This is a genomic window from Acinetobacter sp. BMW17 (genome assembly GCF_001592855.1).
Lineage (GTDB): Bacteria > Pseudomonadota > Gammaproteobacteria > Pseudomonadales > Moraxellaceae > Acinetobacter > Acinetobacter johnsonii.
In genome coordinates this window covers 1-54,540 of the sequence record NZ_LSOD01000016.1, presented here as the reverse complement: position 1 = coordinate 54,540, position 54,540 = coordinate 1, and the positions used below count along the sequence as shown (strand labels likewise).

The 54,540-nt window shown below is 43.0% G+C and carries 67 protein-coding genes, 4 tRNA genes and 1 pseudogene (1 of these 72 only partly in view); 53 read left to right on the top strand and 19 right to left on the bottom strand.

Features of this window, described 5'->3' with window-relative positions:
• From AXW61_RS03880 to AXW61_RS03730, 31 genes and pseudogenes are all read left to right on the top strand, one after another.
• Positions 1-61, top strand: the 3' end of a protein-coding gene (locus tag AXW61_RS03880; RefSeq protein ID WP_062032518.1) for a type 1 glutamine amidotransferase. The gene continues 677 nt to the left of window position 1, outside the view; the window shows 61 of its 738 coding nt (coding positions 678-738); its start codon lies beyond the left edge, outside the window; its stop codon occupies positions 59-61.
• A 264-nt stretch (positions 62-325) separates the two neighbouring features.
• Positions 326-637, top strand: coding sequence for a 30S ribosomal protein S10 (rpsJ, locus tag AXW61_RS03875; protein ID WP_000070912.1), 312 nt, complete (start codon positions 326-328; stop codon positions 635-637).
• Positions 638-697: 60 nt separating this feature from the next.
• Complete coding sequence (gene rplC, locus AXW61_RS03870) at positions 698-1,336, top strand: 50S ribosomal protein L3 (RefSeq protein ID WP_004691328.1); 639 nt, start codon at positions 698-700, stop codon at positions 1,334-1,336.
• An 11-nt stretch (positions 1,337-1,347) separates the two neighbouring features.
• Positions 1,348-1,950: a 50S ribosomal protein L4 gene (gene rplD, locus AXW61_RS03865; RefSeq protein WP_004691326.1), complete on the top strand. Its 603-nt coding sequence runs from the start codon at positions 1,348-1,350 to the stop codon at positions 1,948-1,950.
• Complete coding sequence (gene rplW, locus AXW61_RS03860; RefSeq protein WP_062032515.1) at positions 1,947-2,267, top strand: 50S ribosomal protein L23; 321 nt, start codon at positions 1,947-1,949, stop codon at positions 2,265-2,267. Before rplD ends, rplW begins: the two co-directional genes overlap by 4 nt.
• Positions 2,268-2,278: 11 nt before the next feature.
• Complete coding sequence (gene rplB, locus AXW61_RS03855) at positions 2,279-3,103, top strand: 50S ribosomal protein L2 (RefSeq protein WP_004691322.1); 825 nt, start codon at positions 2,279-2,281, stop codon at positions 3,101-3,103.
• Positions 3,104-3,122: 19 nt separating this feature from the next.
• Entirely contained in the window at positions 3,123-3,398 is a 276-nt protein-coding gene (gene rpsS / locus AXW61_RS03850) for a 30S ribosomal protein S19 (RefSeq protein ID WP_004281508.1), read from the top strand.
• A 9-nt stretch (positions 3,399-3,407) separates the two neighbouring features.
• Positions 3,408-3,737, top strand: coding sequence for a 50S ribosomal protein L22 (gene rplV, locus AXW61_RS03845; RefSeq protein WP_004691320.1), 330 nt, complete (start codon positions 3,408-3,410; stop codon positions 3,735-3,737).
• Position 3,738: 1 nt separating this feature from the next.
• Positions 3,739-4,555 (top strand): annotated as a pseudogene (gene rpsC, locus AXW61_RS03840) (30S ribosomal protein S3).
• Positions 4,495-4,908: a 50S ribosomal protein L16 gene (gene rplP / locus AXW61_RS03835; RefSeq protein WP_004691317.1), complete on the top strand. Its 414-nt coding sequence runs from the start codon at positions 4,495-4,497 to the stop codon at positions 4,906-4,908. Before rpsC ends, rplP begins: the two are co-directional and overlap by 61 nt.
• Positions 4,908-5,105 (top strand): 50S ribosomal protein L29, encoded by a 198-nt coding sequence (rpmC, locus tag AXW61_RS03830; protein ID WP_004650482.1) that lies wholly within the window; start codon positions 4,908-4,910, stop codon positions 5,103-5,105. The genes rplP and rpmC overlap by 1 nt, the downstream gene beginning before the upstream one ends.
• Positions 5,102-5,359 (top strand): 30S ribosomal protein S17, encoded by a 258-nt coding sequence (gene rpsQ / locus AXW61_RS03825; RefSeq protein WP_004691314.1) that lies wholly within the window; start codon positions 5,102-5,104, stop codon positions 5,357-5,359. Before rpmC ends, rpsQ begins: the two co-directional genes overlap by 4 nt.
• 92 nt (positions 5,360-5,451) lie before the next feature.
• Positions 5,452-5,820 carry a 50S ribosomal protein L14 gene (gene rplN / locus AXW61_RS03820; RefSeq protein ID WP_004657680.1) on the top strand — a complete coding sequence of 123 codons (369 nt, stop codon included), beginning with the start codon at positions 5,452-5,454 and terminating at the stop codon, positions 5,818-5,820.
• A 9-nt stretch (positions 5,821-5,829) separates the two neighbouring features.
• Positions 5,830-6,147, top strand: a complete 318-nt coding sequence (gene rplX, locus AXW61_RS03815; RefSeq protein WP_004691313.1) for a 50S ribosomal protein L24 — start codon at positions 5,830-5,832, stop codon at positions 6,145-6,147.
• 15 nt (positions 6,148-6,162) lie between these two features.
• Positions 6,163-6,699: a 50S ribosomal protein L5 gene (gene rplE, locus AXW61_RS03810; protein ID WP_004691311.1), complete on the top strand. Its 537-nt coding sequence runs from the start codon at positions 6,163-6,165 to the stop codon at positions 6,697-6,699.
• A gap of 9 nt (positions 6,700-6,708) precedes the next feature.
• A complete protein-coding gene (rpsN, locus tag AXW61_RS03805) occupies positions 6,709-7,014 on the top strand; it encodes a 30S ribosomal protein S14 (protein WP_004691309.1) in 306 nt (101 codons plus the stop codon).
• Positions 7,015-7,026: 12 nt separating this feature from the next.
• Complete coding sequence (gene rpsH, locus AXW61_RS03800; protein WP_004691308.1) at positions 7,027-7,422, top strand: 30S ribosomal protein S8; 396 nt, start codon at positions 7,027-7,029, stop codon at positions 7,420-7,422.
• A gap of 13 nt (positions 7,423-7,435) precedes the next feature.
• On the top strand, positions 7,436-7,969 hold the full coding sequence (rplF, locus tag AXW61_RS03795) for a 50S ribosomal protein L6 (RefSeq protein WP_004691306.1): 534 nt from the start codon (positions 7,436-7,438) through the stop codon (positions 7,967-7,969).
• Positions 7,970-7,983: 14 nt separating this feature from the next.
• The gene (rplR, locus tag AXW61_RS03790; RefSeq protein WP_004650473.1) at positions 7,984-8,334 is read left to right on the top strand and encodes a 50S ribosomal protein L18; all 351 of its coding nucleotides are present in this window, start codon (positions 7,984-7,986) and stop codon (positions 8,332-8,334) included.
• A 2-nt stretch (positions 8,335-8,336) separates the two neighbouring features.
• Complete coding sequence (gene rpsE / locus AXW61_RS03785) at positions 8,337-8,834, top strand: 30S ribosomal protein S5 (RefSeq protein WP_004691304.1); 498 nt, start codon at positions 8,337-8,339, stop codon at positions 8,832-8,834.
• Positions 8,835-8,840: 6 nt separating this feature from the next.
• On the top strand, positions 8,841-9,017 hold the full coding sequence (gene rpmD, locus AXW61_RS03780; RefSeq protein ID WP_004691302.1) for a 50S ribosomal protein L30: 177 nt from the start codon (positions 8,841-8,843) through the stop codon (positions 9,015-9,017).
• Positions 9,018-9,020: 3 nt separating this feature from the next.
• A complete protein-coding gene (rplO, locus tag AXW61_RS03775; RefSeq protein ID WP_004691300.1) occupies positions 9,021-9,461 on the top strand; it encodes a 50S ribosomal protein L15 in 441 nt (146 codons plus the stop codon).
• Positions 9,462-9,506: 45 nt separating this feature from the next.
• Complete coding sequence (gene secY / locus AXW61_RS03770) at positions 9,507-10,826, top strand: preprotein translocase subunit SecY (RefSeq protein WP_171054269.1); 1,320 nt, start codon at positions 9,507-9,509, stop codon at positions 10,824-10,826.
• A gap of 19 nt (positions 10,827-10,845) precedes the next feature.
• On the top strand, positions 10,846-10,962 hold the full coding sequence (gene rpmJ, locus AXW61_RS03765; protein ID WP_000867907.1) for a 50S ribosomal protein L36: 117 nt from the start codon (positions 10,846-10,848) through the stop codon (positions 10,960-10,962).
• Between the two features lie 107 nt (positions 10,963-11,069).
• Entirely contained in the window at positions 11,070-11,426 is a 357-nt protein-coding gene (rpsM, locus tag AXW61_RS03760; protein WP_004691296.1) for a 30S ribosomal protein S13, read from the top strand.
• A gap of 19 nt (positions 11,427-11,445) precedes the next feature.
• Positions 11,446-11,832, top strand: a complete 387-nt coding sequence (rpsK, locus tag AXW61_RS03755; protein WP_001040166.1) for a 30S ribosomal protein S11 — start codon at positions 11,446-11,448, stop codon at positions 11,830-11,832.
• A 12-nt stretch (positions 11,833-11,844) separates the two neighbouring features.
• Positions 11,845-12,471: a 30S ribosomal protein S4 gene (rpsD, locus tag AXW61_RS03750; protein WP_004691294.1), complete on the top strand. Its 627-nt coding sequence runs from the start codon at positions 11,845-11,847 to the stop codon at positions 12,469-12,471.
• Positions 12,472-12,487: 16 nt separating this feature from the next.
• Positions 12,488-13,495 carry a DNA-directed RNA polymerase subunit alpha gene (rpoA, locus tag AXW61_RS03745; protein ID WP_004691292.1) on the top strand — a complete coding sequence of 336 codons (1,008 nt, stop codon included), beginning with the start codon at positions 12,488-12,490 and terminating at the stop codon, positions 13,493-13,495.
• Positions 13,496-13,513: 18 nt separating this feature from the next.
• The gene (gene rplQ / locus AXW61_RS03740) at positions 13,514-13,879 is read left to right on the top strand and encodes a 50S ribosomal protein L17 (RefSeq protein ID WP_004691290.1); all 366 of its coding nucleotides are present in this window, start codon (positions 13,514-13,516) and stop codon (positions 13,877-13,879) included.
• Positions 13,880-14,074: 195 nt separating this feature from the next.
• Positions 14,075-15,565 (top strand): NAD(P)/FAD-dependent oxidoreductase, encoded by a 1,491-nt coding sequence (locus tag AXW61_RS03735; protein ID WP_062032513.1) that lies wholly within the window; start codon positions 14,075-14,077, stop codon positions 15,563-15,565.
• A gap of 139 nt (positions 15,566-15,704) precedes the next feature.
• Entirely contained in the window at positions 15,705-16,496 is a 792-nt protein-coding gene (locus tag AXW61_RS03730; RefSeq protein WP_062032510.1) for an alpha/beta hydrolase, read from the top strand.
• A gap of 34 nt (positions 16,497-16,530) precedes the next feature.
• Here AXW61_RS03730 and AXW61_RS03725 read toward each other — a convergent pair whose 3' ends face one another.
• The gene (locus AXW61_RS03725) at positions 16,531-17,703 is read right to left on the bottom strand and encodes an acyl-CoA dehydrogenase family protein (RefSeq protein WP_062032507.1); all 1,173 of its coding nucleotides are present in this window, start codon (positions 17,701-17,703) and stop codon (positions 16,531-16,533) included.
• A 192-nt stretch (positions 17,704-17,895) separates the two neighbouring features.
• On the opposite strand from AXW61_RS03725, the gene AXW61_RS03720 reads away from it, so the two are divergent.
• From AXW61_RS03720 to AXW61_RS03700, 5 genes are all read left to right on the top strand, one after another.
• Positions 17,896-18,153: a succinate dehydrogenase assembly factor 2 gene (locus AXW61_RS03720; protein ID WP_005401275.1), complete on the top strand. Its 258-nt coding sequence runs from the start codon at positions 17,896-17,898 to the stop codon at positions 18,151-18,153.
• Positions 18,154-18,158: 5 nt separating this feature from the next.
• Positions 18,159-18,545, top strand: coding sequence for a protein YgfX (locus tag AXW61_RS03715; RefSeq protein WP_062032505.1), 387 nt, complete (start codon positions 18,159-18,161; stop codon positions 18,543-18,545).
• A 520-nt stretch (positions 18,546-19,065) separates the two neighbouring features.
• Complete coding sequence (locus tag AXW61_RS17740) at positions 19,066-20,103, top strand: hypothetical protein (protein WP_004977889.1); 1,038 nt, start codon at positions 19,066-19,068, stop codon at positions 20,101-20,103.
• A 71-nt stretch (positions 20,104-20,174) separates the two neighbouring features.
• Entirely contained in the window at positions 20,175-20,747 is a 573-nt protein-coding gene (rrtA, locus tag AXW61_RS03705; RefSeq protein WP_062032502.1) for a rhombosortase, read from the top strand.
• 182 nt (positions 20,748-20,929) lie between these two features.
• Positions 20,930-23,212 (top strand): TRAP transporter large permease subunit, encoded by a 2,283-nt coding sequence (locus AXW61_RS03700; RefSeq protein ID WP_062032499.1) that lies wholly within the window; start codon positions 20,930-20,932, stop codon positions 23,210-23,212.
• A 422-nt stretch (positions 23,213-23,634) separates the two neighbouring features.
• Here AXW61_RS03700 and AXW61_RS03695 read toward each other — a convergent pair whose 3' ends face one another.
• Genes AXW61_RS03695 through rnr form a run of 5 tightly spaced genes read right to left on the bottom strand, consistent with a single transcriptional unit; the run spans position 23,635 to position 29,805 of the window.
• The gene (locus AXW61_RS03695) at positions 23,635-24,054 is read right to left on the bottom strand and encodes a hypothetical protein (RefSeq protein WP_062032497.1); all 420 of its coding nucleotides are present in this window, start codon (positions 24,052-24,054) and stop codon (positions 23,635-23,637) included.
• A gap of 12 nt (positions 24,055-24,066) precedes the next feature.
• Positions 24,067-24,279, bottom strand: coding sequence for a YheV family putative zinc ribbon protein (locus AXW61_RS03690; RefSeq protein ID WP_171054267.1), 213 nt, complete (start codon positions 24,277-24,279; stop codon positions 24,067-24,069).
• A gap of 52 nt (positions 24,280-24,331) precedes the next feature.
• Positions 24,332-26,374, bottom strand: coding sequence for a M3 family metallopeptidase (locus AXW61_RS03685; RefSeq protein ID WP_171254047.1), 2,043 nt, complete (start codon positions 26,372-26,374; stop codon positions 24,332-24,334).
• 52 nt (positions 26,375-26,426) lie between these two features.
• Positions 26,427-27,308: a VanW family protein gene (locus tag AXW61_RS03680; protein WP_062032492.1), complete on the bottom strand. Its 882-nt coding sequence runs from the start codon at positions 27,306-27,308 to the stop codon at positions 26,427-26,429.
• Between the two features lie 58 nt (positions 27,309-27,366).
• Entirely contained in the window at positions 27,367-29,805 is a 2,439-nt protein-coding gene (rnr, locus tag AXW61_RS03675) for a ribonuclease R (RefSeq protein WP_205630082.1), read from the bottom strand.
• A gap of 264 nt (positions 29,806-30,069) precedes the next feature.
• Between rnr and AXW61_RS03670 the strand changes: the two genes are divergently transcribed.
• The 6 genes from AXW61_RS03670 (at position 30,070) to AXW61_RS03645 (ending at position 32,183) form a co-directional block, all read left to right on the top strand.
• A tRNA-Ser gene (locus tag AXW61_RS03670) sits at positions 30,070-30,159 on the top strand.
• 14 nt (positions 30,160-30,173) lie between these two features.
• Positions 30,174-30,250 (top strand) — tRNA-Arg (locus AXW61_RS03665).
• Positions 30,251-30,298: 48 nt separating this feature from the next.
• Positions 30,299-30,375, top strand: a tRNA-Arg gene (locus AXW61_RS03660).
• A 276-nt stretch (positions 30,376-30,651) separates the two neighbouring features.
• Positions 30,652-30,728, top strand: a tRNA-Arg gene (locus AXW61_RS03655).
• A 270-nt stretch (positions 30,729-30,998) separates the two neighbouring features.
• A complete protein-coding gene (locus AXW61_RS03650) occupies positions 30,999-31,496 on the top strand; it encodes a YcxB family protein (protein ID WP_062032486.1) in 498 nt (165 codons plus the stop codon).
• A gap of 42 nt (positions 31,497-31,538) precedes the next feature.
• Positions 31,539-32,183, top strand: coding sequence for a fumarylacetoacetate hydrolase family protein (locus AXW61_RS03645; protein WP_062032482.1), 645 nt, complete (start codon positions 31,539-31,541; stop codon positions 32,181-32,183).
• A gap of 52 nt (positions 32,184-32,235) precedes the next feature.
• Here the strand turns inward: AXW61_RS03645 and AXW61_RS03640 are convergent, their stop codons facing one another.
• Complete coding sequence (locus AXW61_RS03640; RefSeq protein ID WP_062032479.1) at positions 32,236-33,048, bottom strand: helix-turn-helix transcriptional regulator; 813 nt, start codon at positions 33,046-33,048, stop codon at positions 32,236-32,238.
• A 104-nt stretch (positions 33,049-33,152) separates the two neighbouring features.
• Between AXW61_RS03640 and AXW61_RS03635 the strand changes: the two genes are divergently transcribed.
• Entirely contained in the window at positions 33,153-34,088 is a 936-nt protein-coding gene (locus AXW61_RS03635) for a DMT family transporter (protein WP_062032477.1), read from the top strand.
• A gap of 110 nt (positions 34,089-34,198) precedes the next feature.
• Here the strand turns inward: AXW61_RS03635 and AXW61_RS03630 are convergent, their stop codons facing one another.
• Positions 34,199-35,449, bottom strand: coding sequence for a YihY family inner membrane protein (locus AXW61_RS03630; protein ID WP_062032475.1), 1,251 nt, complete (start codon positions 35,447-35,449; stop codon positions 34,199-34,201).
• Positions 35,450-35,564: 115 nt separating this feature from the next.
• Here AXW61_RS03630 and wrbA point away from each other — a divergent pair, with 115 nt between their 5' ends.
• Entirely contained in the window at positions 35,565-36,158 is a 594-nt protein-coding gene (gene wrbA / locus AXW61_RS03625; protein ID WP_005401258.1) for an NAD(P)H:quinone oxidoreductase, read from the top strand.
• Positions 36,159-36,222: 64 nt separating this feature from the next.
• On the opposite strand, the gene AXW61_RS03620 is transcribed toward wrbA, so the two are convergent.
• From AXW61_RS03620 to AXW61_RS03600, 5 genes are all read right to left on the bottom strand, one after another.
• Positions 36,223-36,576, bottom strand: a complete 354-nt coding sequence (locus AXW61_RS03620; RefSeq protein ID WP_062032472.1) for a hypothetical protein — start codon at positions 36,574-36,576, stop codon at positions 36,223-36,225.
• Between the two features lie 212 nt (positions 36,577-36,788).
• Positions 36,789-37,841, bottom strand: a complete 1,053-nt coding sequence (locus tag AXW61_RS03615; RefSeq protein WP_238893828.1) for a sensor domain-containing diguanylate cyclase — start codon at positions 37,839-37,841, stop codon at positions 36,789-36,791.
• A gap of 277 nt (positions 37,842-38,118) precedes the next feature.
• Complete coding sequence (locus AXW61_RS03610; protein ID WP_004691243.1) at positions 38,119-38,694, bottom strand: xanthine phosphoribosyltransferase; 576 nt, start codon at positions 38,692-38,694, stop codon at positions 38,119-38,121.
• Positions 38,695-38,784: 90 nt separating this feature from the next.
• The gene (locus AXW61_RS03605; RefSeq protein ID WP_062032470.1) at positions 38,785-39,495 is read right to left on the bottom strand and encodes a DUF3108 domain-containing protein; all 711 of its coding nucleotides are present in this window, start codon (positions 39,493-39,495) and stop codon (positions 38,785-38,787) included.
• A gap of 155 nt (positions 39,496-39,650) precedes the next feature.
• Complete coding sequence (locus tag AXW61_RS03600) at positions 39,651-40,328, bottom strand: hypothetical protein (RefSeq protein ID WP_004977854.1); 678 nt, start codon at positions 40,326-40,328, stop codon at positions 39,651-39,653.
• A 260-nt stretch (positions 40,329-40,588) separates the two neighbouring features.
• Between AXW61_RS03600 and AXW61_RS03595 the strand changes: the two genes are divergently transcribed.
• Positions 40,589-41,446 (top strand): TonB family protein, encoded by an 858-nt coding sequence (locus AXW61_RS03595; protein ID WP_062032467.1) that lies wholly within the window; start codon positions 40,589-40,591, stop codon positions 41,444-41,446.
• Positions 41,447-41,491: 45 nt separating this feature from the next.
• Here AXW61_RS03595 and AXW61_RS03590 read toward each other — a convergent pair whose 3' ends face one another.
• The 4 genes from AXW61_RS03590 to miaB form a co-directional block, all read right to left on the bottom strand.
• Positions 41,492-41,902, bottom strand: coding sequence for a hypothetical protein (locus tag AXW61_RS03590; RefSeq protein WP_062032464.1), 411 nt, complete (start codon positions 41,900-41,902; stop codon positions 41,492-41,494).
• Between the two features lie 100 nt (positions 41,903-42,002).
• Positions 42,003-42,482, bottom strand: coding sequence for an rRNA maturation RNase YbeY (gene ybeY, locus AXW61_RS03585; RefSeq protein ID WP_062032462.1), 480 nt, complete (start codon positions 42,480-42,482; stop codon positions 42,003-42,005).
• A gap of 57 nt (positions 42,483-42,539) precedes the next feature.
• The gene (locus AXW61_RS03580) at positions 42,540-43,616 is read right to left on the bottom strand and encodes a PhoH family protein (RefSeq protein WP_062032459.1); all 1,077 of its coding nucleotides are present in this window, start codon (positions 43,614-43,616) and stop codon (positions 42,540-42,542) included.
• A 38-nt stretch (positions 43,617-43,654) separates the two neighbouring features.
• A complete protein-coding gene (miaB, locus tag AXW61_RS03575) occupies positions 43,655-45,112 on the bottom strand; it encodes a tRNA (N6-isopentenyl adenosine(37)-C2)-methylthiotransferase MiaB (protein ID WP_062032456.1) in 1,458 nt (485 codons plus the stop codon).
• A 309-nt stretch (positions 45,113-45,421) separates the two neighbouring features.
• Here miaB and AXW61_RS03570 point away from each other — a divergent pair, with 309 nt between their 5' ends.
• From AXW61_RS03570 to AXW61_RS03550, 5 genes are all read left to right on the top strand, one after another.
• Positions 45,422-47,389 carry a lytic transglycosylase domain-containing protein gene (locus tag AXW61_RS03570; protein WP_062032454.1) on the top strand — a complete coding sequence of 656 codons (1,968 nt, stop codon included), beginning with the start codon at positions 45,422-45,424 and terminating at the stop codon, positions 47,387-47,389.
• A 27-nt stretch (positions 47,390-47,416) separates the two neighbouring features.
• Complete coding sequence (locus AXW61_RS03565) at positions 47,417-48,070, top strand: ribonuclease I (RefSeq protein ID WP_062032596.1); 654 nt, start codon at positions 47,417-47,419, stop codon at positions 48,068-48,070.
• Between the two features lie 169 nt (positions 48,071-48,239).
• A complete protein-coding gene (locus tag AXW61_RS03560) occupies positions 48,240-49,226 on the top strand; it encodes a malate dehydrogenase (protein ID WP_062032452.1) in 987 nt (328 codons plus the stop codon).
• Between the two features lie 173 nt (positions 49,227-49,399).
• The gene (locus AXW61_RS03555) at positions 49,400-49,660 is read left to right on the top strand and encodes a DUF2789 family protein (RefSeq protein WP_062032449.1); all 261 of its coding nucleotides are present in this window, start codon (positions 49,400-49,402) and stop codon (positions 49,658-49,660) included.
• 105 nt (positions 49,661-49,765) lie between these two features.
• Positions 49,766-50,023 (top strand): DUF2789 family protein, encoded by a 258-nt coding sequence (locus AXW61_RS03550; RefSeq protein WP_004691219.1) that lies wholly within the window; start codon positions 49,766-49,768, stop codon positions 50,021-50,023.
• Positions 50,024-50,108: 85 nt separating this feature from the next.
• On the opposite strand, the gene AXW61_RS03545 is transcribed toward AXW61_RS03550, so the two are convergent.
• Both AXW61_RS03545 and AXW61_RS03540 read right to left on the bottom strand, forming a co-directional pair.
• Entirely contained in the window at positions 50,109-50,636 is a 528-nt protein-coding gene (locus AXW61_RS03545; protein ID WP_004691217.1) for a hypothetical protein, read from the bottom strand.
• A 72-nt stretch (positions 50,637-50,708) separates the two neighbouring features.
• On the bottom strand, positions 50,709-51,311 hold the full coding sequence (locus AXW61_RS03540; protein ID WP_062032447.1) for a 2OG-Fe(II) oxygenase: 603 nt from the start codon (positions 51,309-51,311) through the stop codon (positions 50,709-50,711).
• 115 nt (positions 51,312-51,426) lie between these two features.
• On the opposite strand from AXW61_RS03540, the gene rlmJ reads away from it, so the two are divergent.
• The 3 genes from rlmJ to AXW61_RS03525 are packed head-to-tail and all read left to right on the top strand — an operon-like array spanning position 51,427 to position 54,263.
• Entirely contained in the window at positions 51,427-52,284 is an 858-nt protein-coding gene (rlmJ, locus tag AXW61_RS03535) for a 23S rRNA (adenine(2030)-N(6))-methyltransferase RlmJ (protein ID WP_004691214.1), read from the top strand.
• Positions 52,285-52,328: 44 nt separating this feature from the next.
• Positions 52,329-53,159: a CDP-diacylglycerol--serine O-phosphatidyltransferase gene (pssA, locus tag AXW61_RS03530; protein ID WP_062032444.1), complete on the top strand. Its 831-nt coding sequence runs from the start codon at positions 52,329-52,331 to the stop codon at positions 53,157-53,159.
• 27 nt (positions 53,160-53,186) lie between these two features.
• Positions 53,187-54,263: a DUF6670 family protein gene (locus AXW61_RS03525; RefSeq protein ID WP_062032432.1), complete on the top strand. Its 1,077-nt coding sequence runs from the start codon at positions 53,187-53,189 to the stop codon at positions 54,261-54,263.
• The last annotated feature ends 277 nt before the right edge of the window (positions 54,264-54,540 follow it).

Sequence of the window (54,540 nt, the reverse complement as noted above, 5' to 3'; positions counted from 1 at the left end):
TGAGGGAAATCAAATTCTTAATAGTGCAATTGATTATGTGTTGCGGCAAACAATCTATTGATGCTTTTTTAAGCTACTGATAATCCAAACAAATTGAATATATTGTAAAAAATCAAAAATGGATTTGCTTATGCATTAAACAATGGCTATAATGAGCGACCCTTTAATGAAAGGGGGTTAACTGCGAATAAAGTAGTTAACATCGTGACAGTCGTGGCATCGATCATGACCTTAGTGATATTTCACTGCTCTTGACACTTACCTTTTAGTGGGGTGAGATGCGTCAGGAGTGATTCTTTATATATTTGGCTTGGAGTTTACTGGTATGTCTAACCAGAGAATTCGTATCCGTTTGAAGTCTTTTGATCACCGTTTAATTGATCAATCAGCTCAAGAAATCGTAGAAACAGCAAAACGTACTGGCGCACAAGTTTGTGGTCCAATTCCAATGCCTACACGCATTGAGCGTTTTAACGTTTTAACATCACCACACGTTAACAAAGATGCGCGTGACCAATACGAGATCCGCACTTATAAACGTTTGATCGACATCGTTCAACCTACAGACAAAACTGTAGATGCATTGATGAAGTTAGATCTTGCAGCTGGTGTTGATGTTCAGATCGCATTGGGTTAAGGCTTTCGGGTTAATTAACGCTCTAAGTTAATTAGGCCGCTTTTTTAGAGGTTTATGCACATGGCTATTGGTTTAGTCGGTCGCAAGTGCGGTATGACACGTATCTTTACAGATGCTGGTGTTTCTGTGCCTGTTACAGTGATTGAGGTTGATCCTAACCGCATCACTCAAATCAAAACGCTTGAAACTGATGGTTATCAAGCGATTCAAATCACTACTGGTGAACGTCGCGAATCTCGCGTAACTAACGCTCAGAAAGGTCACTTCGCGAAAGCGGGTGTTGCTGCTGGTCGTCTAGTTCAAGAATTCCGTGCAACAGAAGCTGATCTTGAAGGTCGTGAAGTTGGTGGAACTATCGGTGTAGACATGTTCACAGTTGGTCAAGTTGTTGACGTAACTGGTCAGTCGAAAGGTAAAGGTTTCCAAGGTGGTGTTAAGCGTTGGAACTTCCGTACGCAAGATGCTACTCACGGTAACTCACTTTCTCACCGTGTTCTGGGTTCTACAGGTCAAAACCAGACTCCTGGTCGCGTGTTCAAAGGCAAAAAAATGGCTGGCCATTTAGGTGCTGAGCGCGTAACTGTACAGGGTCTAGAAATTGTATCTATCGACGCAGAACGTTCAGTTTTAGTAGTGAAAGGTGCAATTCCTGGTGCTACTGGTGGTGACGTAACTGTTCGTCCTACGATCAAGGCCTGAGGGGAAATAACGTGAATTTAAATACTGTTTCCGGCTCTGCTGTTGAATTATCAGAAGTTGCGTTCGGTCGTGAATTCAATGAAGCTCTTGTACACCAGGTTGTTACAGCTTATTTAGCTGGTGGCCGTCAAGGTTCAAAAGCTCAGAAATCACGTGCAGACGTTTCTGGCGGTGGCAAAAAGCCATTCCGTCAAAAAGGTACTGGTCGCGCTCGTGCTGGTTCTATTCGTAGCCCAATCTGGGTAGGTGGTGGTAAGACTTTTGCTGCACGCCCACAAGATTGGTCTCAAAAAGTTAACCGCAAAATGTATCGCGGTGCAATGCAATGTATCTTAGCTGAACTTGTTCGCCAAGATCGTCTTGTATTGGTTGAAGAGTTTGCTGTTGCTGCTCCAAAAACTAAAGAGTTGCTTGCAAAACTTAACGACTTGAATGCTACTCGTGCATTGATCGTTACAGAATCTGTAGATGAGAATCTATACCTTGCAGCGCGCAACATTCCACACGTTGATGTGGTTGATGCTGCTGCTATCGATCCTGTTAGCTTGATTGCGTTCGATAAAGTTGTTATGTCTGTAGCTGCTGCTAAGAAAATTGAGGTAGAACTCGGATGAACAACGAACGTATCTATCAAGTCCTACAAGGACCTGTATTCTCAGAAAAAGCACAAGTTTTAGGCGAAACTGCTGGTGTTCAAGTTTTCAAAGTTGCACTTGATGCAAACAAGCTTGAAATCAAAAAAGCTGTTGAGCAATTGTTTGGTGTTCAAGTTGTTAAGGTTAACACAACGATCACTAAAGGTAAGACTAAACGCTTTGGTAAAACATTAGGACGTCGTTCTGATGTTAAAAAAGCATACGTCACCCTGAAAGCTGGCCAAGATGTTGAAATGGCTGACTTGGGCGATACCGCTGAAAGCACAGCGGAATAAGGACGAGAATTATGCCAATTCAAAAATGTAAGCCAACGTCTCCTGGACGTCGCTTTGTAGAGAAAGTCGTTCACGACCATCTTCACAAAGGTGCGCCTTATGCTCCGTTGGTTGAAGCTAAAAAACGTACTGGTGGTCGTAATAACAACGGTCACATCACGACTCGTCACGTTGGTGGCGGTCACAAGCAGCACTACCGTCTAGTTGACTTTAAACGTAACAAAGATGGTATTCCTGCAACTGTAGAGCGTATTGAATACGATCCTAACCGTACAGCACACATTGCACTAGTATTGTATGCTGATGGTGAGCGTCGCTACATCATCGCGCCTAAAGGCCTTCGCGCTGGCGATAAAGTTCAATCTGGTAACGATGCTCCAATTCGTCCAGGTAACTGTTTACCGCTTCGCAACATGCCTATCGGTTCTACTCTTCACAACATCGAACTTAAAATCGGTAAAGGCGCGCAATTAGCTCGTTCTGCTGGTACTTCAGTTCAGTTGTTGGGTCGTGACGGTTCTTACGCTATCGTTCGTTTACGTTCTGGTGAAATGCGTAAAATTCACGTTGAGTGCCGTGCAGTTCTTGGTGAAGTTTCTAACCAAGAAAGCAACCTTCGTTCACTTGGTAAAGCAGGTGCAGCACGCTGGCGTGGCGTTCGTCCTACCGTTCGTGGTATGGCGATGAACCCAGTAGATCACCCGCACGGTGGTGGTGAAGGTCGTAGCAAAGGTATTCAACCTGTAAGCCCATGGGGTCAAAAAGCTAAAGGGTACAAGACACGTACCAATAAGCGTACGACTAAGATGATTATTCGCGACCGTCGCGTTAAGTAACAAGTAAAGGAATCTGACAATGCCTCGTTCTCTGAAAAAAGGCCCATTCGTCGATGCGCACTTGTTCGCTAAGGTTGAAGCGGCTATCGCGGCTAATAACCGTAAGCCGATCAAAACTTGGTCGCGTCGTTCGATGATCCTCCCAGATTTTGTTGGTTTAACAATTTCTGTACATAATGGCCGTAACCATGTTCCAGTGATCGTATCTGAACATATGGTTGGTCACAAACTTGGTGAATTCGCGCCAACTCGTACCTATCGTGGTCACGGTGTTGACAAGAAATCTAAACGTTAAGGTGCTATGATGGAAGTTACTGCTAAATTACGCGGTGCCGCTATCTCGGCACAAAAAACTCGTTTGGTTGCAGACCTAATCCGTGGCAAATCTGTTGCTCACGCGCTTAATATTCTCAACTTCAGCAACAAAAAAGCTGCAGTTTTGGTTAAAAAAGCATTGGAATCTGCAATTGCAAACGCTGAACACAATAACAGTTTAGATGTAGACGACCTTAAGGTTACTACGATTTACGTTGATGAAGGCACTAGCCTTAAGCGTATTATGCCACGTGCTAAAGGCCGTGCAGATCGTATTACTAAGCGTACTTGTCACATTACCGTTAAGGTAGGGGTTTGATATGGGTCAGAAGGTTCATCCAATCGGTATCCGCCTTGGTGTTGTAAAACGTCATAACGCCAACTGGTATGCGAGTCCGAAACAATACGCTGAATACTTGCTTAAAGATCTTCAAGTTCGTGAGTTTTTAACTAAAAAACTTAAGAATGCAATGATCAGCAATATTCTTATCGAACGTCCTACGGGCGCTGCTAAAGTAACTATTAGCACTGCACGTCCTGGTATCGTTATCGGTAAAAAAGGCGAAGACATTGAGAAATTACAGCGTGAACTTACTCAAATTATGGGTATTCCAGCGCAAGTAAGCATCAATGAAATCGATCGCCCAGACTTAGACGCTCGTTTAGTTGCTGAAGCTATCGCTTCTCAATTAGAAAAACGTGTAATGTTCCGTCGTGCTATGAAGCGTGCGGTTCAAAACACAATGCGTGCTGGTGCTAAAGGTATCAAAGTTGAAGTATCAGGCCGTTTAGGTGGTGCTGAGATTGCTCGTACTGAGTGGTATCGTGAAGGTCGCGTACCTTTGCATACACTTCGTGCAGACATCGATTATTCAACTATGCGTGCTGAAACGACTTACGGTACGATTGGTGTTAAAGTTTGGATCTTCCGTGGTGAGATCTTGGGTGGCATGAAACAAGTCATGAACCCAGCTCCAGCTGAAGAACGTCCAGCTAAACGCGGTCGTGGTCGTGGTGAAGGTCAAGAGCGTCGTGGTCGTCGCAATGATCGTTCTGCTGAAAAAGGAGAATAATCCATGTTACAACCTAAACGTACTAAATTCCGTAAAGTGCAGAAAGGCCGTAACACTGGTCTAGCTCACCGCGGTAGCTCGGTATCTTTTGGTACAATCGCACTTAAATCTGTTGAGCGTGGTCAAATGACTGCTCGTCAAATTGAAGCAGCGCGTCGTACAATCAGCCGTCGTATTAAACGTGGTGGTAAGATCTTTATCCGTGTTTTCCCAGACAAGCCAATTACTTCTAAGCCTCTTGAAGTGCGTATGGGTAAAGGTAAAGGTTCTGTGGAATACTGGGTTTGTCAAATTAAACCAGGTAAAGTCTTGTACGAAATTGATGGTGTTAACGAAGAATTGGCTCGCGAAGCGTTTACGCTTGCAGCTGCTAAGCTTCCGTTTAAAACCACTATCGTGACTCGGACGGTAATGTAATGAAAACTAAAGATCTACGTGAAAAGTCGGTAGAAGAGTTGACAGCTTTGCTTGATGAGCAACAGCTTAACCAATTCCGTCTTCGTATGGCAAAAGCAACTGGTCAATTGGGTAAATCGCACGAAGTTGCACTTACTCGTAAGACAATTGCTCGTATTAAGACACTCCTTACCGAAAAACAGGGGAACGGACAATGAGTGAACAAACAGTTCGCACGTTAACCGGCAAAGTAGTAAGCGACAAAATGGACAAGTCTATTGTTGTACTTATCGAACGCCGCGTTCAACACCCGTTGTATGGCAAATCAATCCGCCGTTCAACTAAATTACATGCTCACGATGAGAACAACACAGCTAAAACTGGCGACGTTGTGACTATCAAAGAAAGCCGCCCAATTTCTAAAACTAAGTCTTGGACTCTAGTTGAAGTTGTTGAAGCTGCTGCTGAGTAATTAGACGTATCTGTTGCATCATCGGTTAATTTCGAGTACTCTTTGAGCCTTTCGAAATTGTGACCGGTGATGCTCGGTTTTGGAGTAGGGCAATGATTCAAACCGAAAGTATGCTAGACGTAGCAGACAATAGTGGTGCTCGCCGCGTACAATGTATTAAAGTACTTGGTGGTTCACACCGTCGTTATGCTTCTGTTGGCGACATTATTAAAGTTACTGTAAAAGAAGCTATTCCACGCGCACGTGTTAAAAAAGGTGACGTGATGAATGCTGTTGTAGTTCGTACAAAATTCGGTATCCGTCGTCCAGACGGTTCAGTGATTCGTTTCGACGATAACGCTGCTGTTATTTTGAACAACAACAAAGCGCCGATTGCAACTCGTATTTTCGGACCAGTGACTCGTGAACTTCGTACTGAACAGTTCATGAAAATTATTTCACTGGCTCCTGAAGTTCTATAAGAGGCAATCATGGCTAAGATTAAAAAAGGCGATCAAGTTATTGTGATCGCAGGTAAAGAAAAAGGCAAACAGGGTACTGTTCTGTCTGTTTCAAATGACCGTGTTATGGTTGAAGGCCTTAACTTGGTTAAGAAGCATCAAAAGCCGAACCGTGCAACAGGTGCTGAAGGCGCTGTAGTTACACAAGAAGCTTCGCTTCATATCTCTAACGTGGCAATTTTTAATGCTACAACCCAAAAGGCTGACCGTGTTGGTTACCAAGTGACTGAAGGCGTGAAAACTCGCGTTTACAAGTCAAATGGTGAATCAGTGGCGGTAGCGAAGTAATAGGTTGAAAAGGCAATGGCCAGACTTAAAACGCGTTACAACGACGAACTTAAGGCTCAATTACAAGAGACTTTAGCCGTTAAAAATGTGATGGATATTCCTCGCATTACTAAAATCACGATCAACATGGGTGTTGGCGCAGCTGCTGCTGACAAAAAACTCCTTGATGGTGCTCTTGCTGATATGCAAGCTATCGCTGGTCAAAAACCAGTTCTTACGTTAGCTCGCAAATCAATCGCTGGTTTCAAAATCCGTGATGGTTGGCCGATTGGTTGTAAAGTTACTTTACGCGGCGAACGTATGTACGAATTCTTAGACCGTCTAATCTCGATTGCGATCCCTCGTATCCGTGACTTCCGTGGTTTCTCTGCGAAATCATTTGACGGTCGCGGCAACTACTCAATGGGTCTTAAGGAACAAATCATGTTCCCTGAAATCGATTTTGATAAGATTGATCGTATTCGTGGTATGGATATTACCATCACTACGACTGCTCGCACCGATGACGAAGGCCGTGCGCTTATGCGTGCATTCGGCTTCCCGTTCAAATAAGAGGTCGATATGGCTAAGAAAAGTATGATTAATCGCGAATTGAAACGCGAAGCTACTGTTGCTAAATACGCTGCAAAACGTGCTGAATTAAAAGCTGTTATTGCAAACGTAAATGCTAGCGACGAAGAGCGTTTCGAAGCGATGATGAAATTCCAAGCATTACCACGTAATGCGTCTCCAGTACGTTTACGTAACCGTTGTGGTTTAACTGGTCGTCCTCATGGTTACTTCCGTAAGTTCGGTTTAAGCCGTAACAAATTACGCGATACAGTAATGCAAGGTGATGTACCGGGCGTTGTTAAGGCAAGCTGGTAAGGAGCGCTATAGATGAGTATGCAAGATACCGTTGCCGACATGTTAACTCGTGTTCGTAACGCGCAAATGGCAAAGAAACAAACCGTTTCTATGCCTAACTCTAAGTTGAAGGTTGCTATTGCAAACGTTCTTCAACAAGAAGGTTACATTTCAAACGTAGAAGTTGCTGATGCTGAAGGCAAAGCAACTCTTACTTTGACTTTAAAGTATTTCGAAGGCAAACCAGTTATCGAAACTGTGAAACGCGTAAGCCGTCCAGGTCTACGTCAGTATCGCGGTAAAGATGCACTTCCGAGCGTTAAGCAAGGTTTAGGTATTGCAATTGTTTCTACAAGCAAAGGCATCATGACTGATCGCGCTGCACGTGCTGCAGGTATCGGTGGTGAAGTTATTGCTTTTGTTTCTTAATAGGTGATTCCTCATGTCTCGTGTGGCTAAAGCCCCAGTAACTGTACCTAACGGTGTAACAGTTACTCAGAACGGCCGGCAGGTCGAAGTGAAAGGTAGCAAAGGTACTTTGTCTTTCACCCTGCATGCGCTGGTCGAGCTTAAACAGGAAGACGGTATTTTAGCGATTGCTCCAAAAGCTGAGTCGAAAGACGCTTGGATGCAAGCTGGTACTGCTCGCGCTGTGCTTAACAACCTTGTAAAAGGTGTGAGCGAAGGCTTCGAACGTAAGTTACAACTTATCGGTGTTGGTTATAAAGCTGCGGTTAAAGGTAACATTGTTAACCTTAACCTTGGTTTCTCTCACCCGATCGACTATACGCTTCCTGAAGGTGTAACTGCTGAAACTCCTACAGCAACTGAAATTGTTCTTAAATCTGCTGATAAAGCACGTTTAGGTCAGGTTGCTGCAGATATCCGTGGTTACCGTCCACCAGAGCCTTATAAAGGTAAAGGTGTTCGTTATTCTGACGAAGTTGTACTTCGTAAAGAAGCTAAGAAGAAATAAGGCGCGAGGTTCTTATGAACGAAAAGAAACAATCCCGTTTGCGTCGTGCGAAAAGCACACGCTTGCACATCCGTGCGTTGGGTGCGACTCGTTTGTGTGTAAACCGCACTCCGCGTCACATCTACGCTCAAGTTATTTCAGCAGATGGTGGCAAAGTTTTAGCGCAAGCTTCAACTTTAGATGCTACTTTACGTGCTGGTACAACTGGTAACGTTGAAGCAGCTACTAAAGTAGGTGCTTTAATCGCAGAACGCGCTAAAGCAGCTGGTGTTACTAAAGTTGCATTTGACCGTTCTGGTTTCAAATATCATGGTCGTATCAAAGCCTTGGCTGATGCTGCTCGTGAAAACGGCTTGGAGTTCTAATCATGGCTAAAGTTGAACAAAACGAAGGTCTTGTTGAAAAGCTGGTTGCCGTTGATCGTGTAGCCAAAGTTGTTAAGGGTGGTCGTATCTTCTCTTTCACAGCATTGACTGTGGTTGGTGATGGTAATGGTCGTGTAGGTTTTGGTCGTGGTAAAGCACGTGAAGTTCCAGCTGCTATTTCTAAAGCACTTGAAGCTGCTCGTCGCAACATGATTACTGTTGACCTTGTTAACGGTACTGTACAGCACCCTATTAACGCGCGTCACGGTGCAAGCCGTGTTTACATGCAGCCTGCTTCTGAAGGTACTGGTGTAATCGCTGGTGGTGCTATGCGTGCAGTTTTAGAAGCTGTAGGCGTACGTAACGTATTAACAAAATGTTATGGTTCTACTAACGCTGCAAACGTAGTAAACGCGACTTTTAACGGTCTGCGTGATATGACTTCTCCTGAGAAGGTTGCTGCGAAACGTGGTCTTACAGTAGAACAAATTCAAGGGTAATCAATCATGAAAACGATTAAAGTTACCCAGACTAAATCTTCTGCGCATCGCTTGAAAAATCACAAGCTTAGCCTACAAGGTTTAGGTCTGCGTCGTATTGGTCATACTGTAGAAGTGCAAGATACGCCTTCTAACCGTGGTATGATCAACCAAGTCTACTATATGGTTAGTGTAGAGGAATAAGCCATGACTCTGCGTTTAAATGAGCTTGCACCTGCTGAAGGTGCAAAACGTGAAAATCGTCGTCTAGGCCGTGGTATCGGTTCTGGCGTTGGTAAGACTGGTGGCCGTGGTGTCAAAGGTCAGAATTCACGTAAGAGCGGTGGTACTCGTCCAGGCTTTGAAGGCGGTCAAACTGCGTTATATCGTCGTTTACCTAAATTCGGTTTCACTAGCCAAATCGCTTTGAAAACTGCTGAAGTACGTTTATCTGAGCTTACTAAAGTGGAAGGCGACATCGTTAGCCTAGAAACTTTAAAAGCTGCAAACGTTGTACGTAAAGATATGTTACGTGCTCGTATCGTACTTTCTGGTGAAATTACTCGTGCATTCACTGTTCAAGGTGTTGCTGTGACTAAAGGCGCTAAAGCTGCTGTTGAAGCTGCTGGCGGTAAAGTCGAGGAGTAATCGCTAGTGTCTATGTCTCCTAGTTCTTCAGGTCATGTCAATATGATGAAAGGCCAGCCATTTCATGTGAAATACCGTGAAATTATTCGCCGCATGATGTTTCTCATCGGTGCATTATTGGTTTTTCGACTAGGAGCACATATTCCAGTACCAGGCATTAATAATGCCGCACTTGAAAATCTTTTTAATGCAAACCAAGGCACGATCCTTGGTTTGTTTAACATGTTTTCAGGTGGTGCATTAGAGCGTATGTCCATTCTTGCTCTTGGGATTATGCCGTACATTTCTGCATCGATTATCGTGCAGTTAATGTCTACAGTTATTCCTTCGCTGGAAGCTTTAAAGAAAGAAGGCGAACAAGGCAAGCGTAAGATTAATCAATATACGCGACAGGGTACATTGTTCCTTGCACTCGTGCAGGCAATTGGGATGTGTGCTGGTCTGATCAGTCAAGGGATTACCTTAACTGCAGGTCTGGCTTTCTACGTACCAGCTGTAACCTCTTTGGTTGCAGGTACAATGTTCTTGATGTGGTTAGGTGAGCAAATTACCGAACGTGGGGTGGGTAATGGTATTTCCATGATCATCTTCGCCGGTATTGTTGCAGGTTTGCCGAATTTAATTCTGCAATCAATATCATCAGTAGATAATGGTCAAACCAGTCTAATCGGCTTGGTAATTTTTGGCGTGTTGTCACTGGCTGTATTAGCTGCAATTGTGTTTATTGAGAAGGCGCAACGTCGTATTCCAGTAAACTATGCTCAAAAACAACAAGGACGTCGTGTATTTACTGCACAACAGTCGCATTTGCCATTAAAAATTAATATGGCGGGTGTGATCCCAGCGATTTTCGCAAGTTCATTGCTTTTGTTCCCTGCGAGCTTAGGGCAATGGGTGGGTAGTGCAGATCCGAATGCGGGTATTATCAAACGTAGTTTGCAAGATTTGGCATTAGTGCTTTCGCCTGGTCAGCCGTTGTATTTGGTGCTCTTTGGTGCGTTAATTATCTTTTTCTGTTACTTTTATACAGCGCTTGTATTTAGCCCGAAAGAAGTATCGGAAAACTTGAAACGCAGCGGGGCTTATGTACCTGGTATTCGTCCAGGTGAGCAAACTGCTCGTTACTTAGATCATATTCTTAACCGTTTGACATTTATTGGCGCGATTTATATCACCATCATTTGCTTAATGCCGATGATTTTACAAAGCTCATTTGGTATTCCATTCTCTTTAGGTGGGACATCTTTGCTTATTGTTGTGGTGGTAGTGATGGACTTTATGGCTCAGCTGCAAGCACATCTCACCTCGCATCAGTACGATAATCAAACGTTAATGAGAAAAACGACTGCTCATCCTAAGGGATAAGCGCACTTGAGGTTTCATCATGAAAGTACAAGCTTCTGTAAAGAAAATTTGTGGTAGCTGTAAAGTTATCCGTCGTAATGGGGTTATTCGCGTAATTTGTAGCGCAGAACCTCGTCATAAGCAGCGTCAAGGTTAATCTGATCAAGACCTGTTGATTTCAGTAGGCTAATTAGGTTATTATCCGCCCCTCAAGATTTTTGTGGGGCGGTTGATTGTCTTAACTGCCTTTTTGGAGAAAATTGAATGGCTCGTATTGCCGGTGTAAACATTCCGGATAACAAGCATGCTGTTATCTCTCTAACGTACATCTTTGGTGTAGGTCGCCACACTGCTAAGAATATCTTGGCTGCTGTTGGTATCGCGCCGACTACAAAGATCCGTGAATTAGATGACGCTCAGCTTGATGCGATTCGTGCAGAAGTTGCTAAGGTTCCAACCGAAGGTGATTTACGTCGCGAAATTTCCATGAACATTAAACGTTTAATGGATTTAGGCTGCTACCGCGGTCTTCGTCATCGTCGCAGCTTGCCTGTCCGTGGACAACGCACCAAAACTAACGCACGTACCCGTAAAGGTCCGCGCAAACCTATTAAGAAATAAGATTTCTGGAAGCTAAAAGATGGCTAAAGATACTCGCACACGCAAGAAGGTCACTCGTACCGTCTCTGAAGGTGTTGCACACATTCACGCTTCTTTTAATAACACCATTGTGACTATTACCGATCGTCAAGGTAATGCACTGGCTTGGGCTACCTCTGGTGGACAAGGCTTCCGTGGATCACGTAAATCAACTCCGTTTGCTGCTCAGGTAGCTGCTGAAGTTGCTGGTAAAGCTGCTTTAGACTACGGTTTGAAAAACTTGGACGTCCTTGTAAAAGGTCCTGGTCCTGGTCGTGAATCTGCGGTTCGTGCTTTAGGTGCAGTGGGTTATAAAATTAACAGCATTACCGATGTGACGCCAATCCCGCACAACGGTTGCCGTCCACCTAAAAAACGTCGCGTGTAAGGAGAAACATTCATGGCTCGTTATATTGGTCCAAAATGCAAACTCTCTCGCCGCGAAGGGACAGACCTGCAATTAAAATCTGGCGTTAAACCATTTGACGTCAAAACTAAAAAAGCTGCTAAAGCTCCTGGCCAACATGGCGGAGCGCGTGGTGGCAAACAATCTGAGTACTCACTACAATTACGTGAAAAACAAAAAGTACGTCGTATGTACGGTGTTTTAGAGCGTCAATTTAGTAATTACTATAAAGAAGCTGCTCGTGTGAAAGGCGCAACTGGTGAAAACTTGTTGAAACTGCTTGAAAGCCGTCTTGATAACGTCGTTTATCGCATGGGTTTTGGTTCTACACGTGCAGAAGCTCGTCAGCTTGTATCTCACCGCTCGATCACTTTGAATGGCCGTCGTGTTAACATCGCGTCTATCCAAGTTAAAGCTGGTGATGTAATTGCTGTGCATGAAGGTGCTAAACAACAATTGCGTATCAAAAACGCAGTTGAATTAGCTGCACAACGTGGTATTCCTTCTTGGATGGAAATTGACCATTCTAAGTTGGAAGGTACGTTTAAAGCTGCACCAGATCGTTCAGATTTACCTGCTGAAATCAACGAAAGCTTGATTGTAGAATTGTATTCTAAATAATCCTTGAGGTAGCAATATGACGCGTACTGCAAATGAGTTTCTAACTCCGCAAGCGATCAAGGTCGAAGCGGTTAGCGGGACCTCGGCAAAAGTTATTCTAGAACCCTTAGAGCGTGGCTTTGGTCATACTCTGGGCAATGCTTTACGTCGCATCCTTCTTTCTTCTTTGCCTGGCGCTGCTGTGGTTGAAGTTGAGATTGAAGGTGTCGAGCACGAGTACAGTACTTTGGAAGGCTTGCAGCAGGACATCGTCGAGCTCTTGCTGAACCTAAAAGGATTGTCTATTAAGCTGTTCGATCAAAATGAAGCTTATTTGACATTAGAGAAACAAGGTCCTGGCGACGTAACTGCCGCTGACCTTCGTTTACCTCATAATGTTGAAGTGGTTAACCCTGAACATTTGATCGGTACTTTAAGTGCTTCAGGCTCATTAAAAATGCGCTTGAAAGTTTCTCAAGGTCGTGGTTATGAAACTTCTGACTCGCGTTTCCCAGAAGGCGAAACTCGCCCTGTAGGTCGCTTACAGTTAGATGCTTCTTATAGCCCAATCAAACGTGTGTCTTACACAGTGGAAAACGCTCGTGTAGAACAACGTACAGACCTTGATAAATTGGTCATTGATCTTGAGACCAACGGTACAGTTGATCCTGAAGAAGCGATCCGCAAAGCGGCAACAATCTTGCAACAACAAATTGCAATTTTTGTTGACCTTCAGAAAGATCAAGCTCCTGTTGCTCAAGAACCTCGTGAAGAAGTTGATCCGATTTTGCTTCGTCCAGTAGATGATCTAGAGCTTACTGTTCGTTCTGCTAACTGTTTGAAAGCAGAAAACATTTACTACATTGGTGATCTTGTACAGCGCACTGAGGTTGAGTTACTCAAAACTCCTAACCTTGGTAAAAAATCGCTTACTGAGATCAAAGATGTTCTGGCTTCAAAAGGCTTACAACTCGGCATGCGTTTAGAGAACTGGCCACCAGCTAGTCTCCGTATGGACGATCGTTTCGCCTATCGTAGCCGTTAATTAAGTAGGACTATCACCATGCGTCATCGTAATAGTGGTGTGAAATTAGGCCGTACAAGCAGCCATCGTAAAGCGATGTTTCAAAACATGGCTAACTCTTTGTTTGAGCACGAGTTGATCAAAACAACTGTGCCTAAAGCAAAAGAGTTACGTCGTGTAGCTGAGCCTTTAATCACTTTAGCTAAAAACGATACTGTTGCAAACCGTCGCTTAGCGTTTGCTCGTACTCGTTCAGCAGCAACTGTTGGTAAATTATTTACCGTTCTTGGCCCTCGTTACAAAGAACGTAACGGCGGTTATCTACGTGTTCTTAAAGCGGGCTTCCGTGCAGGTGATGCTGCGCCGATGGCTTACGTTGAACTAGTAGATCGCGAAGTTAAATAATTTCGTAGAACTATTCAGTTGTTCTTAGAAAAAGACCAGTGTTTCACTGGTCTTTTTTTATGGTTTTTTGTTCGACAATCTTTGTATTTTGGCCTGTAGTGACATATTTTACGAAATATCTGCTTAAACTTGACATTGTGTATTGTCAGTTTTATGGTTTAATAAGAACAGAATATAAGACAGGATAAAAACAACATGGATAAGCACGTCGATCTGCTCATTGTAGGTGCTGGTATTTCAGGCATTGGCCTTGCGGCACATTTAACCAAGCATTGTCCACAACGTTCGTTTGAAATTATTGAACGTCGTGACAGCTTTGGTGGAACATGGGATTTGTTTAAATACCCAGGTATTCGTTCTGATTCAGATATGTCGACCTTTGGTTTTAATTTTAAACCGTGGCAACAAGCCAGCGTTTTGGCAGATGGTTCTTCAATTAAGGGCTATTTGGCGGAAGTCATTGATGAACAGAAACTCAAAGAAAAAATTCATTTTAAGCATCGCGTACTCAGCGCCAATTATGATTCTGCTCAGAAAAAGTGGCAGATAGTGATTGAGAATGCAAAAGGCAAAAAAGAAAACTGGATTGCAAATTTTGTGTTTGGCTGTACAGGCTATTATAACTACGACCAAGGCTACCAACCTGATTTTCCAAATAAAGAAGTATTTAAAGGCGAGTTTGTAAATCCACAGTTTTGGCCTGAAAAATTAGATTATACAGGTAAAAAAGTCGTCATTATTGGCAGTGGTGCGACAGCGATCACGCTGGTGCCAGCAATGGCCAAAGGTGGGGCGGCGCATGTCACCATGTTACAACGCTCTCCAACCTATATTGCTTCGGTACCATCGATCGATTTTGTATATGACAAAATGCGTAAAGTATTGCCTGAAGATGTGGCTTATAAACTGACTCGTGCGCGTAATATTGGGATGCAACGCGGGATTTATGCACTCGCGCAGAAACAACCGAAGTTACTCCGTCGACTGCTGCTACAGTCGATTAAGATGCAGCTCAAAGGTAAAGTGGACATGAAGCACTTCACCCCAGAATATAATCCTTGGGATCAACGATTATGTGTGGTGCCAGACGGTGATTTATTTAAAATTCTTCGTTCAGGCCAAGCCAGTGTTGAAACAGATCAGATTGAGCGTTTTACTGAAACGGGTCTTCAATTAAAGTCTGGTCAGCATTTAGAGGCAGATATTGTCGTCTCAGCCACTGGTCTAGAAATTCAAATCTTGGGTGGTATACAAGCAACTATTGATGGCAAACCGTTAGATACCTCTAAACATATGTTGTATCAGGGCGTGATGGTGAGTGATGTACCGAATATGGCGATGATTATTGGCTATATTAATGCGTCATGGACCTTGAAGGTGGATATTGCAGCTGAATTTATTTGCCGCTTACTCAACTATATGGATCAAAAGCAGTGGGCAGAAGTGATTCCTCAGGGTGATGCGACAGAGCTCATGGATGATACGGTCATGGGCAGTTTAAGCTCAGGTTATATTGCACGTGCTGCCAATGTGATGCCAAAACAGGGTAAACATGCGCCATGGAAAGTGAGCAATAATTATCTTGCGGATCGGAAGACATTGAAAAGTGCTTCTTTTGAGGATGGAGTACTGAAATTTGCTAAACGTGATGCAGCATTGAACCAGAAGCCTAAACTGGTGTCTTAAGCTGAGTAGTTGATTTTAAAAGGAGCGTAATGCTCCTTTTTTTAAGGAAATGACTTTAGGGTGTTCTGTTTTTACTTTCTTAAACTGTTGGACTGTTGGATGATTTTAAAAACTTAAAAGATAAAGAATAGGGAATATTTTGAATATCTTAGAACAAAGTTACCAAGTCCCATTTGCATCAAATATGATTCATGCCAAAAAATGGCACACTGATGCAGCAGATCATGCTTTAGCCCCGATTATTTTAATGCACGATTCATTAGGTTGTGTGGCTTTGTGGCGGGATTTTCCTGCTCAACTGGCACAAGCGACCGCGCGAGTGGTCTATGCCTATGATCGCTTAGGTTTTGGTTTATCCGATGCGAGTAAGCAGCCACTGGCATATAGTTTCGTTATCACTGAAGCAGAACAGACCTTTAAAGCTGTATTGGATTATTTTTCGATCCAGAATTTTGTCATCCTCGGGTATAGCGTGGGTGGGGGGATGTCTGTTGCGATTGCTGCGGCTTATCCAGAGCGTTGCCAAGGATTAATTTCAATCTCTGCACAATATGCGGTTGAAGCGCTAACACTGGCGGGTATAAGTGAAGCAAAAGTTGGTTTTCAACAAGCGGGACAAATGGAACGTTTAGAGAAATATCACCCTGAAAAGGCGCAGTGGGTACTTGATGCATGGACTGAAACATGGCTATCGCCCGCTTTTCAAGTTTGGAATTTGGCCAGAGTGATTAAAGATGTGCTTTGTCCAACTCTGGTTATTCATGGTGAACTGGATGAATACGGCAGTACTGCACAACCTCAGCAGATTTTTGAAGGGGTGTCTGGACAGGCTGAACTGCATATTTTAGAAGGTCTACATCATATGCCACATAAAGAGCAGCCAGAGTTGGTGGTTGCTTTGATTGCGGAGTTTCACCAAGCACATTGTTAAAACTAAAAGCCCATCCAAAGATGGGCTATTTGAGTTAAAGAGAACGCGAAATGAGCTCTTTCATAATTTCATTGGTTCCGGCATAAATGCGATTGGCACGATTATCTAGATAAGCTCGTGCAATCGGATATTCCAGCATATAACCATAGCCGCCATGCAATTGTAGACATTCATCGACAACTTTAGAAAACATCTCGGAAATTTTATATTTGGCTGCTGCTGCGGCATCAATGCCGAGACTCTCTTCCAGTTGCAATTGCATACAACGGTCGAGGTAAGCACGGCAAAAATCGATTTCTGTACGCAACTCCGCCAATTTAAAGCGGGTATTTTGAAAGCTTGAAACTGTTTTTCCAAAAGCTTTACGCTCTTTGGTGTACTGAACAGTATGTGCCAGTGCTGCTTCTGCACCCGCTTGGCAGATAATGGCCACCAACATGCGCTCCCAAGCCAGTTCTTTCATCAGCATCATAAAGCCCATGCCTTCCATACCCAGCAGATTTTCTTTAGGCACGCGTACATGATCAAAAAATAATTCGCAGGTGTCTTGTCCTTTCATGCCAATTTTATTGAGAGGTTTACCTTTACTGAAGCCCGCACGATCAGCTTCAACGATGATTAAAGAGAGATTGGCTGAACCTTTTTCGTTATTGCCTGTCTTACAGACCACAATCGCCATATCGCAGAGATAGCCATTGGTAATGAAGATTTTGGAGCCATTGATAATATAGTCATCCCCGTCTAAAACAGCTGTTGTTCGTACTGCTTGCAAGTCTGAGCCTGTGCCGGGTTCAGTCATAGCAATGGCTGTGACGGTTTCACCCGAAGCCATTCGCGTTAACCAATGGTGTTTTTGTGCTTCACTGCCAAAGTTATTGATATAGTTCGCGACAATGTCAGAGTGTAGTGAAAACCCTGTCGAGGAATCCATGGCATAGGCTTGTTCCTCAATCAAAATCATACTGTACAAGCGGTCTACACCCGAGCCACCATAAGCCTCAGGCATAGTGGCACACAGTAGTCCCATGGCGCCTGCTTTATTCCATAGTTCACGATCGACATGTTGTTGTTGTTCATATTTTTCAATATTCGGAACGACTTCTTTGGCGTAAAACTTTCGAACAGTTTCTCGAAATGCCTCATGTTCAGCATTAAATAAGTTGCGCGGCAGCATATTGTTTAAAGGGCGAATTGCGCCTGATTGCATGGAAGCTCATCCTGATGTTGTTATTTTGCTAAAAGAGTAGTGAAAAGCAGGACATGCGACAATGGACTGAATGCTCAAATCTATTTGATTTTTTGATGAGTTTTGCCAGTTGTTGAAATTGCGACATTTAACTAGTGGCGAGGGCGGTGTGATCGGTTAAACTAAGCCGTTTCAATTAATTTGGGGAATGTAATGACTGAAGAAATGAGCCTAGAAGAGCGTAAAGTAATTTATCGTGCACGTCGTGGTTTAAAAGAAATTGATGTGTACTTTGACCCTTATGTGAAAAATTATTATCTTCAGGCGGATCCTGCGGAAAAGGCCATGTTTGCGGCATTGGTTGAACAGGAAGACCCTGATTTGCTGGATTGGTTTATGGAAGTCTCTGAGCCGCCGCACCCTGAAATGAAAACCTTGATTCAAAAATTAAAGCATTATGTACACGGATAAGTGCAATGGAACATCGTCATTTTCAACTTAAACCCAGCCGTCTGGCTTATGTGTTTCAGTTGTCGATTTATGCCGTTCTGATGCTGGTCTTGTATCAGCTACTTCCTTTAGGACTGTGGCTGATCGCTTTGGTTGCTGGCTTTGTGCTGTATTTGTTTTTTCTACGTGGGCCGCAACATTTTCAGCTTCAGCATTTAGATGGCCGTGATTGGTCTTTGTCACTTCAGAAACAAACCAATGTACAACGAGTGCAAATCAGCCATATTGTGGATCATCGTGCTTATATTGTGATTTATTTTCAACACTTTAGAGCAAAACCGATGTTGGTTTGGTGTGATCAGTTACCCATCACGCAATGGAAAGCCCTGAAAATACTCACTAAAATGCAATAATTGTTGGACAATTTTAACTCATACAATTTAATTAAGTTATTGAAAAATAATAAGTATAAATATATAAAGTCTTACTTTGTCTGACATATCTGAAGAAACTGATGTGCTTTTTTGGATTGTCAGACAACTTTCCTACAGTTTTTTGATCTTAAAATGTACATTCAAATCACCAACAGCAAACAAGGAAAATCGTATGATGATCCCAACTTGGATGTTTCTAGTGGTAGCAATTGTGTTAGCGATTGTTATAGGACGATTAGGAACTGTGCTGAAGGAACGATTTGCACCAAACAAAGCCTAGCTAGGCTTCCCAGTTGATAAGTAGCATGTGCCGAACCGTCGCTATGCTACTTTTTTTTGCCTAAAAAAAAGTTGAGGCGTCATTTTAGTCAATTTTCCGCTTTTTGTTTCATGGCAGAGTAGTGGTCTGATTTAGAGTAAATACTCTTTTCTTCGGAAAATGCTTCTGCTATGTTTGTCAGCATGGACACATACAATTATACAAATAGAGGACAGGAAAATGTCGCAAGTCCAAAAAATAGGCCAAGGTGTGGCTGTTGTAGCGCTTACAAGTTTATTATTTTCGGGTTGTTCACAAGTGGTTAAAACAGGTGCCAATGTTGCGCTTGGGTTTAGTGAAAAACATATAGTACCGCCTATTTTAGCCATGGAAGACGCTGAGATGGTGTGTAATTCAGGCAATGCTTTGACTCCAGCGATTATGTCGACCAAAGACATGGGGGCAGATCCAACACGTGTGGCAGTTCTACTTTATTCAGCATCAGGTATTTGTGCGGAGAATCAGGCGCTTGAGGCAGAGTTACGTTATTTGCGTGCCTCGAAAGCAGGCAATGTCTCTGAAGCACAGGATGCTCGAATTGAACAAAAGCGTTGGGCGGCGACTGCAGCACAACGCCAATATACTGGCTATCAACTTTTTCAAAACCGCTGGGAAAAGAAATATAAGAAACCATTGGGCGAAGGCTGTCCAAAAATGAACAGCGATTTGGATCAAACTGTATATATGCTGGGGATGTTGAGTGGGTTACAAGCCATGACCAATGATATTAACTCAGGTGGTGCAGTCAATGTTCCTAAAGACATTGCGGCTATTGTTGAACGTGGGATGGTGTGTCTAGACAATGAAAAGTTTTGGGGGGCGCCGAATGCAACACGTGCGGTGATTTGGACCTTATTGCCAGGTGCGGGTGAAGGCAAACCTGATCCATATCAGACCTTGAAGCAATCGATGCAAATTGGGGAGCAAAAAGGGGTTCGTTTATCTCATGCAATGTATGCTATAGCGGCTCAAGCCAGTGGTGACGATGCCAAGATTCGTGATGCATTGAAAAGTTATGCGGCTTCTTATAGTGATGAAAAACAGAGCAATCCACAATTTAAACTGATTGATAGTATGGCCTCGAGTATGGTTCAAGGGATTTCGGATCGTTATTGGACTGAACATACTGGGACACGAACTGGGGATGGTGGTATGGCGCACTTCTGGGATGAAAAAGAAGACCGTTCTGAGCTAGATGAGTTGTTTAGTGAAAGTTAACCAATTTTAAACTGAGCCGAAGGGCAGAAAAAATAACAATAAATAAATGAGCAACACGATAAGGACATGTGATGCATGATCAATTTCTGAATCGAAAAATCATTTTGATTGCGTTTGTCGTGTCGATCTCGGCATGCCTACAGATTTTTAAAGATCAATTTATTTATTGGCGAGTGGATATTTTTCCTGAAATTTGGCGCTTGTGGACCGCGCATTGGGTACATGTGGGATGGATTCATTTTGCACTCAATATGCTGGCTTTTATGTGTTTGCCTTTTATTTTTCCACGGGCCCGTGTCTGGCATTTTGTGGCGTTATTGCTGATTTTACCGCCACTGATTAGTCTGAGTTTTTATTATTTTCTGGCGGATATTGAAGCCTATGCTGGACTGTCAGGTGTGCTGCATGGGATGTTCACTGCCATAGCCATTGTCCATTTGCTGTATCGTAAAGAACGGATGTTTGCGAGTTTGGTGTTGTTTCTCATTTTAGGCAAACTGATTTGGGAAAATACCTTTGGCGAGAGTGCTACGGCTGAACTGATCGGGAGTCCAGTTTTGGTCGAAGCACATTTGTTGGGCGTGATCTGGGGAATTGTGATTGCAGCTGTGTATTTAATCGGGGTAAATCTATTTGATGAATAGAGGATTGACCTAAATTTTAAAAAGAAAATCCAGATTGTCATATTCAAAAATATAAATTTGATGCAAAGATAAACAAAACAAAAATCTAAAGGCATAGAGAAAGGACAAGCTCGAGCCGACTAAAACGACAGGTTCTACGGTGTATTGCGCTGGACAGAACGGTAATAAAAATAGGAAACAACATGCAGAATCATGGACAGCGCAGATCAGGACTCGATCTGCTGAAGTATATATGGACCGAGTGGATTTCTACTTTTGTCATTCTGATTTTACTGTTACTTACGCTATTAATTGGTACAGGTGAAATGATCCATGGCCAATTGCTACGTATGGGCGAGCGCTTATATGGCGATCCAGCCACAGGTATGCAGTATTCTTTTTTAAGGGCAGAGCCAGCCAAGCCAGAGTGTAATCGTCAGCCGAATGTGGATGCTTTGGTCAAAACCCAAATGCAAGCCAACGCTGCAGATGAGTTCGCCGACTTCTTTGGTACGGCTTCGGAAGCGGATGTGCGTGCGTCCATTTTGGCAGGTGTGCAGCAGTGTGAAGAAAAGTATCAGTTTTATGATAAAGCCATGCAACATATGGAGGCACACCCAAGTATTCGTGCCTATCGTAATTTTGAAACCACTTTTTTTGGTATTTTTAAATTCGGAACAGAAAATCGCGCCATTCTATTAATTTTTATGGTGGTTTTAGCTGCGATTAGCGCGACCTTAAAAATCCATCATATTGGTTTGCGTGGTCCTGCAACCAAGCTGGATTATCGTGTTTATAGCCTACTGATGACACTGGGTAATGGTTTATTAACTTACTCGAGCATTAGCCAATTTAACTCAGTTAAAGACTCGGGTGTACCGATGAATGGCGAAACCCAGCTGATTTATTGGCTGTGGATGATTCTGTTTTCGGTACTTACCTTGATAAGTGTGTGGCAGCTGTTTAGCCCACCGAAAGAGGCCAAAGCCGGCGGGCGTCTAGGCTTTGCTTTCCTGAGTGTGCCTCTGTATGCCTACATGGCGGTGATTACAGGTGTGGCATTTATCTTCTTCATGGACTACCCCATGGGGCAAGGGATTTACTTGGGACAGTTGGTTGAATTCTCCAGTATTTTCCTGAATTTAGCCCTATTTATTTGGGCGGGTATGTTGTTGAAACAAACCCGTGTCGTGGATCTGTTCTTAAATATTTTGCGTCCATGGAATTTGGCTCCTGAAACTTTAACTTGGTTGATTTTAATCGCTGCGGCTTTACCGACCGCATATACGGGTGCATCAGGGATCTTTGTGATTGCAGCAGGGGCGATTATTTATAAAGAAGTCTGGAATGCAGGTGGACGTCGTCAGTTTGCTTTGGCTGCAACGGCAATGTCGGGTTCGCTGGGTGTAGTTTTGCGTCCATGCTTATTGATTGTGGTGGTGGCATCCTTAAACAAAGAAGTCACGACGGACTTACTTTATCAATATGGTGTTTACACGTTCTTACTGACCTCAACACTGTTTTTAGTGGTTTCACTCTTCTTTGCAGAGAGTAAATTCCGCATCGCGGCACCGAGTTTGGCCGCACCGAAATCAGGGCGTGCTTTCTTAGCAGTTGTGCCTTATATCGTGATTTTTGTCCTCACGTGGATGTTCTATAAATTCTTATTAGACACTGACCTAAATGAATTTACTGCACCCGTGATGATGCCTGTGATTTTATTGATGATCGTGTTGTTTGATAAATTACGTCATCAGCCTGCGCCTTTGCCTGCTGTGGGGCATTGGGATGAGACACTCAGCGCAAATTATAACTCGGGTGGTGAACCTGCATTGGCTGGGGCTCAAGTTGCCCATGCAGAATACCGTGAAGGGCTACATGGTAATGCCGCAGATGATGGACAAGTGGTGAATCATGGGGTGGTTCAATCTAGTTCCATGGACGTGTTACGCCAAGTCGGTTTTTGGAAGTCGATGCATATCTCGACCAGTGAAACCGTTGGACACATTGGTGCTTTGGTCATTTTAATGGCACTGTCGGTGAGCGTGGGCGGATTGCTTGAACGTACGGAGGTAATGAGTTTCTTCCCGACTGATATTAGCAGTACGTTCTTGGTCATTACCCTGATTTTGGGGTTGATGGTCTTTGTTGGGATGATTATGGATCCGTTTGGCGCCGTGATCTTGATTTCTGCGACGGTTGCACCTGTGGCCTATCAATATGGTATTCATCCTGTCCATTTTTGGATGATCACCTTGATTGGCTTTGAGTTGGGCTATGTGACACCACCTGTGGCTCTTAATCATCTTTTAGCAAGACAATCCATTGGTGATGCCGAGGTGAATGAGGCCGATGAGGAAGTGCGTCATTTATCTTTCTATTATCGTTATGAACGTTGGATTTTACCTTTGATCGTGTTGTTCCCAGCGATGCTGATCATTGCTTATGTTCCATACTTCTTTAAGTTATTTGGCTGGTATCACTAAGTTGTGAACTTGAGTTAGACCATAAAAAAGCATCTTTGGATGCTTTTTTATGTTTTGGAGTTATTTGAGATACTTCTGAAGAAAATAGCTTCTTTCTAGGAGTTACCCACTCAAATCGTCACTTATATCAAAACAAAGTACAAGAATATTGCTAAGTGTCCCATCTTAAAAATCAGCCAGCACTTAAGCTCAATGAAAAGAATTAATCGACAAATAAAGTCTTTCTAAAAGATATCTTTGGTATGAGCTAGGGGCTGTGATGTATAGCGACTAGAGACTTTATTAGTGGAGGTGGTTCAAAAGAGATGATGAGTTATGTAATAGCTTAGTGCTGATTGAAAAGGTGGGTGAAGCAGCAGGGCAAAAAAAGACGTTAGCGTATCAGTCGATAAGCTAACGTCTTTAAAAATAACAACCGTATTTTACCGAGCAGCCAATTGGGCTTCTAACAGTTTAATTTGTTCTTCTTTGAGTTTTACCAGCTCATCGGCATCTTTGTGCTGTGCTTGCAAGCTCTTTTCCTGTTCCTTCAACTGGCTTTGAATATCGTCCAGTTTCGCCACTTCTTCTTTGGCAAGTGAGGCATTTTCAGGTACTGGTGCTTTTAAAATATCTTCTTCGACCAATTTAATGGTGTTGTCAGCCATGGAGGTCGAAGCTGCTTTTTCAGCTTCTGGAAGCGCCTTCACGGTCGGTTGAATCAACTCCGCTTGGTGCACCGGTGTTGCAGACTCTTGTGCAGCAAACAACCATTGATAAAGTGCAAAAAACGCAATGATTGCGACTAAACCTGCTGTAATACCCCAGAGTAATTTAGGGTTGTTGTGTTGTACGGACGACATTCGATTCAACCTTTATTCTTTGGATTGACGTGGTTTAAATTGAATGACCCCAACCTCGTCAGGGATAGCAGGGATCTGAGGCTCGTCTACATGAGTTGGACGATTCTCAGAATAACCACAGTCGATACATTCAATCCATTCATCGTCATTCGAGGTAAGCATAACAACTCGATCCATCGCCTGACATTTAGGACATTTTGCACCTGCAATGAAACGACGTTTAATAGTCATTAGACTTACCTTCTGAACAATTTAGGCGCCTAGTTTACTCACTTTTTTAGCGGTTCGTCCAACCTTGATGACGAAGTAAAGCATCTATTTTTGGCTCGCGTCCACGGAAATTGATAAATGCATCAAGCGCTGTATCTTTTCCGCCAACTGCTAGAATAAACTGGCGAAATTCTTTTCCAGTGGCAGTATTAAAAATCCCTTCATTTTCGAAACGATCGAAGGCATCACTGGCCAAAACTTCCGCCCATTTATAAGAATAATAACCTGCTGCATAGCCGCCTGCGAAAATATGGCTGAAGCTATGTTGGAATCGGTTATAAGGAGTAGTCTCTAAAACAGCGTATTGTGCACGGATGTCATTTAAGGTGGCTTGGATCTGATCTGCTTTCAAAGCAGGGGCTGCTTTATGAATGCTGAGGTCAAACAGGGCAAACTCAATTTGACGTAAACTTTGCATGCCAGATTGGAAGAAACGCGCGTCCAGCAAGGCTTTGAGTAGACTTTCTGGTAAGGTTTCTTGGGTCTCAATATGTGCACTGAGCAAGTCTAAGCTTTCAGTATCCCATGCCCAAAACTCCATGAATTGGCTTGGTAACTCTACAGCATCCCATGCCACGCCGTGTGTACCCGCAACCGCAATATTATCAACTTCTGTCAACATATGATGTAAACCATGTCCAAATTCATGGAACAAGGTAATCACTTCATCATGGGTCAGTAGTGCTGCTTGATCTCCCACAGGTGGCGTAAAGTTACACACCATATAGCAAATCGGTTTTTGTAGGCCTTGCGTTGTTTGGGTGCGAGAGCGGAAACCACTCATCCATGCGCCACCACGTTTGCCCTGACGTGCATAGAGGTCAAAGTAGAATCCACCGACCACTGTGCCTTGATCTTCTAGTTCAAAATAGCGTGCATCTGAGTGCCAAACAGGGGCTTCACGCTCCACAATTTGAATCCCATAAAGGCGATTCACAATGCTAAATAAGCCCTGCAAAATCTTGGGTGCGGGGAAGTAGGGCTTGAGTGCTTCTTGAGATAAATTGAACTGTTGGACTTTCAATTTTTCAGAATAATACGTGCTGTCCCACGGTTTTAAATCTTCAATGCCATCTTCAGCGGCAATGGCTTTCAGCTCCGCCACTTCTTTGAGCGCAGGGGCACGTGAATGTTCAGCTAAATCACGTAAGAATTGATGCACCGTGGCGACATTTGGCGCCATTTTGCTGGCCAATGAAAGCTCGGCGTAGTTGTTGAAACCTAACAGTGCAGCCATTTCCTGACGCAGGCTTAAGATTTCTTCCATCGCCGCGGTGTTATCAAACTCAGCGTGTTCAGACTGATCAGATGCACGTGTGGTGTAGGCACGATATAGTTCTTCGCGTAAAGGACGGTTTTCCGCGTAGGTCATAATTGCCAGATACGATGGAAAGTCTAAAGTGGCAACGGGTTGATCCAGTTCGCGCTGCTGACCATATTGTTTTAACAGCTCAACACTGCTTTGGGGTAAGCCTGCCAGTTCGTGTTCCGCTAAAGGTTTGAAATAGGCTTGGGTTGCATCCAAAACATGGTTGGAAAAGTCGGACGATAGTTGTGATAAGCGTGCTGAGATTTCTGCATAACGTTTTTTGGCTTCACCTTCTAAAGCCACACCCGATAGTTTGAAGTCACGCAGTGCAAGTTTAATCGCACTTTGTTGGGCTTCAGGGAGGTGATCAAATTGCGCAGCATCATGAATGTGTTGATAGGTTTGATACAGCGCTGTGTGTTGACCTAATTCGGTATAGTATTCACTTAAGCTTGGTAATAGTGACTGGTATACCTCACGAGTTTCAGCATTGTTCATGACTGCATTGAGGTGGGACAGTACGCCCCATGCTTCACTCATATTATTTTCTAAATGATCGACTTGTTCTAAGACCGCAAGTTGTGCCTGAATCGATTCAGGGACTTCGCTCAGGTCTTTTAAAAAACTTTGACCCTGTTGAATTGCCTGTTCGATCTGCTGTTGGAGTTGTACTAAGGTGATTTGATCAAACTGTGGAACAGGCAAGGTTGCTTTTTCTAATGTCATGCGTTTAAGCCAAATTAAATGTTCAGTTATCACTAGATGTAAGGGTGATGCCGTGGGAAATCAAGTTTTAATTGATTTTGATGTTTTGTGCCGCTTGAAATTCAGCCCATGAAGGGTAGTGCTGATCAATGCGTGAGGGCTGATAAAGCACTTTGGCAAAGTTACGGGTCATGCATTCGGTTGCTAAGATTTCACCGCTTTTATATTTTTCTTTGCGGTGTCGCCAAATTTCGTTTTGTCGGTAGTAATCCGTCCCGATTTTAAGGAAGGCATGCTGTTGTTCAAATACATGATAGACATAGCCTAAATCGACTGAGCAACGCAGTTCACCTTCTAGGCATTTCTCACTAAACCAAAGCCGAATTTGGAAGCTATGCGGGGTGGGGTTGTAAAATTGATAATCAATATAGTTATAAAAAATTGCAGCGCCACTACCAAATGGAAGTACACGACCATGATCTGGAAAAGGGTCAAAGGAGTGCTGTGAACGTTGTACCACTTGCAATGGGCTATGTAAGACAAGCCAGTGAATGAGATTGGCAATTTGGCAAATCCCGCCACCAATACCACCGCGTGCTTGACCAAAGCTGAGTTCCATTCCCTCTGCATAGCCTTTTTGAGTTGTTGGTTGTCCCACCAACTGACAAAAAGAAAACGTTTGTTGTGGATGGATTAAAATCCCAGAAATACATGGACTGGCAATTTTGAGATTGATGACTTTATTGTGTTGCCAGTGTTGATCACTGTCGCCTAATTTACGAATCAGAACGGACTGATGCTTTTTGACGCGAAAAGCCAAAGGGGCGTTAGAAAATGAATGTGCGTAGTCTTTCCCATCTGTTTTCCATTGCCAATAGCGTATCATACGTCGGCTACGCGTGGCCATGAAATAAAGCAGGGGATGGTATTGGCTGATGGGTTTGCTTAAAAATAAACGCAAAAAATTCATGTTGGCCCTATGAAAAAAGGTGCTAGGACACATTAAGCCCTAGCACCTTTTTCATCATTTACTCAGTTTTCGCTTTTGCATTTGATTTTTTCTTTTTAGGTTTCGACTTTTTCTTCACTTTATCTTTAATCTTTGTTTCAGACTTTGATGAAGATTTTTTACCAGACTTTTTGCTGTAGGAGCTAGGTTGGGATTTATCTTTTTTGCGTCGTATGGGCTGGTCTCCGCTGTTACTGGGAGAGGCGTTTGTCGACTCGCTAAAGACTTCTTCTTTACTTTCGCTTCGTGCTGTTTTGGCTTTGCCAACACGGGGCGCTCGACTACGTATGGGTCGACCACCATGTGAGAGTTGCTGCAATAATTCAAAATCAATTTTGCGGTCTTCTAAATTCACTGCTGCAACTTTGATTTTCACTTCATCGCCCAAGCTAAAGCTTTGACCGCGTGCCTGCCCAATCAAGCTCTGATTTGGTTGGTCATAGACAAAGTAGTCATCACCCAGTTGGCTGACATGGATCATGCCGTCAACATATAAGTCTTTGAGTGTCACAAACAGACCAAATTCTGCCACTGCAGAAATGGTGCCGACAAACTCTTCACCCAAATGCTGCTGCATATAATGGCATTTCAACCATGTGGTGACAGAGCGAGACGCTTCATCTGCACGACGTTCAGTCGCCGAGAAATGTTGACCAGCATCATCTAGCGCAGCCCCTGAAAGAGGTGCAGGTTTATGTTTTAACCTGGCTTTAATCGCACGGTGTAACAACAAGTCTGGGTAGCGACGAATTGGAGAGGTGAAGTGCGTATAAGCTTCATATGCCAAACCAAAGTGACCCGCGTTATTCGCACCATAGTAGGCTTGCATCATCGAACGTAACAGCACGGCATGGATACTTGGAGCATCAATACGGTCTTTGGTTGCATCAATCACGGCTTGGTAGTCTTTCTGAGTCGGCTGCTCTGGGAACGGTAGACCGAGCAGTTTGACAAAGTCGCGTACTTTTTGGATACGTGAAAACTCAGGTGGTTCATGAATACGGTATAACATTGGCACATCATGTTGTAGCGCATATTCAGCCGCTGCCACGTTTGCCAACAACATACATTCTTCAATCAGTTTATGCGCATCATTACGCGTACGCGGTAAAATTTCCTTAATGCCGCCCAGCTCATCAAAGGTCATGTAAGTTTCAACGGTTTCAAATTCCATGGCATGACGTTCAGCACGTAAACCTTTGAGGACTTGATAGAGTTGGAACAGGGTGTTCAAGGATTTGCGAACATCACGGTCTTCAGGAATGGCACTGCTGTCGCCTTCAAAGTACTGGGCAACATTGGTATAGGTTAAACGTGCCTTTGAGTGCATCACAGACGGGTAGAACTCAAACTTGGTGACGCGACCGGCACGTGACAGGTTTAAATCACAGACCATACATAGACGGTCTACATGCGGATTGAGTGAACATAAGCCATTCGAAAGAGCTTCAGGCAACATCGGTAAAACAAAGTGAGGGAAATACACCGATGTACCCCGTTCTTGAGCTTCATCATCTAGTGGTTTGCCTGAACGGACATAGTGACTCACATCTGCAATGGCCACCACCACACGGTAACCGCCGCCTGGACGTTTTTCTGCATAGACTGCGTCATCGAAGTCGCGTGCATCTTCACCATCAATAGTGACTAAGGCTAAATCTCGTAGGTCAATACGACCTTCACGGTCTTGCGCTGAAGGCTCTTTAAAGCTCTCTGCTTCTTTAATGACTTCTTCTGGAAACTCATACGGCAAACCAAACTCTAAAATGGTTTGCGGAATAATAATTTCAGTATCGGCCTTGTCTGCCATCGATTGCACAATATGACCTGTCGCCAACTCATCTTTGGTTGGGTAGTCATCAATTGCAACACGAACCGAATCGCCCACTTTGACTTGTGCGTGTTCGATTAATTCTTTTTCTAAAGTAATCGGTTGGTGCGCATTCGGATTTGCTGGCTGAATAAAGTATTCACCGTCATGTATTGATACTTTACCAATAATTTGCTTCACACGGTGTTGCACTACCTCAGTAATAAAGCCCCAAGCTTTACCTTTGCGGTCTACTGAGGTTTGACGCACTTTAACACGGTCACCATTAAACACTTGGCGCAGTTCGCGTTCAGGTAGAAGTAAGTCTTCATGCCCTGCAATATTCGCCGTGCCAAAGCCTTTACTGTTGATGTAAACCGTTGCTTCATGTTCAGGTTGCTCTTCGGCAATTTGAAACTTGAAGCCATCTTTCATCAGTTGGCCATCACGAACCATCGCAATCAGACGATGGCTGAGTGCTTCAATGCTTTTTTGATCTGCAATTTCAAAAATTTCGACCAAGTCCGCATGCGATAAAGCCGTCTTTTTTTCTTCGATGGTTTCTAAAATGAGCGTGCGGCTCGGAATAGGGTTGTCATAACGTTCAGCTTCAGCTTTTGCTTCAGGATCGACCCAATTTTTCATAATGTCTTTGGCTGTATGTCAGTAGATAGGATTAGCATAAGTCATGCGAAGACAGACTGCACGCAAATGATTGCAATATTGTGTTTTATGTCGGCAATTTAGAATATCTGCTGTTTTATTCAACATGCAGATGTAGGGAAAAGAATAAATTCGGCTGAATCCGCTCTAAATTGTTTAAAAAGTATTTAATTGAACGAAAATATGCAAAAAATTGAGTGTCTGTACTTGCAGTGCTAGCATGAAGTTTGTATTATGGCCGCACGTTACGGTGAGATGGGTGAGTGGCTGAAACCACATCCCTGCTAAGGATGCGTACGGGTAACTGTACCGAGGGTTCGAATCCCTCTCTCACCGCCAACTTTACTTATGTCGCGCTCATAGCTCAGCTGGATAGAGCACTTGGCTACGAACTAAGGGGTCGGGAGTTCGAATCTCTCTGAGCGCACCAATAAGTAAACTGTATGTAACGTATCGCCTGAATTGGCACACAAGTAATGCGCTCATAGCTCAGCTGGATAGAGCACTTGGCTACGAACTAAGGGGTCGGGAGTTCGAATCTCTCTGAGCGCACCAACTTGAACAATCAACCGCACATGTTGCGGTTTTTTTGTGCCTGTTAAAAATGAAGTGCTTGGCATGATAAAGTGGTTCTTCAAGAAAAATTTGATATAAATAAAGCGCTATTCTTGCGTGATTCCCCTAGCTATTTTCGTATGGAATGATCAATCTGTTGGTTTATGCAGCGTTCTATACCCACTATGCTTAATAACTGGGCAGTTGATCGGCTTTTATGAAAATAAGACTTAACAAAAAATAAGATTCACGTATAATTCACCCCATCAAGACGTCGCGCTCATAGCTCAGCTGGATAGAGCACTTGGCTACGAACTAAGGGGTCGGGAGTTCGAATCTCTCTGAGCGCACCAACTTGATCAATATTGAAAAAACCGCACATGTTGCGGTTTTTTTTGTGCCTGCACTTTCTGTTCAGTAGAAATCCATAGCATGGATGGATCTTTTGCCGTATTTATTCAGTTGTTTCTTACATCTTAGTTTTATGATGTGGCTCTGATATCGGTATGGCCTCGGCTTGAGTGGATCGCCGCTAATCAACATCGATCTGCTAAAGTCCTAAAAAAATGACCGATTGTGTTGTAGTATTGAGCACAATATTTTTAGCTATTTGATATGACCCTATGTCAGAGAACACGCCTGCATTATCGACACGTTATTTCCTTACTTTAGAAGAATCCCAAGATGGTTTTGCCTTAGCGACCTTTGGTAAAAAGCAAATGACGCGTTTTATCACGCCGTTGATTAGTGTCGGGATTATTGTGTGGGGCTTTATGCTCGGCTTTTCAGGTGTCGGTCGCTACTATGTGGCGTTGGGTATATTTTTCTTGGTTTTACAAATTCTCATGCGCTATTGGTTTCTGCCGATGATGTTTAAGCGCCAATTTGTGAAATATCAGTTTGGTAAAAGTGAGCAAGGCATCGATTTATACCAAGATTATGCGGAAATTTATGCCAATGGTCGCAAGCAAGTGGTCCATTATCATGAAGTGCAAAAGTTTGCCAGTGGCAAGTTGACCTATATGCTTGAGCTGAAAAACCGTACTGTGGTGATTGTGCCTAAGCGTGCGTTGGCCGATAGTGCGGATCAAGCAAAATTTGAAAATACTTTCAAAAAATAAGCATTTTGTTCCATAACACCATCAAAAAATCAGAGGAAGATCATGAGTACACGTCCATCTAAAATTGTCTGTGTCGGTCGTAGTTATGCAGACCATGCCAAAGAATTAGGCAATGCGATTCCTGATCGTCCCGTTTTATTTATCAAACCACCGAGCAGTTTGCTCAGTTTAGATGCGGGCATTTCTTGGAATCCTGCATGGGGCAGCTGCCATTATGAATGTGAACTGGTTTTACGCATTGACCATCGCCTAAGCAAAGCAGCCGATCCAGCTCAAGCCCTTCAAGCGGTTGGGGCTGTGACTTTAGGTTTGGACTTAACCTTGCGTGACTTACAAGATGATTTGAAAACGAAAGGCCAGCCTTGGGAACGTGCCAAAGCCTTTGATGGTTCGTGTGTACTGGCAGACTGGATTGCTGTTTCCGATGTGGTACAGGACTGGGATGATGTGCACTACAGTTTTCATGTTAATGATGAGCTGCGCCAAGCTGGCAACACTGCACACTTAATTTTTGATATTGGCACCTTGTTGGCCGACATTAGCCAAGTCTTCACTTTGGAAGCAGGCGATGTGGTCATGACAGGTACACCTGCTGGGGTGGCTGCACTACAGGCGGGTGAGCAGTTGAAAATGACTCTAAAAGGTAAAAACCAAGACTATTCTTGGAATACTTTTGTTCAAGCTTAATTTACAGGCTTTCAAACCCCATCATTCATAAGGTCACTTCGGTGATCTTTTTTTAGCGCTGTTGATGACTATGGTACAGTTTGCGGAACTGATCGGGGGTATATACCATCCAGCGTTTAAACATATTAATAAAGGCCGATGCATTGGCATAGCCCAAATCCAGCGCGATACTTTCGACCTTTTTTCCCTCTGTCAGCATGCTCATGGCTTTCATGACTTTTAAGCGCTGTCGCCATTCATTCAAGGACATGCCAAGTTCTTTTTGACTATAACGTGCCAGTGTGCGTTCAGTCATATTGTGCTGTACTGCCAGTTGTTGCAAAGAACTGTTGTCCGCAGGATATAGATGTAAAAAATCTAAAATGCTTTTTAGGGTCGGGTGTTCAGAGTGCGGTAAATAGCTGCTAACCAATTCTGCATGATGTAGTTGGTCAAGCAAGACATAGAGTAAGCGCATATGTTCAGGTGCATCATCTGGCAGGCTGTGTTGTCTCAAATGCTTAAATAGTGCCGAGACCAAAGGTGAGCTGAGCATAATACCGGCTTGTTGAGGCAGATGAGTGCATAAGCTTTCATGGATATACAAGGTGCCATGCGAAACATCGGTACGGTTTAAGCTGCTATGGGCTACATTGGGTGGAAGCCAAATGCCATAAGGTGGCGGGGTAAGGTAGTCAATCTGGTTGATATTCACTTCCATCACACCATTAAAGGCGTATACAAATTCGCCCCATGCATGTCCATGCACGGGATAAACCGACTGCGCGGGATCTTCGCGAAAGCTGATCCATAATAATTTATCAATATGATCATTGGTCGGTAATTGTTTGAGTTGTGCGCTCTTTTTTTGTTGTCGTTGGGGCATGGCTGAAATTGCCTGAATAAGAAGATCTCTTGTCTGTTTTAAATTATATGTTTTATTTCAGACAAATCTATAGTGAGCTTTGATCTTTTTCAGTGGAGCAGGTCGTGAGTAGTCGTCAAGCGCTGGACAGTAAAGCTTCAGGGATTATGTTTGGGCTGTGTATTATGTGGGGATTACAACAAGTGGTGTTAAAGCTTGCTGCCCCCGATATTTCTGCAGTGATGCAAATTGCACTTCGCTCAGGTCTCTCTGCGTTGATGGTTTACCCTATGATCAAGCTGGCAAAGGGCACATCTTTATGGGGGCGAGACTACTTAGCCGCAGGAATTTTAGTTGGGCTTTTATTTGCAGCAGAATTTTTTCTGGTCGCGCAAGCTTTACGTTTTACCTCCGCGGCGCATACCGTGGTTTTGCTGTATACCGCGCCTATTTTTGTCGCATTGGGTTTGCACTGGAAGTTGCCTTCTGAGCGTTTATCACTTATCCAGTGGTTGGGCATTGCATGTGCATTTTTCGGGATCGTGATTGCATTTTTATTTCGTCCTGCAGCTTCACAAGCGGCTGCAAGTTCTGCACTTTGGGGTGATGCTTTAGCACTTTTGGCAGGGGTATTGTGGGCAGCCACAACCATTGCAGTGCGGTTGACTAAACTAGCAGAAGCACCTGCGACCCAAACTTTGTTTTATCAGCTCTTTATCGCATTTTTAGTGTTATTGACTGTGGCTTTCTTCATGGGACAAGCGACGATTCACTGGTCTGTATTATCCGTTACAAGTTTGCTTTTCCATACCATTGTCGTGTCATTTGCCAGTTATCTGATTTGGTTTTGGCTGTTGAAAAAATATTTGGCATCCCAGTTGGGAGTCTTTTCTTTTCTGACTCCAATCTTCGGGATGTGTTTTGGTGTGGTGTTACTCAATGAACAGCTGGAACTCAACTTTTTGGTAGGAACATGCTTTGTGTTGATGGGGGTGACGGTGGTGAGTTTGCATCACAAAATTAAGCAGTATGTGCAGGCATTTAGAATGGCTTTGCAGTAAATACTGAGTCGGCTTGAATCTACCTTAAATTCAGGGTGAAGGTTGAACTTAAATTGCTTTGATTCAACATATAAAAAACGTGTCATAGACACGTTTTTTAATATGAAGGCTTAAGATTTATCATCAAAAATTGTAGACAGCGGAATAGCGAGTTTGGCCGCCAAGTAATCATCCGATTCTACTAACGCTGGGCCAATTTTTTGCATCCAGACATCATCCGGATGGACATTACCCAAATCTTTACGCTTTGGTAAAGGGTAAGGAAGTTTGCTGTAAAAACTCCAAAAATCGACTTGAGATAAATTGCGTACCAGCACATATTGGTTGTCATCGGTACGTTTGACTAAGTTTTGTTGTTCAAGCATAAACACGTAACTCGGCCAACGCCCCAATTCATCCCGCCCTAATACATCTAAAGCTTCATCATCAGAGATACTGAGTCCTTGTTGCTGCTTTTTATAAAACAGCTCCAGCAAATCTAGTAGCATAATGACAGGGTGCCGTTTTTGCTCTTTATGGGAGGTAAAGGCGGTCAGGGCATAACTAATTTCGACCCCAATCAGGACAATATTCCACGACAGAAAAATCCATAACAGGAAAATGGGAATCGCGGCAAATGCACCATAGATAATTTCATAACTGGTGAAGTTCGACATAACGAAGCCGAACAAATTTTTCAGAAGTTCAAACACGACGGCACTAAATAAACCTGCAATCAAAGCCGATTTAATCGGGACGCTGCGGTTTGGAATGGTCCAATTCAGGATAAAAAAGCCAACAACGGTTAAGCAAAATGAAATCAGCCACAGGACAAATGCGCCATCAAGCTCATAGCCTGCAAAATTATTGCTCAGAACATTGAGGGAAGCCATCGTCGACGAAATGACAAAGGCACTACCGAGTAGAATGGGGCCCAAAGAAATAATGGTCCAATAGCGCATAAAGCCAATAATGCCGCCGCGAGTCTCACGAACGCGCCAAATTCGATTAAAGACCGTTTCAATACTGGTTAGCATCATGACGGTAGTGACGAATAAAAATAAGATCCCGATAATGGTTAAATTACTGGATTTATCGGTAAACGCATTTAAGGCCTTGTCAAAAGCAATCGTGGTTTTCGGTAAAAAATTACTATAGATCAGTTGTTGTAATTGCTGTCGTGCAGGTTCAAGCGCTTTGATTGAGGAAATGATCACCAAAAAAACGGTCAGCATTGGAACGACGGCAAACAGGGTCGTATAGGTCAGTGAACCTGCTTGTTCACGACATCGATCGGCCTCAAAGCGGCGCAGTACAAATAAAACGAACTGAAACCAAGTTTTCTCATAGAAAGGAAGTCTTCTTAAGTACTGTTCTAACATAGGCAAAGTATCTCTTTTGTTTTCTTCATCTTTTCTACATTTTTCACCCTAAGCTTAACCAAAAAATAGGAAAAATACCGTATAGTTTTATTTTTTCTGTCACCGAACTCTATTCATGCAAACCTATGTTTTAGTTTTATATTACAGCAAATATGGCAGTACCCGTGAAATGGCGCATCTGATTGCAAATGGAATTGAAGCCAGTGGTGTTGCAGTTAAAATTCGAACGGTGCCGAATATTGCGGCTGTGGTGAAGGAAGCAGAGCCGAGTATTCCTGCAGAAGGCGATATTTATTGTAGTTTAGAGGACTTGGCAAACTGTGCAGGTTTGGCGCTAGGCTCACCAACCCGCTTTGGTAATATGGCCTCTGAAATGAAATATTTCCTCGACCAGACCACCAGTCTTTGGCTCAATGGAGCTTTGCATGGCAAGCCGGCTTGTGTGTTTACTTCGTCAGGTTCGATGCATGGTGGCCAAGAAAGTACTTTATTGACTATGCTGCCACCATTGTTTCATCATGGCATGATGATTTTAGGGTTGAACAATGCCATTCCCGCATTGTCACATACTAAAACAGGTGGGACGCCTTATGGTGCGAGTCATGTCAGCGGGCCTCGACATGATCAGAGCTTAAGCCAAGATGAAAAAGTACTGTGCGAAGCTCAAGGTAAGCGTCTTGGGGAAGTTGTGAAGAAACTACAAGCCTAGAACATTGAGACATGAAAAAAGCCCATCAATGATGGGCTTTTTATTATTGGGCTGGCGTCAGATGCTACTCTTTGAATTTTGTACCGCACTTGAGACATTTATAGTCAAGAAATACATTTTTATCGACAATCACACCCGCTTTTTTACCAAAACGATGTCCTAAAAAACCACCTGTCACACCAATACTGACTGCGCCGACAAAAGTGCCAATGGTGCCACCCATAATCACCCCAAGAGGCCCAGCCGCTGCGCCGATGGCAGCGCCAATAGAGGCCCCAGATGCTGCACCACCGACAGTACCAGCAGTTGCGCCTGCTGAACTGAGCAAAACACCTCCAATTTTAGTCAGTTGCTGCTCGTGATTGCGCTTTTCAACCTCACTAGAGCCACATTTTGGGCAGAGAATTGTATTTTCCATAGTCTATTGGCCTATTCGGGTTACCAGTGATTGAAGCTAGTAGCCGTTTTACGGTGTGGATGACACGTTACGCAGAACAACCGTGTTTTGCGCTTGAATTTGAAAGATCTAAACAACTAAATTTAGAGTAGATCTTAGTTGAACTTGCAGCAATAATATTTATGAAACGTGTAATTTTCTTGAGTAGTTTATGCTGTGTTTTTAAATATGGTTTAGTTGGCAAAGTGAATTCGGTTTCTTCCTGCTTGCTTGGCACAGTACAAGGCTTTATCTGCGCGTTTAAAGACATCCTCTGCATCTGCATCATGTTTACCGACTTCAGCAACCCCTATACTGACCGTGAAACACAGCACTTCTTGTTCATAGTGCACTTCCATCGCTTCAATTGTTGAACAGATGCGTTTAAAGACCTGCATCGCTTCATCACCTAAGCAGGCGGGTAGAATAATCGCAAATTCCTCACCACCAATACGAGCTAAAAAGTCCTCGTCACGCAGTATGCTACGGATTTGTTTGGCCATCTTTTTCAGCACATGGTCACCTGCTGTATGCCCATAACAGTCATTCAGCTGTTTAAAATGGTCAATATCTAAGATGCCTATCGTAAAGGGCACGCGAGTATGGCTGAAGTGCTGCATGGTTTGATTACTTTCTTGCACAAATACTCGACGGTTAAAGGTTCCTGTGAGTTCATCTGTAGACGCTAAGACAGCCATTTCTTGAACTTGTAAATGCAGTTTAATGTTTAAAGCTAACCATGTGGCGAGGCTCTGTAAAAGAATCGCTTGTTGTAGGGTGTAGTGATGTTTACGTTGATCTGCCACATTTAAGGTGCCAATACACACGCCATTGTGAATCATGGGCGCATCCATACAGGTGCCCATGCCATGCTCGGAAAGCATTTTACAATCCAGCTCATCCGACTGAGCGAGGTCATCGCAAATGATCAGTTGAGACTGGGCAAAGACTCGTCCGACAAAAGTCTGCCCAATCGGAATTTTAAAATCCATCGGAATCGCATGATTACCAGAGATCGAATACAGCTTGAGATATTCTTCAGTATCTTGCAAGGTAATACTGGCCCGATCCGCATCAAACACGTGAGAAATCCAGTAAGCAATGGTATCTAGAACAGCTTGCAAGGAGTCTGCTTTACTCAAGTCGTGGATGAAGTCTACGGGGAGTTGAATGGAGTGTGCGCCATCAAAGCCAGATAATTGGCTTGGGGTAAATGATCGTTCAGTTAATTGTTTCTTGTTTATCATTCAATTCGGTATCTCTATAAAATAGTATCCAATTTAGTCTTTGTTTGTTTTGCTCTTAGAAAGTGGACATTACCTTTTAGATTTGATCATGCTATATAAATCGCATTTCTCCAACTTCAATGTGTAATTAAATTGAAAAAAAAACGATATATTTTTACTTTAAATTAAAAATAACCTACAGCGCAAATGTGGCATTTACATGTGGATGACCCGCGGGTCATCTGAGTGACAAAAAAAGAGCACCTGAAGTGCTCTTTTTTGCAGTTAAACGCCGTGATTAGTCACGAACAAATTCAACTGTGCCATTTGCCAATGACTTTACGCGTGCCAAAGATTCAACGCGGTAGCCTTTTTCAAGCAAAATGTCACGACCAGGTTGGAATGATTTTTCAATCACAATACCCACACCTACGACTTCTGCTTTCGCTTGGTGAATTAAGTCAATCAGACCCAATGCTGCTTGACCATTGGCCAAGAAGTCATCAATCACGAGGGCTTTGTCAGCTGAACTGATGTGCTTATTTGAAATTGCAATCGTGCTTTCCGTTTGCTTGGTAAACGAAAAGACTTTTGAGCGGTAAAGGTCATCTTTTAAGGTTAAAGATTGGTATTTACGCGCAAAAATAACGGGCACGCCCAGTTCTAAACCTGCCATGATTGCAGGTGCGATACCTGATGCTTCAATCGTGATGATTTTAGTGATGCCTGCATCTTTAAAACGAGCAGCAAATTCTTTACCGATTAATTGCATCATAACCGGATCAATTTGGTGGTTTAAGAAAGCATCAACTTTCAGAACTTCATCAGATAGAACGATACCTTCGCTTAAGATTTTCTGTTCTAGTGCGTACACGGGAGAATCCTCTAGGGGCAGGTGCTTTTTCAAGCAAAAGCGTATTTTAGGAAGCACCTGAAAAAATGCAAGTAAAATTCGTCAAAATGACTAATTGCTTACACCTTTATAACCCGTTAATAGCAATCCATAGGATGTTTTCTTATCCACATGGCTGACTTTGACTGGAAGGTAGTCCAATTTAGGTGCTAACCAGAAAATGGTTTCGCGGCCAGGTTTGTCATGTTTCATGACCACTTTAATGGTGTCAAAGGTGCCATAATCTGTTTTGACTGACTCAGAACCCTGCTTCACAAATTTACGTGCTTCCACTTCTTTGGCATCGGCCAAATAATAGGTCGATTTTAAACCGCCATTTTTGATGTCTTCCCGAAGCTGTAATTCAGCATTCAGTTCATCCAGTACGCCGGCTTTCCAAGCGAAAGAACGCGCTTCTTTGTCTTTCTTGGTATTGATGGTTTTTGCCGCTGGATTGAAGTTAATACTCATGGTGTTGTTATGCACCAAAATTTTACTACTACGGCTAAAACTGCTGGACTGAATTTGCTTACCATTGAAACTAAAGCGACTGCTTTCGGTTGCAGAGGCGATACCACCAGCTTTGGCTGCAAAGACATAGTTCCAGTTGTTGCCCGATTTCGATAACGTACGTGTCGCTGAGCCCATGTTTTTGCCATTATAGTTAAATTGATAACTGGCTTGGAATGGACTCATGGCAAAGGTTTGACTTGAGAAACCGACAAAGAGCAAGGTACTGACACCTGTTGCCATTGCGACTGTTTTCAACATTGATTTAGCCATAAGAAAAAGTTTCCTATTCAGTTGTAGGCACAAATTTTTTGCATAGAAATATTATGCACGCTGATTATGAAGAAAAAATTCGAAACATAGGGCAAACTGTAGTTTTATGTTTCTTTTACCCACCTTAAGTCACATTTTAGTCGCAGCATCCCGAGTTATTTTTGTCGAATTGGCGAGACCGTGCTTTCGTCTAGATTGGGTTCAATCAAGTCATCGATAGAGGTTTGCGAAAACTTATTAAATAACGCTGTTAAGTTGACATTACCGATCACCACCAATTCTGCTTCACGCAATACGGCATGATTGACATGGACTTTACCTAAGGTATCGATAATAGAACGATTTTTTCCTAACCAGCGATTAAGATCCAAATGCAGTAGATCATCTTTGACTTTAATCACATTCAGTTTTTCTAAAATCATGCCTAAGGGGTCTTGGTTTAGGACTTTTTGATAAAAGAATAGGGCACAGCGCACACCCATTTTATGAAATACCGTTGGGTATTCAGCATCCAGCACACTGGTGTCACTGATTTGCTCAAATACGATCAACTGCGTTTTTTTATTTAACTCCATTTGTGCCAGTTTCAAATCTACCGAAAGTGTGAGTTTGAGCCCGTTATAGTCGAGCGTGGCATATAAACGTAACCAATCATCATGTAAGTCGGCATGCAAGTCTTTCAACATTCTCACGTTGTCGGTCACAAAACGTTGAAAAGTGGCATTTAAAAAGACTTGAGACATTGGAAACTCGCGCTCATCCTCAATAAATCCTTCCGCCTTTTGATAAACTTGGCGTAAACGATTTGAAATGTTGGAAATAAGCGTTTGCATAAGAGGCGTCCTAGCGAATCAACGTGTTTGAGCGATCAGATCTCTGGTCGAAATGTTTGAAAAATACTGCTCATGAACCTTGCAGTTTAGCAAAATTAATTGCACCATTTTCATGATTTTATGAAACAGTGAATCTAAATGGCACAAGGTCTCATTCTACGCAATAAAATGAAGACTGTGTCTATTTTATACTGCGCGCCTGCGCTTTGGGGAACAAGACAAATTGTCGGTTTGGTGTGATGCTTAGAAAAATAAATGTAATGCCTTTGGCTCATGATTGGTGGAAAGACCCAATTTTTACAGCGACCGTTGTGCTGGCGGTATTTTTGCATCTCGTGATTTTGACTTTGCAATTTGCGATGCCTCAAGAAAATGATGCGGCAGTGAAAGAAATTGCGGTTACCTTGCGTCCTTCTGATCAAAAAATTGAAAACGCAGATTTTTTAGCACAAGCCGATCAACAAGGTTCAGGGACTTTTCGTGAGTCACATCGCATGTCGAGTGACATGCCCGCACCGATGCTTGAGCAAAGTACAGGCGAACAGCAGCGTGAAACTTTAGAACAGATTCAACAAAAACGTGAGCTGAATTTTGAAGAAAAGCTGTTAATGACGACCTTAAGTTGGCAAAAACAAGCTGAGGATAACCAGCGCAAAAAAGCCATGGAAGAAATGAACAGCCAGTTTCAAGCCAAAGCAGCAATGGTAGCCAGCCTTGAAGCGCAATATTTACAACGCCAACAAAACTTTAGCCGTCAGCAAAAAATTAAAACAGTCGATGGTATTCAAGCCAAGCAAGATATTTCGGCCGCCTATCTTGAAAAGTTCCGTCAGAAAGTGGAATTTTATGGCAACCGTTACTATCCAGAAGCAGCTAAACAGCAGCGGTTGGCGGGTGAAGTGCGTTTAATGGTGATTCTAAATGCATCAGGAGGTATCCGCGCTATTCGTCTGATTGATAGTTCAGGCCATGAGATGCTTGATGAGGCTGCAAAAGCGTCGGTGCGTAAAGCCGCACCATTTGGTGGATTTGATGCCAAAATGAAGGATATTTCTGAGTTACGCATTGTGCGTACATGGCGTTTTGACCCAGCAGAGGCAGAGTTTGAAGTGCACTGAGCTGTGCACCTTTAAGTGTACTTTGATGATTTTGCTTATTTCGGTTTATTGGGTTGCGCGGACATAGGCACCGTCTTGATGTCCACCGATCCAAGTCACAATTAAATGAGACTCTTCCACATCTAGGCGGCTAGGAAAAATTTCTAAATGCTTGCTATATTTCGGCAGTGCCTTTAAACCAATGCAGTTGCCGTTTTTCCACCATGTCCCTTCAGCATATTGGTCTAAAGAGCCGACAGCTAAGTACCATTTAAATTTACCGTTGGTCTCTAGTAAAAGTTCGGAACCGACCTCCATAACACCCTGCAAATAATAATGCCCAGCCCAAGCCTGAGCTGAGTCTAGAAACTTCACTTCTTGGCAGGATGTTTGATTTTCATCATTGCTATTGGCATAAAGTGGCATGGTGCAGGATAGGGCGATAATGCAGAGTAGTTTTGAAATCGATGTATGCATTTTTATAATCTCTTCATCTATTTTTCATCTTGTATTATTTTTAGCATAAATAAACCCGACACATCGAGATGTATCGGGTGAGTTGTTTCAAATCTAATAGTTACTGTTCTAAATAAGGGTTTTCGAAACCGAGTTTAGCCAAAATTTCAATTTCGATGCCTTCCATTTCTTCAGCATCTGCTTCTGATGTTTCATGGTCATAGCCCATAAGGTGCAAAGTGCCATGGACCAGCATATGAGTGAAATGCGTCAGTGGCGCTTTGTTTTGTTCTTTTGCTTCCGACAACACCACAGGAATACAAATGACCAAATCGCCAATGGGAAATGAGTCAAGAATCTGCGCCATTTCATCGGGCAAATCGCTCGGAAAAGACAACACATTGGTTGATTTATCTTTGCCACGATATTCCAAATTCAATTTATGACTTTCATCATGGTCAACACAAGCAATACCAATTTCACAGTTACTCTGTGTGCCAATATGACGTAAAACAGTTTCTACAACTTTTTTGAGATAGCCACGTTTCAAGACCAATTCAGGAGCTTGAAAGTCCTGTTGTAGAGAAAGACTCAGTTTCAAAATAGATCCTTAAATAATGACATCTGCGGGCATTTTAAAATGCCCGCAGGCTTTAACTTAATGCTGAGCATCAGCAGCGGCGTCATTTTCAGCCACTAAGGCTTCTTGACGCGCTTTGCGTTCAGCACGTGCTTCAGCGGTTAGGCGATGTTGTTCTGCATCCCATCCCTCATAAGCTTCAACAATTTTTTGCACCAGTTGGTGACGTACCACGTCACGTGAGTGGAAACGGGTGATGTGAATTTCTTTGATCTTGTCGATGATGCGTAAAGCATGTGCTAGACCAGATTGCTGGCCACGTGGTAAGTCGACCTGTGTGATATCTCCAGTAATCACTGCACGTGAACCAAAGCCTAAACGTGTGAGGAACATTTTCATTTGTTCAGGTGTGGTATTTTGCGCTTCGTCTAAAATCACAAAAGAGTGGTTTAAGGTTCGACCACGCATATAAGCCAGTGGTGCGACTTCAATCACCTGACGTTCAATCAGTTTGGCCACTTTTTCAAAGCCAAGCATTTCATACAAGGCATCGTAGAGTGGACGTAAATACGGATCAATTTTCTGGCTTAAATCACCTGGGAGGAAACCCAGTTTTTCACCTGCTTCAACGGCAGGGCGAACCAATAAAATCCTTTGAATTTCGTTACGTTCTAGCATATCGACTGCGGCTGCAACGGCGAGATAGGTTTTACCTGTACCCGCAGGTCCAATACCAAAAGAAATATCACTTTGTAGAATACGCTGCACATAACGCTTTTGGTTAGCACCGCGTGGATTGATACGACCTTTACGGGTTTGGAGCCACACTTCATCTAAACCAGTGTGCTCTTGCCCATCAAGGTCTTCTTGCAATTCACGGTCAGTCTGACTGCCTTGAATCATGAGGTGTAAGGTGTCGGCACTGATTTGTACCGTATTTTCTGCTTCTTCATGCAGGCGATGAAGCAGACCTTCTGCTCTCTCAACTGCATCCATTTCACCATCGACATAAAATGCATCACCTCGATGGGAAATAGTGACATCTAAACGCTGTTCGATTTGTTTCAAATGACCGTTATAAGCACCGAGCATGCTCTTTAAACGTTCAATTGAAACCCCAGGAAAAGTTACTGTACGTCGAATCGCTGCAGTCAAGAGAATTCCTTTAAGTAGTCAGAATCTATTCCCTTACATTACGCCACGTCAGGCTCAAGATTCAAGAGTTCACCATAAACAAAATTCAAAGTTTTAATCTCTGTCACTTCGATTTCGGCGAAACGTCCGACCCATGCTGCATCACCAATAAAACTCACATAACGAGTGTTATCCGCCGTGCCAATCAGTAAGTTTGGATCTTTGTCTGAAACTTTCTCGACCAAAACGCGTTGAATGGTGCCGAGCATGGCATCGGTCTTTTCAATACTCGAGCGTTTGATCCATTTTTGAACTTTACTGAGACGCTCTTTTTTCACCTCTTCAGAGGTGGTGTCTTCAAGATCAGACGCAGGTGTACCTGGACGTTTTGAATAGACAAAACTGTAGGAATGGTCGAAGTCCATATCTTTGATGAATTGATAGGTTTCTTCAAAGTGCGCATCGGTTTCACCCGGGAAACCAATGATGAAGTCACTGGATAAATGCATATCTGGGCGGACTTTGCGTAATTTGGAAATTTTGTCGATATACACATCAATGGTGTGGTTACGCTTCATGGCTTGCAGAACATCGTTTGAGCCACTTTGCACGGGTAAATGCAGATGCGACACCATTTGCGGTAGGTCACGGTAGCATTCAATCAAGTCATCATTAAACTCAAGTGGATGTGAGGTGGTGTAGCGTAAACGACCAATCCCCGGAATTTCTGCAACAAGACGTAACAAGTCTGCAAAAGTACAGATATTGCCTTCGAACGTTTCACCGCGGTAACCATTGACGTTTTGACCCAACAAAGAAATCTCACGGACACCTTTTTCGGCTAAGGTGGCAATTTCTGCTAAAACATCATCCAGCGGGCGAGAAACTTCTTCACCACGGGTGTAGGGCACCACACAGAATGAACAATATTTTGAACAACCTTCCATAATTGAAACAAAAGCCTTGTAACCTTCCACACGCGGTTCAGGTAAAAAGTCGAATTTTTCAATGTCAGGGAAAGAAATATCTACCAATTTGATTTTTTCTTTCTTGGGTTTTTCAATTTGATCAAAGTGCTGATCCAGCATTTGTGGCAAACGGTGCAAGGTTTGCGGGCCAAAAATCATGTCGACATAATTGGCACGTTTTTGAATGTTGTCACCTTCTTGAGAGGCCACACAACCACCGACACCAATGATCAGGTCTGGATTTTTGTCTTTCAGCTTGCGCCAGCGGCCCAATTCAGAGAACACTTTTTCTTGGGCTTTTTCACGAATCGAGCAGGTATTCATCAGTAGAATATCAGCTTCTTTCGGATCTTGAGTCAGCACATAACCGTGCGAGTCGCCAAGTAAGTCTGCCATACGGTGACTGTCATACTCATTCATCTGACACCCTTGCGTTTCGATATACAGTTTTTTAACTGATCCATCGATGGCTGGGGTGTGCTGTGGCTGGGTAACAGTGTTTTCTGAGGCAGCTTGGGCACCATTTGGAATGAAGGTTTGAACCGTCATGTAGGCTCCTAAGGGGGATAAATCTAGGTTTTTGTGTCTGATCGGTATCTGTGGCGGCGAAAGCAGAGCTTGGCTGGCGACAAAAAAGGATGATCAAACACCATGTGAAATCTACGAAAGGCGCATATTTTAGCAGGAAATCTGAATAAACTTATAGCTTTAAATCTGAAGCTAAAAAGATTGATTTGTGAAGTGAAAATGCAGGAGAATTAATATTGTCTAATCATAAGGTTACATAAGAGAACAATAGAGTCTGTTATGAGTTATTAAACTAATGAAAATGATGAGACGAGACTAGGCAATCCAAAGATGACTGAAGGCAAACCCATGTTAAAACGATTACAGAATAAATATTATCAAGTGTTTGCGTTGGGTGTGGCTGCCTTAGGTCTATCGGCAGTGACACATGCCGCAGATGAACAGTTTAATGATGCCTTGCGTGCAGCAAATGCAGGCAATGTTGGTTTATTACAACAATATCAAAGCAGTATGCAGGGTGATGTACTGGGCTATTATCCTGAATACTGGGTGCTTAACAGTAATTTGGCATTGCAACCTGCGGCGAATATTGTTGGATTTGCACAGCGCTATCCTCAATCTGCTATGGCTGAGAAGTTAGCAGCAGATTACATCGAAGAAAAAGTCAAAATGGCCGACTTTACTTCTGCGCAGCCGGTATTGGCCTATGTGTCCAATGCAGATCGCGCAGAAAGTTGTGCTATAGCACAAGTCCGTGCCAAGTCTGGCGACCCTTTGGTTTTTGCTGAATATAAAGATGTTTGGCTCACGACCAATTCACAGCCTGAGTCTTGTACGGGGCTGGGGCGCATGATGTTGTCTAGTCCACTGATGACGGAACAAGACAAACAACAACGTTTATGGACGCAGCTACGTGCAGGGCAGTCAGGTCAAGCGATTGCAACCGCACAGACCATTGGCATGAATCTGTCTTTGGCGCAGCTGAATAGCATTCAAGTCGATCCACTGAACTATCTCTGGTCCGCACCGAAAGCATCGGCGGCAGATCAAGCATATTTAATTTATGCCATTGGCCGTTTAGCCGACAGTGATCTAAATACTGCACTGGCGTCGGTCAAGCGTGCTGCAGAGGGGACACCTGAGTTGGTACAAAAAGCGTTGTACCGTACCGTGGGGTATATCGGTGGCACAACCGTTATGAAAAACAATTTTAATGTGGAAGTGTTGCAAGCCTTTGATCGGAGCTATGGTTTAGCACTGAGTGAAGAAGAAGCTGAAATTTATGCACGTCAAGCCATTCGTTTCGGCGCATGGGAGAGTGTCATTCGTGCCATTGATGGAATGAGTGTGACGCAGAAACAAGAAGACCGCTGGCAATATTGGTTAGCCCGTGCTTCAGAACAACGTGGTGATGCAAAGTCAAAAGCACTGGCGCGCGAGATCTTCAAAAAATTGTCAGTAGGTGACGATTATCATAACTTATTGGCAAAAGATCGTATTGGTCAGCGTTATCAAACGATTCCAGCCAATACCCAACCGAGCAATGCGGATGCGCAGCGTTTGAGCCAAGATATTCACTTTAGTCGCGCTTTTGCACTACGCAACGTCAATGCGCCAGACAATTATGTTAACCGTGAATGGAATTGGGCTGTTCGACAAGCTTATTTAAAACAAGATGATGGCTTAATTTTAGCTGCTGCCAAACGTGCAACAGAAATGGGATGGTATGACCGAGCGATCTATGCAGCGGATCGAACCGTCAAGCAACATAACTACAGTTATCGTTATGCCATGCCGCATCAAAGCTATGTGGTCAGCCATAGTCGCAATGCAGGCATAGATCCTGCATGGGCGTATGGATTAATGCGCCAAGAAAGCCGATTTGTTACCCATGCTCGCTCGCATGTTGGAGCTGGTGGTTTGATGCAAATCATGCCAGATACGGCAAAACTAGTCGCTAGACAAATGGGTGAAACCTATAATCCTGCTGCACTGAGTGATATGAATACCAATGTTCGTTATGGCACATTCTACTTGTCCATGATTCAAAGCCAATTAAGCAACAGTCCTGTACTTGCCACAGCAGGTTATAACGCAGGGCCAAATCGTGCGCGCCGTTGGCAGCCTGATAATCAGCCGATTGCGGCGGATCAATACACAGAAAGTATTCCTTTGACTGAAACTCGCGATTACGTCAAGCATGTCATGAGTAATGCGACCCATTATGGTGTTCTGCTTGGACAGGGGCCACAGTCGATCACCCAGCGCATGCAAAATATCCCTTTTAGAAGTCAATAATAAAGGCCTAGGCATTTTATGGTTTTGATGTCATCCCAATCAGTCTTAACGCAAAAGCTTCTGCTATTGATCAGCAGCGGCATAGCTATGGGATTTTTTGCGACATCAGCCCATGCGACACCGACCGTGTTTGGCTATGTGATGGAAGTTCAAATGACACCTGCCGTGTGTTTGTTTGATAGCCAAGGCTCAAAGAAACGGAAATGTTTGGAAGGTTATTCACTCAATATTACTGGCTTGTACCCTGAAACTACAACACGAGAGTGTCAGACCAAATCTTCAGGTGTATTGTCTCCACTTCAAACTAAAGTGGTGGCTAGGGTGATGCCCGATGAGCATGCACGTCGCCAGTTGTGGGCAGAAATTGGAGGATGTGTGCCGATGAGTGCCAGTCAATATTTTCGTAACGTGATTAATTATGCGGAACGTTTAAAAATTCCCGCAGATTTGACTTCATCTGAAAATAAAACTGCGCAACTTAATACCTTGCGAGGGCAGTTTCAGCGTTTGAACCCCGGGCTGCCTGCAAGCGGGTTACGTTTTAGCTGCCGTACTCACCGCCAAACCAATATTTTGACCGAAGTCAAGGTCTGTTATAAACCCAATGGTCAGTACAAAGCTTGTGCAGAGAATATACAAGAAAACTGTCCAAATTCTTTTGCGATCAAGGGTTCTTACTAATCTCTTTCCTTAAATTAATTTATATTTCCTATCATACTTTTGTTGGAATTCATTCTCTTTTACATGCATATGCCAAAGTATTGGAGTACAATCTTTGCCGTTTATGATTATTAAGATTAGATAGAACAGCTATTTAATCATATAACGTTCCTCAAATGGAGATAAGTACATGAAGCAACCTGTTCGCGTTGCCGTTACTGGCGCTGCTGGTCAAATCGGTTATAGCCTATTATTCCGTATCGCTAGTGGCGAAATGTTAGGTAAAGACCAACCAGTTATTCTGCAATTGTTAGAAGTTCCTTTTGAGAAAGCTCAAGCTGCGCTTAAAGGCGTAATGATGGAATTAGACGACTGTGCTTTCCCATTATTGGCTGGCATGATCGGTACTGATGATCCAAAAGTTGCATTTAAAGATGCTGACTACGCGTTATTGGTTGGTTCACGTCCACGTGGTCCTGGTATGGAACGTGCTGACTTATTGAAAGTGAACGGTGAAATCTTCATCGGTCAAGGTCAAGCACTAAACGAAGTTGCTAGCCGTGACGTTAAAGTACTTGTTGTAGGTAACCCTGCAAACACAAATGCTTACATCGCAATGAAATCTGCTCCAGATCTTCCAGCGAAAAACTTCACAGCAATGTTACGTCTTGACCACAACCGTGCGTTGACTCAAATTGCTCAAAAAGCGGGTGTTGCTGTAGCAGACATCAAAAACATGACTGTTTGGGGTAACCACTCTCCAACGATGTATGCTGACTACCGTTTTGCAACTGTAAACGGCGAAAGCTTAAAAGATAAAATCAACGATGCTGACTGGAACGCGAATGTATTCCTTCCAACTGTTGGTAAACGTGGTGCTGCGATTATCGAAGCGCGTGGTTTGTCTTCAGCTGCTTCAGCTGCGAACGCTGCGATCGACCATATGCGCGATTGGGCTATTGGCACAAATGGCGAATGGGTAACGATGGGTATTCCTTCTGACGGTTCTTATGGTATTCCTGAAGGCGTAATGTACGGTGTTCCTGTAACTTGCGAAAATGGCGAATACACACGTGTTGAAGGCCTAGAAATCGATGCGTTCAGCCGTGAGCGTATGGACAAAACTCTTCAAGAACTTGAAGAAGAGCGCGCAGCAATTGCTGACATGCTTAAATAATTAAAAACCGATCGGTTTAAGATCTGTTTTGAAAAAGCACTCCATTTGGGGTGCTTTTTTATATGGGGTGTTTATTGAACAAAAAATAACATGCTGTGATGTAGATACAACTGAGCATAGGTGCCCAAAGGTTTATTCTAAAAGGGCATGATCAGGGCTTGAGGAGAACAATGATGTTTGACCAACAACCGACTTTAGAACTTTTATTTGAACAATTGGGGCTTGATGCGAGTGCGGAAGCAATCGATCAGTTTATTGAAACACACCAACTTACTTCAGACGTTCCATTGCATAAAGCACCCTTTTGGTCAAAAGCACAGCATGACTTCATTATCAGTAATTGGAAAAAAGATGATGAATGGGCAATGGTGATCGACCTGTTAAATGAACAATTACATACAGAACATACGTTTTCAAGATCGTGTCATTTATAATCACAAATTGAAACAACAAACCTAGTTTTATGACTAGGTTTTTTTAGAAAATACATATAAGTTAATTCAATAATAATTGACAATAGTATTGATAAGGAGGCCGAGATGCTCAGTCAACATAAACCATCCTTAGAGCTTTTATTTTCGCAACTGGGACTCGCCAATAGTGCGGCTGCCATCGAGTTATATATTCGTACGCATCAACTTCCTGCTCATCAATCTTTACACGATGCACCGTTTTGGAATTCCGCACAACGTGCGCTATTAATCAGTCATTTGGTTCAAGATGATGATTGGGCGATTATGGTTGATGAACTCAATCAACAGCTACATCTCGATGCTTATAAACTTCAAACTGCCTAAATTGATTTTATGCCGCCGCCATTTGAATACTGGAATTGACCCATAAAAAAACGCCTGATTTCAGGCGTTTTTTTATTTGTACATTTTAGTGCAATTTACTTTGCATCAGCTTGATAAACCAATCTTCTTGATGAAGGTCAACAAAAGCGGCATGTTCACGCAGTAAAACGAAATCAAACTCGGTACTTTTCGCATATTTGCCAAGCCAGTGTCGTGCCAATGCTGACTCTTTTCTACTGACCGAGGCATAGGCCAAAAACAGGTAAATATCGCCCTGACCATAGCTGGTCAGCGGTTTTAAAATTTGCTGTGTAATCAGTGCAAAGCGATCTTCTTTGGTGATTTCAAAGTACAGCATATAAGCCTTAGCAAGGTGCAAAGACAAATTGAGGTACAAAGATAGAGGCATTTCCTCAAACTCAATTCGACCTTGCTCAAGTAATACTACTGCTTCTTGTAAAAAGTGGACTTGCTCTTGACGTAGTTGGCTTAGTGTGACCAACTGTAAGCGCAAATCAGCACGCTCAAGTGCTAATTCAGGGCTATTGCCTTGTAGGTAGAGTTGATCTGTTTCACCAATACGCTGAATAATTTGTTGACTGCTGGCACGCATCGGTTACATCCTCATCAATTGATGTTCAGTATATGAGGATACTTCTTACAATTTAAAGTCTTTTTGCTTGAATCATAGGATTGTACTGTCACTCCGTAACCATCCAGTAATCGATAAACGCTGATGTTTGGCTTCTAAAACCTCATGCAGCAAGTCACTTTGAAACAATGCAATACGATTCGGTTTGGGATGTAGCACATGCCAAATGTCATTTTTATCTTGCAGATGAAGTTCACCGCCCCAATCGTCTTGCCAATCTTCGTGTAAATAATAGACCGTAGAAATCATGCGGCCATTTTTACCTTGAGGATTATCACGGTGTAGGGCATAAAACTCGCCAGCGTTATAGCAAGCAAAATGTGCTTCGACGTCTCGAATACCAAGATAAAAGGCACGATTTAGTTCCTGACCCAAACTATAAAGGGCTTGAACATGATGATGAGAAATAACGAGCTCGGGATTGAGCCATAAAATGTGATCACTACGGATTATGCTGATGACACCGTTTTGAATAGCGGCTTCACGAAAGAGGTTTAAGTTCGAAGTACATTCTTCAATGAGTTGATGTACATAGTCATCAGAGTAGGCGTCATCAATGATGGCAAAACCATGTTGATCTAAATCATCTAGGATTTGATCAACATTCCAAGACTTTGGGAGAAGAACTGCTTCCATTACATTAACCTAAAAAAGACAAAGAAAAGCCACGGTTATTCTAGTGTATGAAAGCAATCTGAACGAAACTATTTTTCATGCTAAAATACTCATTGATTTTAGGAATGATAGAAACATGAATTACCGTCACCACTTCCATGCAGGTAACTTTGCAGATGTCATGAAGCATGTCCTTTTGCTTCAGATTTTGACTCGCCTCAATCAAAAAGATAAACCTTATCGTTATATTGATACGCATGGCGGTGCTGGTAAATATGATTTATCGACTTCAGAAGCACAAAAGTCGGGTGAGTTTTTAAATGGTATTCACCGTTTAGTAAAACTTGATGACTCGATTAAGCGTAATGCGCCTGAAGGTGTTCAGCAGTATTTAAAAATTGTTGAAAAAATGCGTGAAGGTTCAGGCAAAGGTGCTTATCCGGGTTCGCCATGGTTTGCATTGGAAGGCATGCGCGAAATCGATAAAGCCACTATTTTTGAAATGCAACGTGATGTATTTCAACAGTTATATTACAACGTTCGTGATAAACGCGCAGGCTTACATGAGCGCGATGCGTATGAAGGGTTATTTGGCGTTATTCCACCCAAAGAAAAACGCGGATTAGTGATGATTGATCCACCTTACGAAGTGGAGCGTAAAGATTTCCCTCAATTGGTTGATCTCATAGCGACTGCATATAAAAAATGGCCAACGGGTGTGTTTGCAATTTGGTATCCAATCAAAGATCGCGCCATGATTGACCGTTTTGAAAAGAAAATGATTAAAACCGGTATTCGCCGTCAGTTGATCTGTGAAGTATGTGTTTGGCCAGATGATACCCCAGTGGGCTTAAATGGTTGTGGTCTGTTGGTGATTAACCCACCTTGGAAGTTTTCTGAAGATGCAGATGAGGCGCTACAATGGTTATTCCCACATTTACGTATGAGTGAAAATGGTGGTCATGCTGCTGTTCGTTGGTTAGTTGGCGAATAAAGATAGACTAGTAAGAGAAAAGGCTACATTAGGATCGACAGAGAATGACAAATATAAATAAACCTGAAAGCGAATCTTCACCCCGCAGTACGCCTACTTTTGATGGGATTACTTTCGAGGTAGAAGAAGAAGAGCACACACAGGAAGGTCAAAAAGTAAAACGTCGAGGTATTTATTTGTGGCCGAACCTGATTACAACGGCAGCGTTGTTGTCAGGTTTTTATTCCATCATTGCCAGTATGAATGGCAACTTCCAGCAAGCGATTTATGCCATTTTCTTGGCAGCGTTGTTGGATGGCTTGGACGGCCGCGTTGCACGAGCCATTGGTGCGCAGAGTGCTTTTGGTGAGCAGTATGATTCTTTATCTGATCTATTGGCGTTCGGTGTTGCGCCCGCTATTTTGATGTATAGCTGGAGCTTGGATTCGCTCGGTCGTATTGGTTTGGCATGTTGTTTTGTCTACACCGCCTGTGCTGCGTTCCGTTTAGCACGTTTTAATGTGCAAATCGGTGTGGTGGATAAGCGCTACTTTATTGGTGTAGCTAGTCCACTTGCCGCCATTATTATTATTTCATTGGTTTGGGTCGGACTCGATTTCCCAGAAATTTTTGATATTCGTGAGCGGGGGATTCAAGCCATCAGCGCAGCAGTGATTGTGTCTGTGGGGCTCCTCATGATTTCGAATATTAAATATTATTCATTTAAGACGGTAGATCGTAAGCGCGTTCCATTTTTTGTCCTTCCTATCGCGGTCTTTATTTTTGCTGCAATGACTTACAATATTCCTGTCGGTATTTTAGTTATTTCCTTGATTTATGCATTATCTGGCTTTATTACTACGTTTTTAGCTCGACGTCAGCACAGCCCATTATGAGTTAATGATATGTAGAAGGAGTATGCTATGTGGTTGTTCCAAGATTTTCTCGATCAGTCTAAACAACTTAATCATCAGGCTCCTTCATGGTCACTCCCTGCGTATCATCCACCCAATAAAAAATATAAAATTATTCATCAAGCTTTAACCATTCCCAATCTTCCTGCACCATTACATTATTTAAATTTTTTGAGCATGATTGGTCAGCCCAATACGCCCATGTTTCGCAATAACAGTGCAATCAGAACTACACCCTTAGATACGGCTACCGTATTGGCCAGTAGTAGTCCACATATGGCAGGGCAGCTGAACCGCTATTCAATTTCTGTGGAATGTTCATTTCAAGAAAAAACATTTAAATTTGCCAATAAAGAACAGCTCATGGGAGCATTCCCAAAATTTCAAATTCAAAGAAAAGACACAGAATTGAGTTTTGAGATTGAAATAACAACAACACCGCTGATTTCACATTTCACCAAATTGCGTTTTGGTCTTGCCGAACATTGGTCTGTATTGTGTCGATGTCAGGGAGAAGTTAAATATAAAGAACAGTGCTATGACATTGACCAGTTAGGGGCTTTTGAATACGCGCGCAGTATCGACTTTAGTTATTTACCCTTAGCGTTTTTCACATATCAAGTCATTAATCTGCTGGATCAGCGTCAGTTATTGTTAGAACAAATTCGAGATTCGTTTAATCGAATTGTGCAGTCACGTATCTACATACGTGATTTGCAAAAACAACAAACCCATATGTTTGATCGGATGGTTCGCTTTCAAGTTCATCGTGTTTATCCTGCTGTGAAAACTCCCAATGGGCAAAAAATGTATTTACCGCGAGAGTTTGAATGGCATTATCAAGATGAGCAGGGGCATTACATTCATCTTTACGCACAAAGTCGTGGTGATTTTAAATTTGGCTTGGCTGCGGGTTATGTAGGTAGCTTTAAATATCAACTCAAAATGGATAATTATGAGGAACAGGGCGAAAGTGGTTATTGTGAATATGTGGATTGTCGTGCATTAAAGTGGCAAGAAAAAAAATCGCACGAAAAAAATCGAAATGAAATTGGAGAAATTGTCCCATTTTCACTCAAAAAATAAGAAAAAAGCATCCTTTTGCTGAATAAATAAACAAGCGGGAGTTTTTTTATAAATAATTGAGTAAAGGGGGTTGTGTTGAGTCGGGAATACTGTAGAATGCACATCCATCGGCGGTGATGTTGATTAAAACTTGTTGAGAAACAAGGATTTAGCTCAAGAGTCAAAATCTGGAAGTCTTGAATGAGTTTAAAAATAATTAACAAAACCAGTTGACTTCTTCTTGAAAGAGAGTAGTATAGCCGACCTAGCTTGCTGATGACGAATCAGCAAGAAGATC

Excerpts from the sequence above, each read along its gene's own strand:
- rpsJ (WP_000070912.1), top strand. The coding sequence starts at position 326 with ATGTCTAACCAGAGAATTCGTATCCGTTTGAAGTCTTTTGATCACCGT.
- rplC (WP_004691328.1), top strand. The coding sequence starts at position 698 with ATGGCTATTGGTTTAGTCGGTCGCAAGTGCGGTATGACACGTATCTTT.
- rplW (WP_062032515.1), top strand. The coding sequence starts at position 1,947 with ATGAACAACGAACGTATCTATCAAGTCCTACAAGGACCTGTATTCTCA.
- rplB (WP_004691322.1), top strand. The coding sequence starts at position 2,279 with ATGCCAATTCAAAAATGTAAGCCAACGTCTCCTGGACGTCGCTTTGTA.
- rpsS (WP_004281508.1), top strand. The coding sequence starts at position 3,123 with ATGCCTCGTTCTCTGAAAAAAGGCCCATTCGTCGATGCGCACTTGTTC.
- rplV (WP_004691320.1), top strand. The coding sequence starts at position 3,408 with ATGGAAGTTACTGCTAAATTACGCGGTGCCGCTATCTCGGCACAAAAA.
- rplP (WP_004691317.1), top strand. The coding sequence starts at position 4,495 with ATGTTACAACCTAAACGTACTAAATTCCGTAAAGTGCAGAAAGGCCGT.
- rpmC (WP_004650482.1), top strand. The coding sequence starts at position 4,908 with ATGAAAACTAAAGATCTACGTGAAAAGTCGGTAGAAGAGTTGACAGCT.
- rpsQ (WP_004691314.1), top strand. The coding sequence starts at position 5,102 with ATGAGTGAACAAACAGTTCGCACGTTAACCGGCAAAGTAGTAAGCGAC.
- rplN (WP_004657680.1), top strand. The coding sequence starts at position 5,452 with ATGATTCAAACCGAAAGTATGCTAGACGTAGCAGACAATAGTGGTGCT.
- rplX (WP_004691313.1), top strand. The coding sequence starts at position 5,830 with ATGGCTAAGATTAAAAAAGGCGATCAAGTTATTGTGATCGCAGGTAAA.
- rplE (WP_004691311.1), top strand. The coding sequence starts at position 6,163 with ATGGCCAGACTTAAAACGCGTTACAACGACGAACTTAAGGCTCAATTA.
- rpsN (WP_004691309.1), top strand. The coding sequence starts at position 6,709 with ATGGCTAAGAAAAGTATGATTAATCGCGAATTGAAACGCGAAGCTACT.
- rpsH (WP_004691308.1), top strand. The coding sequence starts at position 7,027 with ATGAGTATGCAAGATACCGTTGCCGACATGTTAACTCGTGTTCGTAAC.
- rplF (WP_004691306.1), top strand. The coding sequence starts at position 7,436 with ATGTCTCGTGTGGCTAAAGCCCCAGTAACTGTACCTAACGGTGTAACA.
- rplR (WP_004650473.1), top strand. The coding sequence starts at position 7,984 with ATGAACGAAAAGAAACAATCCCGTTTGCGTCGTGCGAAAAGCACACGC.
- rpsE (WP_004691304.1), top strand. The coding sequence starts at position 8,337 with ATGGCTAAAGTTGAACAAAACGAAGGTCTTGTTGAAAAGCTGGTTGCC.
- rpmD (WP_004691302.1), top strand. The coding sequence starts at position 8,841 with ATGAAAACGATTAAAGTTACCCAGACTAAATCTTCTGCGCATCGCTTG.
- rplO (WP_004691300.1), top strand. The coding sequence starts at position 9,021 with ATGACTCTGCGTTTAAATGAGCTTGCACCTGCTGAAGGTGCAAAACGT.
- secY (WP_171054269.1), top strand. The coding sequence starts at position 9,507 with ATGAAAGGCCAGCCATTTCATGTGAAATACCGTGAAATTATTCGCCGC.
- rpmJ (WP_000867907.1), top strand. The coding sequence starts at position 10,846 with ATGAAAGTACAAGCTTCTGTAAAGAAAATTTGTGGTAGCTGTAAAGTT.
- rpsM (WP_004691296.1), top strand. The coding sequence starts at position 11,070 with ATGGCTCGTATTGCCGGTGTAAACATTCCGGATAACAAGCATGCTGTT.
- rpsK (WP_001040166.1), top strand. The coding sequence starts at position 11,446 with ATGGCTAAAGATACTCGCACACGCAAGAAGGTCACTCGTACCGTCTCT.
- rpsD (WP_004691294.1), top strand. The coding sequence starts at position 11,845 with ATGGCTCGTTATATTGGTCCAAAATGCAAACTCTCTCGCCGCGAAGGG.
- rpoA (WP_004691292.1), top strand. The coding sequence starts at position 12,488 with ATGACGCGTACTGCAAATGAGTTTCTAACTCCGCAAGCGATCAAGGTC.
- rplQ (WP_004691290.1), top strand. The coding sequence starts at position 13,514 with ATGCGTCATCGTAATAGTGGTGTGAAATTAGGCCGTACAAGCAGCCAT.
- AXW61_RS03735 (WP_062032513.1), top strand. The coding sequence starts at position 14,075 with ATGGATAAGCACGTCGATCTGCTCATTGTAGGTGCTGGTATTTCAGGC.
- AXW61_RS03725 (WP_062032507.1), bottom strand. The coding sequence starts at position 17,703 with ATGCAATCAGGCGCAATTCGCCCTTTAAACAATATGCTGCCGCGCAAC.
- AXW61_RS03720 (WP_005401275.1), top strand. The coding sequence starts at position 17,896 with ATGACTGAAGAAATGAGCCTAGAAGAGCGTAAAGTAATTTATCGTGCA.
- AXW61_RS03715 (WP_062032505.1), top strand. The coding sequence starts at position 18,159 with ATGGAACATCGTCATTTTCAACTTAAACCCAGCCGTCTGGCTTATGTG.
- AXW61_RS17740 (WP_004977889.1), top strand. The coding sequence starts at position 19,066 with ATGTCGCAAGTCCAAAAAATAGGCCAAGGTGTGGCTGTTGTAGCGCTT.
- rrtA (WP_062032502.1), top strand. The coding sequence starts at position 20,175 with ATGCATGATCAATTTCTGAATCGAAAAATCATTTTGATTGCGTTTGTC.
- AXW61_RS03700 (WP_062032499.1), top strand. The coding sequence starts at position 20,930 with ATGCAGAATCATGGACAGCGCAGATCAGGACTCGATCTGCTGAAGTAT.
- AXW61_RS03695 (WP_062032497.1), bottom strand. The coding sequence starts at position 24,054 with ATGTCGTCCGTACAACACAACAACCCTAAATTACTCTGGGGTATTACA.
- AXW61_RS03680 (WP_062032492.1), bottom strand. The coding sequence starts at position 27,308 with ATGAATTTTTTGCGTTTATTTTTAAGCAAACCCATCAGCCAATACCAT.
- AXW61_RS03650 (WP_062032486.1), top strand. The coding sequence starts at position 30,999 with ATGTCAGAGAACACGCCTGCATTATCGACACGTTATTTCCTTACTTTA.
- AXW61_RS03645 (WP_062032482.1), top strand. The coding sequence starts at position 31,539 with ATGAGTACACGTCCATCTAAAATTGTCTGTGTCGGTCGTAGTTATGCA.
- AXW61_RS03640 (WP_062032479.1), bottom strand. The coding sequence starts at position 33,048 with ATGCCCCAACGACAACAAAAAAAGAGCGCACAACTCAAACAATTACCG.
- AXW61_RS03630 (WP_062032475.1), bottom strand. The coding sequence starts at position 35,449 with ATGTTAGAACAGTACTTAAGAAGACTTCCTTTCTATGAGAAAACTTGG.
- wrbA (WP_005401258.1), top strand. The coding sequence starts at position 35,565 with ATGCAAACCTATGTTTTAGTTTTATATTACAGCAAATATGGCAGTACC.
- AXW61_RS03620 (WP_062032472.1), bottom strand. The coding sequence starts at position 36,576 with ATGGAAAATACAATTCTCTGCCCAAAATGTGGCTCTAGTGAGGTTGAA.
- AXW61_RS03615 (WP_238893828.1), bottom strand. The coding sequence starts at position 37,841 with ATGATAAACAAGAAACAATTAACTGAACGATCATTTACCCCAAGCCAA.
- AXW61_RS03605 (WP_062032470.1), bottom strand. The coding sequence starts at position 39,495 with ATGGCTAAATCAATGTTGAAAACAGTCGCAATGGCAACAGGTGTCAGT.
- AXW61_RS03600 (WP_004977854.1), bottom strand. The coding sequence starts at position 40,328 with ATGCAAACGCTTATTTCCAACATTTCAAATCGTTTACGCCAAGTTTAT.
- AXW61_RS03595 (WP_062032467.1), top strand. The coding sequence starts at position 40,589 with ATGCCTTTGGCTCATGATTGGTGGAAAGACCCAATTTTTACAGCGACC.
- AXW61_RS03590 (WP_062032464.1), bottom strand. The coding sequence starts at position 41,902 with ATGCATACATCGATTTCAAAACTACTCTGCATTATCGCCCTATCCTGC.
- miaB (WP_062032456.1), bottom strand. The coding sequence starts at position 45,112 with ATGACGGTTCAAACCTTCATTCCAAATGGTGCCCAAGCTGCCTCAGAA.
- AXW61_RS03570 (WP_062032454.1), top strand. The coding sequence starts at position 45,422 with ATGACTGAAGGCAAACCCATGTTAAAACGATTACAGAATAAATATTAT.
- AXW61_RS03565 (WP_062032596.1), top strand. The coding sequence starts at position 47,417 with ATGTCATCCCAATCAGTCTTAACGCAAAAGCTTCTGCTATTGATCAGC.
- AXW61_RS03560 (WP_062032452.1), top strand. The coding sequence starts at position 48,240 with ATGAAGCAACCTGTTCGCGTTGCCGTTACTGGCGCTGCTGGTCAAATC.
- AXW61_RS03555 (WP_062032449.1), top strand. The coding sequence starts at position 49,400 with ATGTTTGACCAACAACCGACTTTAGAACTTTTATTTGAACAATTGGGG.
- AXW61_RS03550 (WP_004691219.1), top strand. The coding sequence starts at position 49,766 with ATGCTCAGTCAACATAAACCATCCTTAGAGCTTTTATTTTCGCAACTG.
- AXW61_RS03545 (WP_004691217.1), bottom strand. The coding sequence starts at position 50,636 with ATGCGTGCCAGCAGTCAACAAATTATTCAGCGTATTGGTGAAACAGAT.
- AXW61_RS03540 (WP_062032447.1), bottom strand. The coding sequence starts at position 51,311 with ATGGAAGCAGTTCTTCTCCCAAAGTCTTGGAATGTTGATCAAATCCTA.
- rlmJ (WP_004691214.1), top strand. The coding sequence starts at position 51,427 with ATGAATTACCGTCACCACTTCCATGCAGGTAACTTTGCAGATGTCATG.
- pssA (WP_062032444.1), top strand. The coding sequence starts at position 52,329 with ATGACAAATATAAATAAACCTGAAAGCGAATCTTCACCCCGCAGTACG.
- AXW61_RS03525 (WP_062032432.1), top strand. The coding sequence starts at position 53,187 with ATGTGGTTGTTCCAAGATTTTCTCGATCAGTCTAAACAACTTAATCAT.